Here is a 55,797-nt window from a genome sequence, read left to right on the forward strand (position 1 = left end):
GGAGTGCTCGCTAATTTATTCACTTTTTTCAAAATAAAAAAATTCCAGATGGAAATGATACTCATTTCCATCTGGAATTTTTATTTAAGAGGTAGTTATGTCACAACCCCTTTTTATTATACTTGAGAGTAGTAGATGTTTTTAAGCCCAGTCACCATCACGGAAGACGGGAATAATTTGACCGTCATATGTGATACCGTCAATATTCATATCAGCTGAACCAATCATGAAATCAACGTGCGTTTGTGATTGATTTTGACCAAGGGCTGTCCGAGCAGCTTCATCAAGGGTTGTTCCATTTTTAACATTAAATGGATATGCTGCCCCTAATGCTAAGTGATCAGAAGCATTTTCATCAATTAAAGTATTGAAGAAGACGATGCCAGATTCAGAGATTGGTGAGTGGAAAGGTACTAATGAAACTTCACCAAGTGAACGTGAACCAGCATCAGTATCGAGTAACTTAATTAAGGCATCTTCACCCTTAGAGGCATGTGCATCAACAACTTGACCATTTTCAAAAGTTAATTCGATATCTTCAATTAACACCCCAGCATATGAAAGAGGTTTAGTTGAAACCACTTTACCATGAATATTGTTAAAGTCAGGTGAAGTGAAGACTTCTTCGGTTGGCATGTTAGCGACAAATAAGTTCCCTTGACGGTCAACTGAATCAGCTGCTTCCCAAACGTGGTCTTTGGCTAAACCAACCGTGAAGTTAGTTAATTCACTAGAGTAGTGAAGTTCTTTAAAGTTTAAATCGTTAAGCCAAGTTGCTTTTTGTTTAAGGATTTTAATGTGTTCATCCCAAACGGCAATCGCATCGTTATTGTCATCAATCCGGACTACTTTGAAAATTTCTTCCCATAAGCGATCAACGGCGGCTTGACCAGTTAATTCAGGAAATACTTTTTCGGCCCACTTTTGACTAGAAGCAGCTACAACTAACCATGAAATATCATTATTCATCGTTGCTTGGCGAATGACACGTAAAGCTTTACCACTTGCCGCTGTAAATTTAGCTACGCGTTCTTGATCTAAATCACCATATGCATCGGGATCACTTGAAATAAGGGAAATCCGTGAAGCGTTCTTAGCCATTAATTCTTCCGCTTCAACCGTTAAGTAGTTTGGAATATTCACTAAACGTTCATCCGAAGTGTTTTCAAGGAAGGCGTGCCCAATGTGGCTGTCATTCCATTTAACAATCACTTCGTTTGCGCCAGCAGCATAAGCCGCATCAACGATTTTACGGGCAAGGACAACGTTTTCGACATCCGCATATAAAATAATCGTTTGGTCTTTTTGGACGTTTACGCCGGTTTTTACAATAAGTTCGGCATATTTGTCGAGTTTTAGGTCAAAATTTGTGCTCATAGGTAAGCATCCTCCATTAAAAATTAAAGTACGTTAATTATAGCATGTTAATTACATGAGTAATGCATTAAATTTATTTAATTTTAAAAATTAAAATACTAGGATTCAGTCAAAAACGATTCATCAAACCAATAAGACAAAGTGTTTTGGTAATGCTATAATAGTAAGGATTAGTAAGTAAATAACTAAATAAGATTTAGGAAAGGGATAGTTATGATTAGTTTAAAATCAGCTCGTGAAATCGAAGCAATGAAAGCTTCTGGTGCAATTATTGCGGGCATGCACCAAGAATTAGCTAAAATTATTAAACCTGGCATGGAAAGCTGGGCGATTGAAGAATTTTGTCACAAATATATTGAGGAACATGGTGGGGTGGCTGCACAAATCGGCTTTGAAACTTATAAATATGCCACTTGTGTTTCAATCAATGATTATGTATGTCATGCAATTCCTCGTAAAGGCGTCTTCTTAAAAGAAGGCGATATTGTTAAAGTTGACACGGTTGTTGAACTTGATGGAGCGTTTTCAGATTCATGTTGGACATTTGCCGTTGGTGAAGTTAGTCCTGAAGTGGCAGCTTTAATGGCCGCAACCAAGAAAGCCTTATACCTAGGAATTGATCAAGCCGTGATTGGTAATCGGATTGGTGATATTGGTGCCGCGATTGATGGTTACTTAAGTGAAAATGGTTACGGTAATGTGCGTGAATACATTGGTCATGGGATTGGACCAACGATGCACGAAGAACCATCAGTACCACACTTTGGAAATGCTGGCCGTGGTTTGCGCTTAAAAGAAGGGATGACCATTACAATTGAACCGATGGTAACCCTTGGTGGGTGGCAAACCCGCATTGTGGCTGAAGAATCAGATTGGGACGCCGCTAAAACAGCTGATGGCTCATGGTGTGCCCAATACGAACACACCTTAGCAATTACCAAAGAAGGTCCCAAGATTTTAACATCCCAAGATGCTGAAATGGATGCCAAATACCTATAATAATTAATGACAGAGCCGACTTGTAAAATGAGCCGACTCTGTTTTAATTAGGTAGATTTGAGTGTGTCCGATAATGAAATTTGTTACAATATAATTAGTAAAAATTATTAATGACGAGGTGACGAAGATGGTTTTAAAAGTTGGAACAATTGGTACCAGTTGGATTACTGAACAATTTATTGAAGCGTTTTTAGCTAATAGTGCTTACGATTTAGGTGCAATTTACACGCGCGATGCTCGTAAAGCAGCCGTAATTAATGAAAAATTTGCAACTAAGGCCCCCGCATTTACGGATTTAGATGCTTTTTTTGCAAGTGATATTGATGTTGTGTACATTGCATCACCAAATGCTTTACACTACCGGCAAATTTTGCAAGCAATTGAAAACGATAAACACGTGATTGTTGAAAAGCCAGCCGTAATTACGCCAACCCAATTTGAAATGGTATATTCAAAGCTACGTGAGCATCCTAATGTCCGCTTTTTTGAGGCTGCTCGTCATATTCACCAACCAAATTTCAAAAAGATTGCTGAACAAATTAACAAGATGGAAAAAATTCAAGGGGCAACCTTTGTATATAATAAATATTCATCTCGTTTTGATGACTTCCTGGCAGGCAAGAATCCTAATGTCTTTAATCCCGAATTTGCTGGTGGGGCAATTGAAGATTTAGGTGTTTACCCAATTTATGCCGCGTTAGCATTATTTGGCTTACCACAAGATAGCCAATATTTTGCGACAAAACTAGCCAATGGGGCTGATGGTCGCGGAACAGCGATTTTACGTTATGCCTATTTTGATGTGACGTTAATTTTTGGTAAGAATTCCAACTCTTACTTAGCCTCAGAAATTTATGGTTTAGAAGATTCAATTGTGATTGATAGCATCGCTGAATTAACGAGTGTCCTTTATCACCGTAATCCGACCGAAGCTGAACAAATTGCTGATTTACCACATGAAAATCCAATGTCAGCAGAAGTAACGGTTTTTGCAGAAATTATTAATAATTTCACCGAACATCAGCAAGAATACCAAGATTTATTAATGCTTAGTCAACGCGTTAATAACACGATTTACCACTTACGCCAAACGGCTGCTTTATCTTTCCCCGCAGATCTGGAAAAATAAAGTTTCAAATTAGAAATGAGATAAAATATGTTACAAATTCTACAAGATCACTTTAATACTAAAGGGTTCACTGCACAAACACCAATTCAACAGGCCGTCTGGGAACCTTTAGTCCAAGGTGCATCAATTATTGGTTTGTCACCAACCGGTTCGGGTAAGACGATTGCCTTTACCTTACCACTGTTAGCGAACGTTGTTCCTAAAGATGGTACGCAAATTTTAATTTTATCACCATCCCAAGAATTAGCGATGCAAACCACCCAAGTTGTCCGTGAATGGGCTGCATTACTTGATTTAAGTGTCGCATCAATCACTGGGGGCGCCAATGTGAAGCGCCAAATGGAAAAGTTAAAAACAAATCCTGAAATCGTCGTTGGTACACCAGGGCGGGTTTTAAACTTATTAGCAGACCGTAAGTTGAAATTACACAATTTACAAACGATGATTATTGATGAAGCTGATGAATTACTTACGGATGAAACTTTACGTGATATCCAAGATATTGAACATTACACAAGTTCGGATGTTCAATTTGGCTTTTTCTCAGCAACAGATAAACCAGTGTTTGATAAGTTAGGCGATTTATTTGGGATTGATGTTAAAACAATTGATGTCCGGGATATTGATAATACGCAAGGGGTCGTGCGACACGGGCTCATGATGGCTAACAATTCCCAAAAAGTGGCGATGTTAAAACGTTTTAGTCACATTAAAGGGTTTAAAGCCTTGATTTTCTTTAACCAATTACCTAATTTGAAATATGCAGCCAATAATTTAAAGCATGAACATGTTAATATTGCGGTCCTTGGTGGAACTCAACGTGGTACTGATCGTGCGGATGCCTTGCGATTATTCCGCCAAGGAAAAGTTCAATACTTATTAACGACAGATGTCATGGCCCGTGGTTTGGATATTGCCGATTTACCAGCTGTGATTAACTACGATTTACCAAGCAGTGCTTTAACATATACACACCGGGTTGGTCGAACTGGTCGGATGGGTAAAGAAGGTACGGTGGTTAACTTCGGTAATGATCATGATTTACGGAAGTTAAAACAATTAGTTGGTAAAAACTTTGATTTACAAGCTATGTATTTTGCTAATAATAAATTAGTTGATCAAAAACCAATGATGACAGGTAGTCAACAATCTGGAGCACAAACAAGCACCCGGATTAACGTTGATAACAAACCAAGTACGGCTAAAGCACCGCGGATTAAGGTTCCTAGCGGTGTCCAAGCTAATAACGAAGCCAACGGCGTGCCAGCACCGGCGCAATTATCTAAAAAAGAACAAATTGCAGCTAAAAAGAAGGCGCGTTCTCGTAAAGGTTCGCAAAAAAATAAAGGCATGCGGCGTAAAAAAGACTAAATGCGTCTAAAAAATTCCTACATATAGTAGGAATTTTTTTTTTGCTTAAATATGGTCGTAAAATTGTGCTATAATATCTCGGTTAGTCTATTGACCCTATAGTTTAACTGGATAAAACGACTGCCTCCTAAGCGGTTGCTCCCAGTTCGAGTCTGGGTGGGGTCATTTAGTTGCAATTAAGAAGGTGGTTTTAGCGTGCAAGCAATCAAATTAATTATTAATAAGTATTCATCACAGCTACTGTACTTAGTTTTTGGGGTCTTAACAACCATCGTAAATATTGCAGTATTTGGTTTAGGGATTAAAGTCGGCATAAGCACAACGGTTAGTAATGTTTTAGCCTGGTTTTTATCAGTGTTAGTCGCATATTTGACGAACCGCGTGTGGGTTTTTGGTTCGCAAGCCACCGAAATTAGTGAAAAAATTCGGGAAGTAGTGACATTTTTTTACTATCGTGGCCTCACGTTAATTCTTGATTTGGCAATTATTTTTGTCGGAGTTAACTTATTACACGGGCAACCAATTATTTGGAAAATTATTGATAATGTCGTTGTGATAATTTTGAATTACGTTTTAAGTAAGGTGTTTATTTTTAAAAGTAATAAAATGTAATGTTGGTATAAAAAATATTATTGATTTATAACTTAAAAAGAATTAAAATGGACAATGTTATTTATTGCGCATTCGCCAAGGTGGTAAGGCAGTGGACTCTGAATCCATAATGCACTGGTTCGAATCCAGTATGCGCAATTTAAGAAGTTGCTCGCTTTTAATTTAGCTAGAGGGTCGTGTTACAGGGCCTTCTTTTTCATTTAAAGTCCACTTAATATTTAACTTTCATAATAATTAAAGTGAATTATAATCGCTTTAATTTGTATGCAATTATAATTGTTGTATAATGGTTTTAGGGATAAAGACTAGGATGAATTAGCTAATAATTATTTGTTGGAAACGTGAAAGTAAAATAGCCGAATTGATGGGTTAATACTGTTAAATGATATCGACGTAAAAAATTTGGGGAATTTAGCTTTACGTTAATTAATTTTTTGAAAGGGGAATTAACCGTGAAATCAGGAATTAAAGTTTTTAGTGGTAAATATTTAGAAGAATTAATTGCCGAATTAGATCAATGGCTGGAAAAGAATAACGCCTCATTATTTGGTCAAGGTGCAATCAAACAACGGCGGTTAGCTGATGAAACGTATGAAATAACGTTAAAATATGTGCTAAATAATTAAATTAATGAAACTATTGTCAGATTATTATCAAATTTATTTGACTATCGACATTGTTTCGTCTATTCTTTTGATTAGCGATTGTTTGTATGCTACGAAAAAGCAATTCTTTTGTGGTAAAAGTGGCATTATAACAACGTTTGTGCTAATATTTTATGTACTGAAGGATCAGTACAAAATTTTATATAAATGAGGAGTCTCCACATGGCTAACAAACAAGATTTAATTGACCAAGTCGCATCTACAACTGGTTTGACTAAGAAAGATTCTGCTGCTGCAGTAGAAGCTGTATTTAGCTCAATTCAAGATTTATTGGCAAAGGGTGAAAAAGTTCAATTGATTGGCTTTGGTAACTTCGAAGTTCGTGAACGCGCTGCCCGTAAGGGACGTAACCCACAAACTGGAGCAGAAATTGAAATTGCTGCTTCTGTTGTGCCTGCATTCAAACCTGGTAAAGCCTTGAAGGATGCTGTTAAGTAAGCTTAACGACACATTTAATAAAGCAAGCTAAGGTACACCATTGATTTGCAATGTGTACTAATAAAAAAACGAGAGAAAAGTAACTTTTCTCTCGTTTTTTTATTGCGCAACCTTACAAGAAGATATCTTTTTGCGCTAAGTTGGTTAAACACTCGGTAAGATAGGCTGCATCATGTTCCGGATAAATGGGCGTTGTTAATGGAGAAGCAGGTAGGCCTATATACGCCGGAGCGGTTTGACCGCGATAATCAGGTGCTGACCAACGTAAATCTGGTTTATACCCCCGACGTTGCATTTCTTGCATTACCAATTGATGGTATTGAAATAACTTATAAGGTGAGTGCTCAAAGACGTAATTAACGGTTTGATGTGGCCGACCCCAACCGCGACCACGAAGGGCACAACATTCACGATGTTGGCCGAGTAATTGTTGGCGGGGAAGGCTGGTTAATAAATCTTGATGCCATAAACGCATATTTAGACCTCCAATGGATAATTTGCTTGGTGTAATTGATTTAATTAATTATATGCCAAAAATGGAATTCGTTTAATAATTTTGTGATTAAGGTTGTTAATCTATGATAAAATTAACCAATGTAAAATATTTAGGATAGGTGAAAATCATGGCAGAAACAGAATTGACACGTGAAGAAGTCCGTCACGTGGCGGGCTTAGCAATGCTTGAATTTAATGATCAAGAACTTGATTACTTTAAAGAACAACTTGATGACATTATGAATTTAATTGACATCTTAAACGAAGTTGATACAACTGATGTCCCTGCTACTTTTACTGTTACTGAGAACCGTAATGTTCTTCGGGCAGATGAAGGCATCAATGCAGAACAAAAAGCTGAATTATTGGCGCGCGCACCCGAAAGTGAAAATGGCTTAATTAAGGTTCCCGCAATTATTAATGAAAGTGCAGGTGCTAAATAATGAATTATTTTGAAACTGACTTAACCAAGTTACACAACCAATTGGTTAACAAAGAAATCACATCAGTTGAATTGACTGAACAAACAATTGCTAATATTAAAGCAACGGAACCAACGGTTGATGCATTCATCACGATTGCCGAAGCAGAAGCATTAGCTCAAGCCAAAGCAATTGACGAACAAGGAATTGATCCAAATAGTTTGTTTAGTGGGATTCCGGTCGCAATTAAGGATAACATCTTAACTAAAGATATCTTAACAACGGCTGGTTCAAAAATGTTACACAACTTTAAACCAATTTTTGATGCAACCGTTGTTGAAAAATTAAACAACGCTGGTGCCATTATGGTCGGTAAGGCTAACATGGATGAATTTGCGATGGGTTCAACTAGTAAGAACTCATACTACAAAATGTCTAAAAATGCTTGGGATCAAACAAAAGTACCTGGTGGTTCATCAGGTGGATCTGCTGCGGCCGTTGCTTCTGGTGAAGTAATTGCGTCACTTGGGACTGATACTGGTGGTTCAGTGCGCCAACCAGCCGGATTTAATGGGATTGTTGGTTTCAAACCAACTTATGGTCGTGTTTCTCGTTGGGGAGTAATTGCCTTTGCATCTTCATTGGATCAAGTTGGTCACTTAACGCGGACGGTTTATGATAATGCCGCGATGCTGAATGTTTTAGCTGGCGCTGATCACCGCGACCAAACAACTTCAACGCGTGAAGTACCTGACTTTACCGCCAACTTAAACGGCGACATTAAAGGGATGAAGATTGCTTTACCTAAGGAATACCTTGGTGAAGGAGTCTCAGCTGGCGTTCGTGAAACAATTTTGGCCGCAGCTAAACAATTTGAAGCCCTCGGTGCTACTGTTGAAGAAGTTAGCTTACCACACTCAAAATATGGGGTGGCCGCTTACTACATTATTGGTTCTGCTGAAGCGTCATCAAACTTACAACGGTTTGATGGAATTCGTTACGGTTTCCGGGCTGAAGATGTTAAGAACTTAAATGACTTATACATCAAAACACGTTCACAAGGATTTGGGGACGAAGTTAAACGTCGGATTATGTTAGGAACATTCTCACTTTCAGCTGGTGCTTACGATGCCTTCTTTAAGAAAGCTGCTCAAATTCGGACATTGTTAATTCAAGACTTTGATAACGTCTTTAAGGATTACGATTTAATTATCGGACCTAGTGCACCATCAGTTGCGTTTGGTATGGACTATACACCTGAAGATCCAGCTGAATTATACATGTACGATGTGCTTACAATTCCATCAAACTTTGCCGGTCTACCAGCAATTTCAGTTAACGCTGGGTTCTCAGAAGGGTTACCAGTTGGTTTACACATCATTGGTAAAGCCTTTGATGAAAATACAATTTACCGGGCCGCATATGCCTTTGAACAAACAACCCAATTATTTAAGCAAGTACCTAACTTGGGAGGACAAGACTAATGAATTTTGAAACAACAATTGGACTTGAAGTCCACGTCGAAATGAAGACAAATTCAAAGGCATTTTCTCCTTCACCAGTAGCTTATGGCGCGGAAGTAAATGCCAACACTAACGTGATTGACTGGGGTTACCCAGGGGTCTTACCACAAGCTAATAAAGGGGCCATTGAATTTGGGATGCGTGCAGCGTTAGCTTTAAACGCTGAAATTACGCCGGAAACTCACTGGGATCGTAAGAACTACTTCTATCCAGATAATCCTAAAGCGTACCAAATTACAGAACATGACAACCCAATTGGTCGTAATGGTTACTTGGAAATTGAAGTTAATGGTGAAACTAAACGCATCGGTATTCGTGAACTTCACGTTGAAGAAGATGCGGGTAAAAACACCCACAATCCCAATGGTTACTCATACGTTGACTTGAACCGTCAAGGAACACCGTTGATTGAAATTGTTTCAGAAGCCGACATTACTAGTCCTGATGAAGCGTATGCTTACCTCGAAGCTTTACGTCAAACAATTCAATTTACTGGTATTTCTGATGTTAAGATGGAAGAAGGTTCAATGCGGGTTGATGCTAACTTATCAGTTCGTCCAATTGGCCAAAAAGAATTTGGGGTTAAAACTGAGTTGAAGAACTTGAACTCATTTAACTATGTTCGTAAAGGACTTGAATTTGAAGCTAAGCGTCAAGTCCAAGTCTTACTTGGTGGTGGTGAAATCAAGCAAGAAACGCGTCGTTATGATGAAGCTACTGGTACGACTATTTTGATGCGGGTTAAAGAAGGGGCGGAAGATTACCGTTACTTCCCAGAACCAGATTTAACACCACTTACAATTGATGAAGCCTGGATTGCTAAGGTGCAAGCTGAATTACCAGAAAGTGCTAAAGCCCGTCGTCAACGGTATGTTAATGAACTTGGTATCGAAGCTTACGATGCGGAAGTTATTACACAAACCCTTGAAATGTCAGATTTCTTTGATGCAACAGTTAAAGCTGGTGCTGAAGCTAAGCGGGCTGCTAACTACCTTATGGGTGATGTTAATGCCTACATGAACGACAAAAAAGTTGAATTACAAAATACTGATTTAACACCTGCTAACTTGGCGGGGATGATTAACTTAATTGAAGATGGTACCATTTCAACTAAGCAAGCCAAGAAAGTCTTTAAGGCTATCATGGAAGGTGAAGAACCAGTGGCGTATGTTGAAAAGAATGGTTTGAAACAACTTTCAGATCCAGCAATCTTACAACCAGTTATTGATGGTGTCCTTGACGCCAACGAGCAATCAATTGAAGACTTCAAAAACGGTAAGGATCGGGCCGTTGGTTTCTTAGTCGGTGCGATTATGAAACAAACCAAAGGGCAAGCTAATCCAAACGTTGTCAACGAGCTTTTGATGGCAAGTTTGAACGCCCGTTAATCAATTGATATATCTTTATTGACCAATTTAAGGTAGAATAAACCTTTGTGGTTAAATGAAATTGAATCAATAGGTCAATTAATTGGCCTATTGATTTGTACATAAATAATTTTTTTCGAAGGAGGTTTGCGCATGAAACGTGCTCGAATCATTTACAACCCGACGGCTGGACGTGAATTAGTTAAACGCCAATTAGTCGATATTTTACAAGTTTACGAAGAAGCCGGTTATGAGACAAGTGCGTTTGCAACCACGCCTGAACCAAATTCAGCAGAAAATGAAGCAAAACGGGCCGCTTTGGCTGGCTTTGATTTAATTGTGGCCGCCGGGGGTGATGGTACGATTAACGAAGTTGTTAATGGGATTGCCCCATTGGAAAAACGGCCAAAGTTAGCTATTATTCCGGCCGGAACGACCAATGATTATGCCCGGGCCCTTCGAATTCCGCGCGAGGATCCACTTGAAGCCGCAGAAGTGATTTTAAAAGGTAAAACGTTTAAAATTGATGTTGGTCAAGCAGGTGATACTTATTTTGCCAATATTGCCGCCGGCGGGATGTTAACTGAATTAACATATTCAGTTCCGTCAAAGTTTAAAACCTTGTACGGATACTTTGCTTACTTGGCTAAAGGGGCTGAATTATTACCCCGCTTGCGCCCAGTAAATGTCAGCATCGAATATGATGATGGTAAATATGAAGGTGAAGCATCAATGATGTTTTTAGCGCTAACTAATTCAGTTGGGGGCTTTGAACAATTGGTGCCGGATGCTAAGTTAGATGATGGTAAATTTACGTTACTAATTGTTAAAGCGGTGGGCATTGCTGATTTACTACAAATTGGTGCGGAAATCATCAATGGTGGTAAACACGTTGATGATCCGCGTGTGATTTACAAGAAAACTAGCAAAGTCGTTGCCAAACCATTATCAGATGATCGTTTGATGATTAATTTAGATGGTGAATATGGTGGGGATGCGCCAATGAGTTTTGTCAATTTACAACAACATATTGAAGTGGTTGCTAATATTGATGAAATGCCAGATAGTGCCTTAACATCTCGTGAAGATAAAAAGCTTCGCGAGTATGAAGAGAAATTTATTGAAGAGTCAAAACACATAAATTAACCACCGAGTTAATTTACATGTAGAAAAAAAGGATATTTTATGAGTAAGAAAAACGCACCTGTTTCAAAAAATCAACAATTTGACGTTGAAATCTTTGACCTTACATACTTAGGGATGGGGGTTGCTAAAATTGAAGATTTCCCAATCTTTGTTGCGAATGCCGTTCCTGGTGAAACGGTTAAAATTGGTATCACTAAAGTGGCTAGTTCATACGCTTTTGCCCGTGTTATCAAAGTTTTAGTTGAATCAGATAACCGTAATAATGATGTTAACGCTGACTTAGTTACTACTGGGATTGCACCATTAGCGAACTTGAAGTACCCAGCACAATTGAAATTCAAGCAACAACAAATTGAAGCGTTGTTAAAGAAACAACACTTGGATATTCCGGTTGCTGAAACAATTGGGATGGAAAATCCGTTTGGTTACCGTAATAAGGCCCAAGTGCCAGTACGTGAAATCAAAGGTCAATTGGAAACTGGATTCTACCGTCGTAATTCGCACAACTTAGTACCAATTGAAGATTACTTTATTCAAGATCCTGAAATTGATAAAGCAGTTAACACAGTTCGTGATATTTTACGTAAATATCACGTGGCAGCCTATGATGAAATTAACCACCGTGGTGTTGTACGCACGGTGATGGTTCGTCGTGGATACTACAGTCACGAAATGATGATTGTAATTGTTACTAAGTCACGGAAGTTGCCAATGCAAGAAGTGATTGTTGATGAAATTCGCGCCGCTTTACCTGAAGTTACATCAATTATTCAAAACATTAACCAAGACAAAACTAACGTTATCTTAGGTGAAAAGAATGTTGTTCTTTGGGGTAACAAAGTAATCTTTGATACTTTACTTGGCTTGAAGTTTGCGATTGGACCAAACTCATTCTACCAAGTTAACCCACAAACAACTGAAAACTTGTACACGTTAGCCGCTGAAAAAGCTGAATTAACCGGTGATGAAGTGGTTATTGATGCCTACTCAGGAATCGGAACAATTTCACTTACGATTGCGCCAAAGGTTAAGCAAGTTTATGGTGTTGAAATCGTGCCTGGTGCGATTGATGATGCCAAGCGTAATGCTGACATGAACAACATTAAAAATGTTAAATTTACGCTTGGTAAAGCAGAAGAACAAATGGTTAAGTGGGCGGAAGCTGACTTGAAACCGGACGTGATCTTTGTTGATCCACCACGTAAAGGTTTGACGGGTGAATTAATTTCGGCCGCTGTTGAAATGGCACCTAAGAAGATTGTGTACATTAGCTGTAACCCAGCGACATTAACGCGTGACTTGGAAGAATTTAAACAACTTGGCTATGAAGTTAAGGGTTCAATTCAACCAGTTGACCAATTCCCACAAACGACACACGTTGAAAGTATTGCCGTTTTGGAAAAAAACTAGATTAAGTAACATTAAAAAGGGGTTGGGACATAACTCTTTTCAAGTACTAAATTGCTACCAAAACGCGCTCCAGAAGTCCGATATATTCGAAATATACGCAAAAAAAGCTAGGAAAAGTAAATTTTCCTGGCTTTTTTGCTAGCATTTCTCGATATCGCCCGACTTCTGGCACAGCTCCTTTTTAGCATATTAAGCAAAATATTGGCAAGTTTTTTTATTATTTGATAGGTTTATAAGTAATATTAAATCAAATTTACACTGGGGGATTAATTGCATGGTTGAAAAACTAACGCCACAAGATATTGATGAATTAGGTGCATTAATGTTATTACGGTTTAATGATGAGGAACGGGCAACGTACCAAAAAAATGTCCAAATTTTTTTAAATTTAACGGCTAATTTTGATGAATGTGATTGTACGGATGTGGAACCAACATTTGTAGTTGCTGAGGAAAACGCTGGTTTACAAAATGATACTGGTTTAGAAATTATTCCATCAGATTACTTTAAAGTGGGGGATTTGTAAGCATGAACTATTTTGAAACTGATTTGGTAACCTTGCACAAGCAGTTACTAACCAAAGAAATTAGTGCCGTCGAATTGACTGAACAAACATTGAAACGGATTGCCGCGACCGATGAAAAATTAAAGGCTTATATTTTAGTAACCAAAGAACACGCCTTAAAACAAGCGGCCGCAATTGATGCCCAAGGAATTGATGCGGATAACTTATTGAGTGGGATTCCAGTCGCAATTAAAGACAATATTTTAACTAAGGATATTGTTACAACTGGGGCTTCAAAAATGTTAAAAAATTATCAACCAAGCTATGATGCAACGGTTGTTAAAAAATTAACCCTAGCTGGTGCTATCACGATTGGTAAAACTAACCTTGATGAACTCGCTATGGGCTCAACAAGTGAAACGTCTGCGTATCAAGTTACCCGTAATGCTTGGGACCAAGATAAGTTGCCTGGTGGTTCATCTGGTGGATCAGGAGCAACGGTTGCCGGTGGTCAAGTGATTGCCGCGCTCGGTTCAGATACAGGTGGTTCCGTACGTCAACCTGCCAGTTATAACGGGATTGTCGGCATGAAACCATCGTATGGGCGCGTTTCTCGTACCGGGGTGATTGCTTTTGCCTCTTCATTAGACCAAGTTGGACCATTGACCCGTAATGTGCACGATAATGCTGCGATGTTAAATGTTTTAGCTGGCTTTGATGCCCACGATGATGCTAGTTCACATGAAGTAATTCCTGATTTTACAGCGAAGTTAACTGCAGGTGTTAAAGGCATGAAAATTGGTTTACCCATTGAATTTATGGGGTCCGGGGTCTCAGAGGGTGTTAAAACGCAAATTTTAGCCGCTGCTCGTCAACTAGAAGCCTTGGGGGCCCATGTAGAGGAAATTAGTTTACCGCACGTTAAATATGCCCGGAGTGCGTGGTATGTGATGTCATATGCGGAAGCCGCAATTAACTTTGCTAATTTTGATCATAATACTAGTGGTTACCGGACTGAAAACTTAGATATTTTACAAGATTTCTATACGACAATTCGGTCGGAAGGCTTAGGTGAAAACGTTAAAAGTTGTTTAATGCTCGGGACGTTAGCAGTTGTACCTAAAAATTACCATAACTTATATCACAAGGCTGCCCAAATTCGGACCTTAATTAATCGCGATTTCGAGCAAGCATTTGCTGATTACGATTTGATTATCGGACCAACTACGCCGGTGGTCGCTTATGGCGATAATTATCAAGAACCAACCCAAGCAGAAGCGGATATGTTTGATATTTTGGTAACACCGGCTAATTTTGCGGGCCTACCAGCTTTATCAATCAATGCTGGCTTCTCAGAAGGGTTACCAGTGGGTTTACAAATTATTGGTCCTCGGTTCAATGAAGAACGCGTTTATCAAGCTGCTTATGCCTTTGAACAAGTCAGTGATTTATTAAAACAGCATCCTAATTTGTAATTAATTATTTAGGAATAAAAATATGCCCGAGCAAAGTGGTATAGTTATTACTAATAATTAGAAAGTAGGATATACCGATGTTTTTTTATGATAATGAATTGCCCTTAGAACGCGTCGATGAAAATAGTTTGCGGAAAGTCTTGGCATATGGGGATGGATTGATGAATACGTTAGTTGTCTTTGAACGTGGTTTAGCCGCCGGTAGTTCGATTCCATATCACCAACACGAACATGTCCAAACAACGTTTGTTTTGCAAGGAAGTTTTGAATTTGCGATTGAATATCCTGATCATATTGAACGAAAAGTAGTTCAGCAAGGTGATTCAATTTACTTTCCAAGTAAGCATCCCCATGGGTGCATTCCGCTTGAAGATGATAGTCGGTTACTAGATGCTTTCACACCAATTCGCCAAGATTTTCTATAATAATTGAAATTATTAGCTAATTGATATTAAAGTAATAATAAATAGCACCTTATTAAAGTGAATATATTATTAAGAGTTTTGTAATACCTTTTCGGCTTTTTTTTTGTTAAGATAGGTATCTACAGACTTCACTATTAAATTGTAAGTGCTTTTAGAAATTACAGCTAGAACTTGGAGGGAAAATTAAATGTCGCATTTTATTCAGACATTAATTTCAGAACGATATAATTTGTTCAATGCGATTTTGCAACATATTGAAATTTCATTGGTTGCGTTAGTGATTGCAATTATAATTGCCGTCCCAATTGCGATTAGTGTCTTAAGTCATAAAAAAGTTGCGTATGTGATCACCCAATTTGCAGGGGTCTTACAAACAATTCCATCATTGGCATTGTTAGGATTATTAATTCCATTTGTTGGCATCGGTGAAGTACCAGCCGTAATTGCGTTAGTGGTATATGCGATTTTACCAATTTTTCAAAATACCTATATTGGGTTGACCTCGATTGATGAATCGCTTGATGAAGCCGCGGATGCCTTTGGGATGACTAAGTTTGAAAAATTAACGAAAGTCCAATTACCAATCGCTTTACCAACGATTATTGCTGGGATTCGCCAAGCGTTAGTAATGATTATTGGGACAGCTACTTTGGCGGCTTTAATCGGTGCCGGGGGGCTTGGGAACTTAATCTTACTCGGGATTGACCGAAATGATAATACGCTAACCATTATTGGGGCACTTGCTGCGGCCTTGTTGGCCATTATCTTTAGTGCGTTAATTTATGTGCTCCAAAAAGGTAAATTACGCTACTCAATTGCGGCTTTATTATTAATTATTGCAATTCCGGTTGGGAATGGGATTTATCACGCTGTGCAACCAAAACAAACCACGATTACGATTGCCGGTAAGTTAGGATCGGAACCAGATATTTTAATTAACATGTACAAAGAGTTAATTGAAGCGAAGAATCCGAATACTAACGTTGTGTTAAAACCAAACTTTGGCCAAACGAGTTTCTTGTTTAACGCCTTGAAAGCTAAACAAATTGATATTTATCCTGAATTTACAGGCACGGTTTTAGAAAGCTTAGTTAAAGTACCCCATGGTCAACGTGATACGGGTGTAACTCCAGAAAAATTATACGGTTATGCTAAAAAAGATTTAAAAGATCAATTTGGTTTTGATTACTTGCCACCAATGGAATACAACAATACGTATTCAATCATTGTTACCAAAGCCTTTGCTGACAAATATCATTTGAAGAATATTTCTGATTTACGCAATATTGAATCAAAACTTCATGCCGGTTTTGACCTTGAATTCTTAAACCGTCCCGATGGTTATAAAGGCTTACAAGCGAAATATGGTCTTTCAGTAACGTCACAATCAGTCGATGCGGCCTTGCGCTATGAAGCATTGCGGAGTGGTAAGGTTAATGTGATTGATGGTTTCTCAACTGATTCACAAATTCGCCAATATAACTTTGTTGAACTAAAAGACAACCACCACTTGTTCCCAGTTTACCAAGGGGCACCGTTAGTTTCGGCGACTCTTGCTAAGGAACACCCAGCAATCATTGATACCTTGAATGTTTTGGCTGGTAAGATTACTGAAGACGAAATGCGTGAAATGAACTACCAAGTTAACGTCAAAGGTAAGTCCCCAGCGGTTGTTGCTCGTAACTTCTTAGTTGCGCACCATTTGTTAGGAGCTAATCAAAAATGACAGAAACATTAATTAAATTAGATAACGTCTCAAAGGTTTACCAAGATAAAACCGTTGTTTCAAACTTATCACTTGATGTGCACGCGGGTGAATTTTTAGTCTTAGTTGGTTCATCAGGGAGTGGGAAAACGACAACGCTCAAGATGGTTAACCAATTGATTACCCAAACTGAAGGGGCAGTTATTTTTAAAGGCAAAAATGTTAGTGAATACAATTTACGCGACTTACGGTTACAAATTGGCTATGTTTTACAACAAATTGCGCTTTTTCCGAATATGACTGTCGGCCAAAATATTAGTTTGATTCCAGAAATGAAAAAGCAACCTAAAGCCGCTACGAGTAAAATGGTTGATGATTTGTTACGTGAAGTTGATATGGATCCGGCTAATTATCGTCATCGGATGCCCAATGAATTATCCGGTGGGGAACAACAACGGATTGGAATTTTACGGGCCTTTGCAGCCAATCAAGATGTCGTGTTAATGGATGAACCGTTTAGTGCTTTGGATCCGATTTTACGGAGTCAGTTACAAGCGTTAGTTAAGAAAATTCACCAACAATTTGGGACCACCATTATCTTTGTGACCCACGATATGGATGAAGCGCTACGCTTAGGCGATCGCATTGCCGTTATGCGACATGGGCAAATTTTGCAAGTTGATACGCCAGAAGAAATTGTCAAAAATCCAGCAAATAGTTTTGTTAGTGAATTATTTGCTAACTCAATGGCACAAGATGTGTTTGGGGTCTACTTAAGTCGCTTAGAATTATTAGATTACCTTGAAGTACAACCAGATGCGAATGCCACGGTTGATTTGGAAACGAGTGCCACCGTTGGTGAAGCTATTAAGTTACTTGCTCAACGGGATACGATAACGTTAGCAACGAAGAAAAATGGTTTAGCTGTTCTTACTAAGGCGCAACTCTTTAAATTCATTAGTGAATTCCAAGATATGTAACGGATTAGAACGTTAAAAAGTCGATATTTAATAAAACTAGGACGACCAATTAAGTAATTTTTTGGTGGTCCTAGTTTTATTATTTTTAGCCGTTGGTAGTGATTTTTAATGACAAAGCACGAAATATTTCTCATAATGCTAGTTTTATTGAGCAAGGCTCTTCACAAATGGCTTAAAATTCCTTATTATTAATGAGTGTTTCTATCAGCCAGCGATTTTAAATTAGAAAGAAGTGGATATTCATGATTTATTTTGATAATTCAGCAACAACGCAAGCTGATGCTTCAGTTTTAGAAACCTACACCAAAGTTTCGCAAGCAATTTGGGGGAATCCGAGTTCCTTACACAATTTTGGTGAAAAGGCCGATAAGTTATTAAGTCAATCACGCCAACAAATAGCCGATATTTTCGGTGTGAAAAAACATGAAATCTTCTTTACCTCAGGTGGTACGGAAGGTGATAACTGGGTAATCAAAGGAACGGCAATTGCAAAACGGGCCTTTGGTAAACATTTAATTACCACCCAAATTGAGCACCCAGCTGTAATTAATACAATGCAACAACTCGAACAATTGGGGTATGAAGTGACATATTTACCGGTTGATCGAACAGGGCGGGTAAGTGCTAGTGATGTCGCTGCTGCAATTCGCCCCGATACAATTTTAGTATCAGTGATGGCCGTTAATAATGAGGTTGGTTCGATTCAACCAATTGATGAAATTGGGGCGGTATTAGCCGATTATCCAACAATTCATTTTCACGTTGATGCCGTCCAAGCTGTTGGTAAAAGTTTACGGGAGTTAGTTTTTAACCCGCGGGTTGATTTTGCCACGTTTTCTGGGCACAAATTTCATGCACCACGGGGTACGGGCTTTATTTATATGAAAGCTGGTAAAAAATTAGCCCCATTAATGTCTGGTGGTGGGCAAGAGAGTAACTTGCGTTCAGGAACTGAAAATGTGCCAGCGATTGCGGCGATGGCTAAAGCCTTGCGGATTGTCACGACCGATGAAGCGGTTAAAAATCAACAAGAACAAGCCGTCCGCAAGGCCATTATTGAGCACATCAAAACGCAACCAAACATTACGATTTTTTCAGGGACCGATGAACATTTTGCACCCCATATTTTAACGTTTGCAATTGAAGGTGTGCGCGGGGAAACGATTGTGCATGCTTTTGAAGATCATGGCATTTATATTTCAACGACTTCCGCTTGTTCTTCTAAAAAAGAACAAGTTTCCGGTACGTTAATGGCAATGCACACCCCCGAAAATTTAGCAACATCAGCGGTGCGAGTTTCACTTGATGCCACAAATACGCTTGCTGAAGCAGTAGCGTTTAACCAAGCATTTGACACAATTTATGCGGGCTTTGGTAAAATTATGACCAAGCGTAACGCGTCAAACTAGAAAGAGGTACACCTTGGAATATACAGAAATTATGGTTCGCTACGGTGAACTCTCAACTAAAGGGAAAAACATCAAAGATTTTATCAATCGGTTAGGTTCTAACACGATTCGCGCTTTGCATGATTTTCCAGAAGTCCACGTTTATCCAAAACGTGACCGGATGCACGTGGTCTTAAATGGCACGGATCCAGAACCAGTGATGAAACGGTTAAAACTTATTTTCGGGATTCAAACGTTTTCACCAGTTGTTCAATTAGCAAAAGATATTGAAGTCGTTAAAGAAACGGCGATTGCCATGATGCGCGAACAAGTTAAGCCTGGCATGACGTTTAAAGTAAGTACTAAGCGTTCCGATAAAGAATTTCCGATGGATACTAATGCTATCAACCGCGAAGTTGGGGGGGCCGTTTTTGAAGCCTTTACTGAGTTAGCAGTTGATGTTAAAAATCCGGATATTGAAATTTTAGTTGATGTGCGACAAAACGGAATTTTCATTTCATCTGAAACGATTAAAGGAGCCGGTGGTTTCCCAGTCGGAACAGCTGGTAAGGGGATGATGATGCTTTCTGGTGGGATTGATTCACCAGTGGCGGCTTACCTTGGGATGAAACGTGGGGTGGATATGGAAATGATTCACTTCTTTAGTCCACCATATACGACGGAACAAGCTTTGGCTAAATCAAAGCAATTGACTGAAGTATTATCACAATCAGTTGGGGCAATTAAGTTTATTCAAATTCCATTTACCGAAATTCAAGAAACAATTAAGGAAAAAGTTCCTGAAGGTTACTTGATGACGATTCAACGCCGGTTGATGCTCCGTTTGAGTGTCGCAATGGCTGAACAACGTGGTGGGATGGCAATTTTTAACGGGGAAGCGCTTGGTCAAGTAGCCTCACAAACCATGGAATCAATGATGGCCATCAATGACGTGACAACAATGCCCGTGATTCGTCCAGTTGTTTCAATGGATAAAACGGAAATCATTAAAGTGTCCGAAGAAATTGGGACTTTTGAACTTTCAATTATGCCATTTGAAGACTGTTGTACTATTTTTGCACCACCATCACCTAAAACACGGCCTAACTTAGAAAAGGCCCGCCAATTCGAACAGTTGATTGATGTTGAAGGTTTGATGGAACGTGCTTTAGCAGCGACTAAAATTGTGACGATCAAGCCCGGTGAAAACTACTTGAATCCAGATGAAGATATTTTTGCAGAATTATTGTAAAAATATCTTGCATAACAAAATTATCCATGATAGTATTATTGTTATGCGATGAGTCGAGAATAACCAGCCGGTTTTACCGGTGCAAGTAATTGCCTAGTGGTTTTCGAAGGCAGGGCACATATACCACCGAATTGTGGGTGCTTGTTAAGGGGATTGTGGAATCTACCTTTTCTACTCATGACTACGCTAATTTATTAGTGGAGTACTGCCGTGACGGAATTAGAAATAATTCCCCGGGCTTGACCGGTTATTCAAGCAAAATGCCAAATCGAGCTGTAGGGTAATCCTACAGCTCTTTTCTTTTGTCCAAAAATGACTATAATGGTATTTAAACATTTCGAGGAGTAAGCACATGCGTAGTGGTGGTAAAGCCCAGACCAAGCAATTAATTCAACAAAAACACCGAATTAGACAACAACAAACTCAACAATTAGCCCCGTTTGACGCGCAACAATTTCAAGAATTTATGCGTGTTCGGTGGTATTTAACAACCAACCAAGTTTTAACGCCGCTAGATCAAAATCTGAGTGAGGTTTGGTTGGTAACGTTGTTAGATGGGATACTAAGCGCGCGCCCGCAAGGGATAATGAATGTCCACCGGCTTGATATGACGGCCTTAGTTAAAGCAAGTTTAGGCCAATTGGCTGGCTTGAATTATCAAAATTACTTAAGATTACTGACATTAAGTCCGCGTTTATTTAAATTTCTGAAAAAAGAACTTGCCGTTAATCCATATTTTGTGGTTGATACGTTGCCGACTAAACCAGAATTTGCTGCGAGCATGGCACAATTTTTAGCGCAAAATTTAAGTCATCGGCAAGGAATGGCCGAGCGATTGACGGCTCAATACTATGGCTTATTTTGGCAAAATGAACAGATTGTGCCGGCCATGATTGCGGAATTATACCGTGGTCAAACGGTAGCTGCGCCGATTGATGATAGCCAACTAAGCAGTGAACCAGCAAACTTACAAGTCGTGCAAACGCAGCTATTGGCGGCAATTAAGCCCGATATGGCTAATCAAGCTGTGTTAACCGCAATTTGTAGTAACCCGATGTTCGTAACAGCCGTGTACCAACAAGATGTAGCTTTGTTACTGGCTAGTCCCTTCGCCATCATCCCAACTACTTGGCAACCAACAACGGAAACGCTGTTAGGCCTAGGCCAGCAGGTTCAAGCGCTTGTAGCAGCCAGCCAGCTAGGCACCGAAATTACGGCTACCAGTTGGCAACAGTTTGATTGGTTACTAGCAATTACGGCATTAAATAGTTTGAATAAGTAAAAAAGCCTACTAGAAAGATTTTCTGGTAGGCTTTTAGCTTATCTAATTTTGCAGTAAAACTAGTACTTAATCAACAATTTTAGTACCGTGAACTTGGTAAACTGTTAATGTTTTCGCGATGTTTTCATAGTTTGCACTCGTAATCCCACCACCTGGTAAGATTGCGATGTGGTTAGCGGCATGGGCTAACAGTTCTTTTAAGTGATTGATGTTATCTTCAATCGGTGTGGCCAAATCACCACCGTGCGTCAAGATTCGTTCAACCCCATGATCAGTTAACCAGTCAATGGCATGGACTTGTTCTTCGTGGTCAAGGGCATCAAATGCCATGTGCATCGTGATAGTCATGCCACCAGCGGCTGCAATTAGGTTTTCCATGGCATCCTCATCAAGCGTGTTATCATCAGTCAATGCCCCAAAAGCGACCCCATCAGCACCAAGTTGTTGGGCTTCAAGAATATCCGCTTCCATAATTTTAAGTTCAATATCATTGTAAACAAAGTTACCACCGCGTGGTCGAATCATTACAGTGATTTCCTTATCATGATCATGGACATATTTAATTGCTTCTGCAATCATGCCTTTAGAAGGGGTAATCCCGCCGGCAGCAAGATCAGCATTTAGTTCGATGCGGTCAGCACCATTTTGAATAACACGGACTATTTCGGGGAAAGTTGCCACCACTGCTTCTTTGATAATTGCCATATTTAAACTCCTGTTCATTTTGTTAGTTAGATAATTGTATCAAAAAAAAGCGTACACGCCAAACTATCTAAAGTAATCGCCGATAAATTTATGGTAAATAAAAAACGAACCTAGTAATAGATTCGTTTTAGTAATTCGCTTATTCGAAGTGGACGCGGACACCTTCAGGAAGGGCAAAGTCTTTTTGAACTAAGCTCAATTTACCCGTAGCAGCATCCCGGCTAAGTAATGATACGTTATCAGTATCTTTGTTAGCTACCACAATAAAGGCTTCCGTGCTGTTAAGGTCAAAGTCACGGGGGAATTCACCTTCAGTGCTGATAGTTTGAATTAATTCTGCATGGGCACCGGCTTCTGTAAGTGCAAAGACCGCGATTGAATTGTGGCCACGGTTTGATGTGTACACAAACTTACCATCTTTAGTAACGCGAATAGCGGCGGCACCGTTAAATTCAGTCCAATCAGCTGGCAAGGTTGAAATAGTTTGTTCAACGGTAAAGCTACCATCGGCTTGGTTGTAGGCCAAAACGCTCAATTTAGATGAAAGTTCACCAAGTAAGTAAGCGTGTTTACCATCCGGGCTAAAGCGAATGTGACGAGGGCCAAAGCCAGCGTCAGTCGTTAAAGTGGCAGCATGTGTTAATTTACCAGAATCAGCAACATCGTACGTATCAACACGGTCAGAACCAAGGTCAACGACAACAAGGCGTTGATCAGGTGTTAAACCAGTAAAGTGAACGTGGGCAGAACCTTGTTCCGGCCGTGGACCGTGACCTTCATTTTTAACTGAATCAACCAATTCAAGGTTGTCACCATTGATTTTAAGGACTTCTGTTAAACCAATGTGGTAGTAACCAGCATAAACTAATTGACGTGCCTCATCAACGGCTACATAAGCAGGCGCTGCTTCAAGCATGTGTTCAGAAAGTTTAGTCGCTGGCCGGGTTGTGTTATCTAACACAAAAACCCCACCTTGATCACCATGTTTATCAACACTGTAAAGTTTGCCAGCCTTTGAAGTGGTCAAGTAAGTTGGGTTACCAACCTTAGCAACGAGGGTCGCTGGTGTCAATGCACCTTTGTCAGTGTCAAGAATGGCTTCATAAATACCTTCAGACGTTTTTTTTGTGTATGTACCAAAGAGAATTTTTTCTTGCATCGTAATTGTGCCTCCAAAAAATTTTAGTTATAACGATAACGCTTTCATTATACCAGAAAAATATTTGTAAATGCAGTTTTCCTAAATATCAGCAGGAAAACTTTGTAATCTAAAAGCCCACAAAAAGGCAGCGAGTTAACTTTTAAAAACAATTAGAATTATTAGTGAGATGCTAATAATCGTGGAATAATGTATACTTAATAATGGAGTTTATGCAGATGAGGTTATTATGAAAAAAATAGATAAAGGACGCTTGTTTGTCCAAGAAAATTTGGCATTATTCCAATGTCCAAATTGTCAGGCAGCATTTACAGATGTTGTTGAAAATACGGTGACGTGTGTTAATCAACATGCGTTTGATTTATCTAAAAAAGGTACCTTATATTTTTTAAATCATGCCGTTAATACCGAATATGATGATGCGATGTTGGCGTCACGCCGGAAAGTCTTAACCGCGGGTTTATTTGACGGGATTGTTGATGCGGTTGTCGCAGCATTACCGACCACGCCACAAACGCTGTTAGATGTTGGGACGGGGGAAGGAACGCCATTTGCGAAGTTATTAACACAACGTGGTAATATCGACACAGCCATTGCATTTGATATTAGTAAAGCCGGAGTTAATTTAGCAACCCAATTAGAAACGGATGCTTTTTTTGCCGTTGCTGATTTAGCCCAATTGCCATTTGCAACGGATGCTTTTTCAAGTGTTGTTGAATTCTTTTCACCAAGTGCGTACGCTGAATTTAATCGGGTCATTCAACCTAATGGAATGCTTGTGAAAGTGGTGCCCAACCATTTTTATTTACGTGAACTCCGTGAAATGCTTTATCCGGAAGGTTCAAAGCATCATACGTATGATAATCAGCAAGTCGTTGATTTATTTATGCAAAATTATCCAGATACGATCATTCAAGATGTAACTTATCAATGGACAATTCCAACGGATTTATATGCCGATTTATTACACATGACGCCGCTTCACTGGGGTGCTCGGCCTGAAGCACAAGCGATGGCTGAAAAAACGCCATTAACATCAATCACCGTTGATGTCCAATTACTAATCACCACAATTAAGTAGAAAGCTCCATGGAGGGAACATTATATGTCTGAAAAAGAACCTGCGATGCTTAAAGGGACCCAAACGCGCCACGAACGCGAAGCCCAAGCACAACAAGCCCAAGCTCGTAAAAAGCGACATGCACGGGCCAAAGTAATTGGAATTTTATTAGCAATCGTGGTTATAATTGCAGTTGTGGCTGGTTTACAACTTAACCAACACCATCAGCCCAAAACCACTGAGCAAGCAACGAGCCAAACAAGTGGTAAATCTGAAAAATCAAGCAGTTCAGCCTCATCAAGTAGTCAAGTGCAACCAAGTAATATTTTTGGGGATGCAGCGGCAGAAATTTCACCAGAAAAATATATTAAAGATATTTATGGTAAAACCCAAGCCTTATATTTAATTGTCGGAGATAGCAAAGATATGCGGACCCAACAATTAGCCCAAGTCTTGAAAACTGATCATGGGACGTTACACAATCGTGTGCCAATTTACTTTATTGATGCTAATCGCTATTTAGAAGGTAATGATGCCAAAGAAAAAATTGCAACATTACAGTTGTTAAATGGCTTAGGTTTGGCAAAGGTTACCGGTAATAGTGTGCCATCACAAGTTAAATTTACGAGCACAATGTACGCTAATAAATTAACGAAAGTTAACAATAAAGCTGCGTATACTAGTTATACGGCAGAGGGTAACACGTTTACGGATAAAAATGCCTTGCAATCATTTTTAGATGCCGCTGATGCAAAATTAGGCGTAAACTAGTACTTAAGATAATTTTTAAGAAGGAAATTTAAATTAATGAAAAATCATATTGTTTTATTTGAACCACTTATGCCAGCTAATACTGGTAACATTGCCCGCACATGTGCTGGTACAGATACGGTCTTACACTTGATTGAACCGCTTGGCTTTTCAACGGATGACAAGATGATGAAACGGGCCGGCTTAGATTACTGGGATAAAGTTGAAATCAAATATCACAAAAACTTACCAGCGTTTGTTGAATCCCTTGGTGAAAATGATCGCTTGTACTTAGTATCAAAATTTGCTGAATACAGTTACCACCAAGTTGATTACACAAATGAAGATTTAGATTACTACTTCTTATTTGGTAAGGAAACGACTGGGTTACCAGAACCATTTATGCGTGCTAACCCTGAAAAAGCGATTCGGATTCCGCAAGATGACGAAAACATTCGAAGCTTGAATTTGGCTAATTCAGCCGCAATTGTTATTTACGAAGCCTTGCGCCAACAAGATTTCCCCAATTTGGAAACTACGCACTTGTATGAAAACGATAAGTTAAAGGATTAATAAAGCTAATGGAACGCGCCTGATTTTATGGGCGCGTTTTGTTTGAAAGGAGGTCGACATGCCTGTCAAGAAACAAACGACAACAAATACTCGTAAACGAACCCCTGCCAAAGCTAAGCCAAAAGCAAAGCCCCGTGGGACAGCCACTAAAAGTGAAGCCTTTATTTATCGGAATAATTTAATTGGCGTGGCAATTGTGTTTATTTTATTGTTAGCAATTTTAAAAGCTGGTGAAGTGGGTTTACTTTTAGCAAATGGCTTTCGCTATGTTGTTGGGGACTCATATCAAGTCTTTACGAGCTTTTTAGCCATCTTATTCCTATATTTTGCCGTGTATGGTAAATGGGTTAATTTAAAAGGCCGGGTTTATCTCGGCTTTGGCTTAACTTACTTAGGGGTGTTAGTCTGGCAATCATTGAGCTTTTTTACGAATGCTAATGTGCGTAGTGGCGAATTGACGGTCTTAAGTAATGCCATTAAATCGGATATGGTTAATCATCTAGCCCAAAGTGACGTCGGTGGTGGTGCGATTGGTGCTTTAATGTATGGCGCGGTGGCACCACTAGTTGCTAACTGGGGCACGATTGTGATTGCAATTGGCTTAATTATTGCCGGGATTATTGTTTTATTTGATTTGCCATTACAAAAAACATTGGGAATTTTCTTTAATAGCTTAGGAATTTTTGGCCACAAAACCGCGCAATCGGCCCAAAAAGTTAGTGAAGAGCTCCAAAAGCGAACGGAACAAATTAAAACTGAACTTGAAGCAACTCGGGAAGCCGAACGCCAAGCCCGGATTGATAATATTTTAGATCAAGATTTATTTCCAGCTTCTAAACCATTACCAACGCCCAAAGCAATGGCCCCCGATAAGGCAGCGACTGACAGTGTAGCACCGGCTAGCTTAGCATCAGAAACAGTTACACCCAAAATTTCAACATTTGATATTAAGCAATTAGATCAATCATTGGCGCCAGTTGAACCGGCTGAACCGGTCTTTAAGACGCCAGGGACGCCAACGATGAGCGCCCCAGTTGTCGAAGATGAAGGGCCGGTTGTGCCAACGAGTGACTGGACAACGAAACCAACGCCTGATCCGATGGCCGCCGATGCATTTGATTTACCAACTGATGTTGAACCAAACGACGTTCAACCACCAGTCCCAACGATGGCTAGTCCAAGTGAAAATGGCTTTGATGAACAAGATTATCAATTACCATCAACTAATTTGTTGGATCAAGTTAAGCAAACTGATCAATCAGCCGATTACCAACAAATTAAAGAAAAATCACAAATTCTCCAACAAACGCTTAAATCATTTAATATCGATGTAACGGTGGAATCGGTCGCTTTAGGACCAACCGTGACCCAATATGAAATTAAACCGGCCATTGGGACGCGCTTGTCTAAAATTACCGGACTGGCCCAAGATTTGGCGCTTGCCTTAGCCGCAACCAGTGTGCGGATTGAAGCCCCAATTCCAGGTAAATCATTAGTTGGGATTGAAGTACCAAATGCCCATCAAGCAATGATTGGTTTCCGTGACGTCTTTGAAAATTCACCTCAAGATGAAGAAGGTCAACTTGAAGTGCCGATTGGGCGTGGAATTACGGGTGAAGTGGTCACGGCCGATATTGGGAAGATGCCACACTTGTTAATTGCCGGACAAACTGGTTCGGGTAAATCAGTGGCGATTAATGGGATTATTGCTGGTTTATTGATGAAAAATAAACCAAGTGATTTGAAAATGGTGATGGTCGATCCTAAGCAAGTGGAATTATCAATTTATAATGATATTCCGCACTTGCTAACCCCAGTTGTGTCTGATCCACGTAAAGCCGCCCGGGCCTTACAAAAAGTGGCCAAAATCATGGATGATCGTTACAAATTACTTGCAACGGTCGGTGTGCGGAAGATTAGTGAATACAATAAGCAAATTGAAGCGTATAACGGTGAACATCAAACGGGCTACGTTAAGATGCCTTATATTGTGGTCGTGGTTGATGAAATGGCCGATTTGATGATTCAAGTTAAATCCGAAGTTGAACAACCAATTATTCGGATTGCCCAACTAGGCCGGGCGGCTGGTATTCATATGATTTTGGCCACCCAACGGCCAACCGTTGATGTTATCACCGGCTTGATTAAAGCTAACGTGCCATCGCGGATTGCCTTTGCGGTGGCCTCAGGGATGGATTCACGGACCATTCTTGATAAAAACGGGGCCGAACAATTGCTTGGTCATGGGGATATGTTATTTGAACCAAGTGGGAAACCATCGCAACGGGTGCAAGGGGCCTTTATTTCCGACCGCGATGTTAACAACTTGGTTGATTTCATTAAGGCGCAAACTACGGCCGATTATGATGATTCGATCACCGAAGAAATCGAATCAGATGCCGATGGTGGCGACGGTGATAATGGAGCACCGGCTCACGATATGCAGTGGGCGGATGTCCTTGAGTTTATTGTGCGCGAACAAAAAGCCTCAACGTCGTTATTACAACGCCGCTTTGGCTTTGGGTATAACCGGGCTGCCCGCATTATTGATCAATTAGAAGCCGAAGGGTATATTGGACCAAATAATGGCTCAAAACCTCGGGAAGTGTATTTACAATCATTAGATGACGCTAAATAAAAAACAGACGCCTAGGCGTCTGTTTTTTATTTGTTTTCACTCAGGACTTGTTGTTTGTACCACGTTTGGAGTTTTTCATTTTCGTTAGCTTCTAAATAACGTAACGTCAAACTTGCAGCGCGACTACCTTCACGAATGATAAAATCTAAGTGATGCGTTGTGCCGTGGGCCATAAAGATTGATTGGTGATGATTGATGAGCTGAAGTTTATTAGCTCGGAGTAAAAAGATTTTTTTGGTCATAAAGACGTTATTTTGGATATTTAACTGATCTTTTGAAATTGCATATTTAGTTTCAGTGTTATCCAACCATGCCCAGACGGTAATGCACAGTGCAATAATGATAATTCCAATAACCATTACGGGAACGTACCAACCATAATAAATTGGGATTAGGACGAGTGGTAGCCAGCAAAACCACAGCCAGCCAATGCGCCAAAAATTCCAAAAGTGTGATTTGGTATTATCGCGCCCTAACTTACTAAACTCAAATTCATATTCCGGTAATAAGTTTTTTAAGACGACTGGAAGATTAAGTTGGTCAATGACGGGAATTAAAACGAGTGATTTATCATTGGCATCTTCTTGTTTATCGGACCCGGAAATGAACAATTTAACGGTATATAATTTAAATAACCGCCGTAAAAATGATTGCTCAATCGTGATGCCTTGAATTTTACGTTGATCAAAATGGACCGTAGTTTTACTAAAAAAACCTTTGCTGATACTAAAAGTATGGTGATTACGCGTTACAACTTGGTGGTAATAACGATTCAAAATTTGTAACAAGCTCAAAAGCATCCCAAAGATAATCGCCAAGATAGTCAACGCGACAATCGCAATCACGGAATTTTTAACAACTAATTGATTGACTTGATTAAGAAAATGTTTGGGGATAATTTCTGACAGGTGGGAATATACTAGAAATAAAATTGATATTCCTGGTAAAATCCCTAATGAAGTTAAGCCATAAATCAGGAGCTCATGCATGTTAATGGCGTAACTGATATCGTTGTTTGGTGTAGGCGTCGTCGGTTGCTTGGCCATCGCATCACTACCAGTTGTTTGAGGATAAAGCACTTCAACTTGCCCAGGTAATTGAACGTGTTGTCGTTGATTACGGGTGGCTTCGATTTCATCAGCCGCGGCAATTGTCAGGGCTTTTAACACGATTGGTTCATCATCTTGACTAGCGGTTTCAATCTTTAATTCAACGAGTTTAAAGATTTGCATATACCATGGTTGAATCCGTTCAATTGATTGAATGCGACTATATGGCATATGGCGGGCTTGTTTAATAATTACGCCGGTTTTAAAACTAAATTCTTGGGCTTCAAGCGTATAGGTGGTTTTGAAATAGTTAATAATCGGTAAAGCAATAATTAAGAGGGCTAACATTACGCCCAGACCATATAAAACGGGCTTGGGCAAGTTAAAAGTACTAGCGATAAAAACTAAGATGACAAAAATAAAGACGGAATTAATTAAGCTATTAACGACCGTGATGGGGACTAGTAACCAGTGTAAACGTTTAGGCATTTTCTTCCCTAGCCTTTCGTGCAGCTTGGACAATTTGATTGCGTAGGCTATCAGCTTCCGCCGCCGTAATTCCGGCAATTGAAAAACCATCAGCAGCGGTGACCACTTTAAGTTCTTTTAAATGCGCCATTTGTAAGAGCGGGCCTTGCTCTAAATCGACGTTTTGAATTCGATTTATTGGAATGGTGCGTTGTTGGCGAATAAAGAAGCCGGATTGAATAAAGACAAAATCAGCGTTAATTTCATAGCGCCAAAAACGATAATAGTAGGGTACGAGGGCTAAATTGATAATATCAAGTAATAGGGCTAGAGCTGCGATAATTAAAACATACGGCGTAATCATTGGTAGGAATCGTTGGCTAAGGTACCAAGCGCCACCGCAAATAACTAATAAAACGAGTAAGCCGAGGACTTTACTAATTAACCAAACCGGAATAATTTGTTTAGGTAATGCTTTTGTTTGATTCATAATGGCTCCATTCTTTAGATGAAATTATAAAATTTATAAAATGATAACATAAATATCAAAGATAACCAAATTACGTGCGAGGGCATTTAGATATTGTCGTTTGTTTCCCCAACGTGTTAAAATTTATATAATCTAAATTACAATGAGGTGGATACACATGGACATTTTCGTAGGTGAAGACAAATTTCAAACAGTTGGTGAACCAGTTTCAGTTGGTATGGAATTGCCACACTTTAAGTTAATCGACGCAGAAGGTAACAAAGTTAAGACAGCTGATTTATTAGGTAAGGTTACTTTGATCAGTGTTGTGCCAAACATCGAAACTAACATCTGTGCTTTACAAACAAAGCACTTTAACGAAGTTATTGATAAGTATAACGACATTAACTTTATTACGGTTTCAACTAACTCAGTTGAAGAACAAACTAAGTGGTGTGCTGCTGAAGGTGTTGAAAACATGAAGATGCTTTCAGATAAAGAAGAATCATTCGGTTACGCCATGAACCTCTTTATTGAAGCAACTGCTTTTGATGCACGTTCAATCTTCATTATCGATGCTGACGGTCAAATCGTTTACCGTCAAATCGTTGAAATTACTGGTACTGAACCAGATTACGCTGATGCACAAGCTAAGTTGGAAGAAATTTTAGCTAAATAAGTAGTAGCGGATATTTTTTGAAAATGTTAATATAAAATGCGACGATGTAAGAGGATTAGTAAGAATTCTTAATTTTAGCGACAAGGTGGTTGGTGCAAACCTTGATAAGAACTTACGAAGGTAGCTTACAGGGCATCTGATTCTGAACTAATAGTAGGAATTAGCGGTTTAACAATCCGTTACTATTGTTAGAGTGGACCCTCAATAATTTGAGCGGTCAATTCAGGTGGTACCACGACTTTTACAGCCGTCCTGATTGCATTTAGCAATCGGGGCGGTTTTTTATTTTAGAAAGGGAATTATTATGGCAAAAGATATTGATATGTCAACCAAATACGATCCAACTTCTGTTGAAGCTGGTCGTTACCAAGCTTGGGATGAAGCTGGTCTATTTAAACCTTCAGGAGACAAAACTGCGCACGCGTATTCAGTTGTGCTTCCACCACCTAACGTGACGGGTAAGCTTCACTTAGGACATGCCTGGGATACAGCTTTACAAGATATGATCGTGCGTCAAAAACGGATGCAAGGTTTTGATACTGTCTGGGTCCCAGGGATGGACCACGCAGGGATTGCCACGCAAGCGAAAGTTGAAGCTCGTTTACGTGAAGAAGGCATTACCCGTTATGACTTAGGTCGCGAAAAATTCATCGAGCAAGTTTGGTCATGGAAAGATGAATATGCTTCAATCATCAAAGCGCAATGGGGTAAATTAGGGCTTTCACTTGATTACTCACGCGAACGCTTTACCCTTGATGAAGGGTTATCAAAAGCAGTTCGGAAAGTCTTTGTTGACCTTTACAACAAAGGTTTGATTTACCGTGGTGAATACATCATTAACTGGGATCCCCAAGCCCGGACGGCGTTATCAGATATCGAAGTTATTCACCAAGATGATGAAGGAGCTTTCTACCACGTTAAGTACCCATTTGTTGATGCGGATGTAACTTACGATGGTAAAAACTACATCGAAATTGCTACGACACGTCCCGAAACAATGATGGGGGATGTGGCAGTTGCGGTGCACCCAAGTGATGAACGTTACAAGGCCTTAGTTGGTAAGAAAGTTATGTTGCCACTTGCCAATCGTGAAATTGAAATCATCGCGGATGAATATGTTGATCCTGAATTTGGAACGGGGATGGTTAAAATTACACCAGCCCACGACCCTAATGACTTCTTAGTTGGTAATCGTCATAACTTACAACGTATTAACACGATGAATGATGATGCCTCAATGAACGAATTAGCCGGTAAATATAACGGTATGGATCGTTTTGACGCCCGTAAAGCGATTGTTGCTGACTTAGAAGAGCTTGGTTTAATGCTTGCCATTGAACCAATTGTGCACTCAGTTGGTCACTCAGAACGGACTGGGGTTCAAGTTGAATCACGCCTTTCAACACAATGGTTCGTTAAGATGCAACCACTTGCGGAACAAGCATTAGACATGCAAAAAGGTGAAGACCGCGTTGAGTTTGTCCCTGCTCGTTTTGAAAATACCTTTACTAGTTGGATGGATGATATCCATGACTGGGTTATCTCACGGCAATTATGGTGGGGTCACCAAATCCCAGCGTGGTACAACAAAACGACTGGTGAAACTTATGTTGGTGAAGAAGCACCTCAGGATATTGAAAACTGGGAACAAGATAACGATGTGCTTGATACATGGTTCTCAAGTGCTTTATGGCCATTTACAACCATGGGTTGGCCAGATCTTGATGAAGAAGACTTTAAGCGTTACTTCCCAACTTCAACGTTAGTTACAGGTTATGACATTATCTTCTTCTGGGTTGCCCGGATGATGTTCCAATCAAAAGAATTTACTGGTCGTCGGCCATTTAAGAACGTCTTGATTCACGGTTTAATTCGTGATGAACAAGGTCGTAAGATGTCTAAATCCCTCGGTAACGGGATTGACCCAATGGACGTGATTGAAAAGTATGGTGCCGATGCCTTACGGTGGTTCTTATCAACTGGTTCAACACCTGGTCAAGATGTTCGTTTCTCATACACGAAGATGGACGCGGCTTGGAACTTCATTAACAAGATTTGGAATGCGTCACGTTACGTAATCATGAACCTTGATGAAAATACCAAGCCTGAATTACCAGCGACACAAGACTTAACATTAGCTGATAAGTGGATTGTTTCACGCTTACAAGCAACGATTAAACAAGTAACAACGATGTTTGATAAGTTTGAATTTGGTGAAGCTAACCGGGCCCTTTACAACTTTATCTGGAATGATTTCGCTGACTGGTACATCGAAATGACGAAGGAAACTTTAAATGGGGATGATGCCAAAGCTAAAGCCAATGTGCAAAACACTTTGGCCTACGTCTTGGATCAAACATTACGTTTACTCCACCCAACGATGCCATTTGTAACGGAAAAAATCTGGTTATCAATGCCACATAACGGTGAATCATTAGTGGTTGCGGCGTACCCAACGTATGATGAAACGTTAGCTAACCCAGTTGCGGAAAAACAATTCCAAAGCTTAGTTGATTTAATTACCGCTGTGCGTAACATCCGTAGTGAAGCGAATGCCGCGATGTCAACACCAATTGACTTGTTAATCAAGACTAACGATGCGGACTTACAAACTATTTTCAACGAAAATGCAGATTACATTAACCGTTTTGCACATCCAAAGGCGATGCAAATTGGGGCGGATGTAGTGGCACCTAAGTTGGCGATGACACAAGTTATTACCGGAGCTGAAATTTATGTTCCGCTTGCTGAATTGATTGACATCAAAGATGAAATTGCCCGTCTTGAAGGTGAAGTTAAGAAACTCCAAGGCGAAGTAAAACGTGGTGAAGGTAAGCTTGGTAACGAACGCTTTGTTAACAATGCCCCTGAAGACGTGGTCGCTGAAGAACGGCAAAAATTAGCTGATTGGCAAGAAAAATTAGTTATTACGCAAGCGCGTTTGACTGAATTACAAAACGCCTAATGTAATTTAAAATTTAGTAAATAAAAAGAGCTGCGAAAATTAATTTTCGCAGCTCTTTTTGCTATCTTAATCATCAGCTTGAATTACACCGTTTGAAGAAACGTCAGCTTCGTAATGAAACAATGATATTTTTACGCATATAATTCTTCCTATTATAATTTATTTTAGATATAAATTATAATAAAATGAATTTAATTACAAAAGAGGCATTTTGTAAGCTGAAAGTTCAGTATAAATTTGCTAAAATTTAGTAGGCATACTAAAGGTTACGTGAATAAAAAGGAGTAAGTGATGCAACGCTGTCAATGGATTACTGGGCAACCAGATTTTTATGTTAACTATCACGATCATGAATGGGGTAAGCCAATTCATGATGATCAAAAATTATTTGCGTGTCTCGTCTTGGAATTATTTCAAGCAGGCTTAAGTTTCAAAACGATTTTAAATAAACGGGCTAATTTTGAAACTGCTTTTGCTCATTTTGCGATTGCCCAAGTCGCTCAGTTTACGACCGTGGATGTCGAACGATTAATGCAAGATGCCGGAATTGTGCGGCATCGGGCTAAAATCTTAGCAGCCATTACCAATGCCCAATGTATTGTTAAGCTACAAGCGCAAGGGCAAACCTTTGCAGATTTTGTGTGGCAATTTGTGGATAATCAAGTAATTGATCATCAGATTACAACGATGGCTACTATTCCCACGAGTATTCCGGCCGCCCAACAATTACAAAAAGCGTTAAAACAAGCTGGCTTTAAATTTGTTGGTGAAAAAACCGTCTATGCTTTTATGCAAGCGGCGGGATTAGTAAATGACCATGAAATAACATGTGCATTTCATGGCTAACGATTTTACTAGCTTAAACCCTTTAATTATGTTAAAGTATACGGTAGATTGTCATTTGAAATTATAAACGGAGGCCACAGACGTGTACGATATTTTATTAGGCGCATTACTCGTAATTAGTGTGTTGATTATTATTGCGGTAATGATGCAACCATCTAAACAACAAGATGCATTGAACGCATTGACTGGTGGAGCCGGTGAATTATTTGCTAATCGCAAGGCTCGGGGATTTGAAGCCGTGATGCAACGGGCAACCGCAATTCTTGGCGGATTATTTTTCGTAATTGCATTAGTTTTGGTTTATTTATCAGCTCATAAATAATTACAATATTAATCCCCAGGTAGTTCTTTACCCGGGGTTTTTATATATAATGGTCTTGTAGTGATGATTTTGCTGGCCTTGATGCTTTTTATGAGCTTAAATAGTTGATAAAAGGTGTTAAGTAGCAAGCATGGCTACAAGAATGAGAGAAGAGAACCGCATTGGAACATAAATAAGCTTTGAATGTGAGGATGAATTTATGTATCAGGCACCAAAACCATTTTTCTTTGCAAATGAACAAGCAACTAAAGCTGTGGTGATGTTTCATGGCTACGCTGGTTCAACTAACGATATGCGGATGTTAGCACGGTCACTGCAACGGCAAAATTATGCGGTGTATTGTGCGAATTTTGCTGGTCATGGGACTGGCGAGCCGCGGGATATTTTAACTAAAAATATTGATGATTGGTTACAAGATGCTCGGGATGCGGTTAGTTATGTTCGTGATCGCGGATATAAAGAAGTTGCTGTGTGTGGGCTGTCATTAGGTGGCTTAATTGCTACTTGGATGTTAGCTGAATGTAAGGATATTAAAACGGGCATTGCGATTAGTGCACCATATATCATGCACGTCACGGAGCACTTTTATGATCAATTCATTTACTATGCTAATTTAGCGTACCGAGCACAAGGACTTGCTGAAACAACGATTATGGCTAATGATCAGGCGTTACGTTTAGCGGTTCCAAAACAAATTGAAGAAATTACCCACTTGTCAGAAATGGTGAATAAGCGGGCGGGTGAGATTTACCAACCAATGCTGCTTGCCCAAGGTGAGGCGGATAATATGCTTAATTTAGGGAGTGCGGCGACGTTTGCTAGCTACTTACCAATGGAGCCTACTATTCAGTACTATCCGGACGCTGGTCATGTTTTGACAGTTAATGAAGCTCATCATGCATTAGAAGCTGACGTATTACATTTTTTAAATGATAATCTTTAGAAAATGTTGAGAAAGAGGAAATATATGAACGAACAAACTTTGCAAGCGCAATTAGCAAGCTTTTTAAAAGCTAACCACACTCAAAGCTTTTCGGCGCAAGTACTTACAGATGGTCTTCGCTTGGATGATGCCAATGCATTCACTAAGGTGGTCCAAGCATTAGCCCAACTTGAACGTGACGGAAAAGTCGTGGTTAATGAAGCCGGCGAATTTACTTTTGCCCCTGAAAATCAAAAAATGGGAATTTTCCATGGTAATGAAAAAGGCTTTGGATTTGTCAAATACGACGAAAACGAATTGGATGTTTTTATTAGCCCAGCCAACACTTTAAATGCTCTTAACGGGGATGAAGTGGCCATTGAAATTACTCGTAAATCAACTGATCCTAGTCGAGGACCAGAAGGTAAAGTTACGGAAATTATGACGCACCACTATGAAAAAGTAGTTGGTCAATTTAGTCTTGGTTCAAACAAACCAGGAATTATCGGTTCAATCAAGTTAACTGATAAAAAGATTTTGACGTATGAATTTTTTGTAACCGATGCTGGTTTAACACCACAAGATGGTGAAGTTGTGACGGCCGATATCGTTACTTATCCAACCGCGGAAAACCCTAAAGAAATTTACGGGGTGGTGACTGAAGTTATTGGTTTCAAGGATGAACCCGGAATTGATATCTTACAAATTGTTTACAACCACGATGTACCGCACGAATTTCCAGCTGAAGTTTTAGAACAAGCACAAGCAATTCCAGACCACGTCTTGGATACGGAAAAAGCTGAGCGGGTCGACATTACTGACCAAACGTTGGTAACCATTGACAGTATTGAATCAAAAGATTTGGATGATGCCGTTGTGGTATGGAAATTGCCAAATGGTAACTTCCACTTAGGGGTGCACATTGCCGATGTTTCTAACTACGTTGTTGAAGGCACACCACTAGATGCTGAAGCATATAACCGTGGAACATCAGTTTACTTAACTGACCGGGTTATTCCAATGTTGCCACGTAACATTTCTAATGGGATTGCTTCATTGAACCCAGGGGTCGAACGCTTAGCGATGTCAGCCGATATGGAAATTGATCACAATGGGGAAGTTGTTAACCACAAGTTATACACTTCTGTGATGAAATCACATGCACGGATGACGTATAAGGCAGTTAACAAAATTTTGACTGATCAAGATGAAGCGACTCGGGCCGAATACCAAGAATTAGTCCCAATGTTTGAAGCAATGGAAGAGTTACACCACATCATGGTTGCCAAACGTAAGCGTCGTGGGGCCATTGAATTTGATGCGCCTGAAGCCAAAATTATTGTTGATGAAAATGGTAAACCAACCGATATTGAATTACGTGAACGTGGTTTATCAGAACGCATGATTGAATCATTTATGTTAGCAGCTAATGAAACAGTTGCCGAACACTTTGACCGCTTACACGTGCCATTCCTTTACCGGATTCACGAAACACCAGATGGTCAACGGGCTCAAAGTTTCTTTGAATTTGTGCAAGCGTTAGGCCACCCAGTTAAGGGTGATCCTAACAAGTTATCACCTAAGTTATTCCAAAATATCTTAGGTGAATTAGCTGAAACGCCAGAAGAACGCATGGTATCAACGATGATGCTTCGTTCAATGAAACAAGCTAAATACTCAAACGAACCAGTTGGTCACTTTGGTTTGGGGGCTGAATACTACACCCACTTTACATCACCAATTCGTCGTTACCCTGATTTAACGGTGCACCGTTTAATTAAATGGTACGAAAAGAATGGCCTTGGTGAAGACGCCACGGCCAAGTACCGTGATAAATTAGCTCAAATTGGGGAAGATACATCGCAAAAGGAACGTCGTGCGGTTGATACTGAACGGGATACTGACGCGATGAAGAAGGCCGAATTTATGGAAGAACACGTTGGGGAAACATTTGACGCTGTTGTTTCATCAGTCTTGAAGTTTGGGATGTTTATCTCACTTGAAAACACGGTTGAAGGTTTGATTCACATTTCAAACATGACCGATGATTACTACCAATACATCGATTCACACATGGCGTTAGTTGGTCGTCGCAGTCACCGAATTTTCCAAATTGGTCAAAACGTTAAGGTCCGCTTGGTCCGCGTTGATAAAGCGCAAAGTGCTCTTGATTTTGTCTTAGTTGATCCAAAGAGTGCCCCAACAACGACTTTACGGGCCCCAGAACCACAAAATAACGGTAACAACCGTGGTGGTAATGGCCGTGGGGGTGACAAACGTCGTCCTAACGATCACCGTAGTAGCAACAAGCCTGGTAACAAAGCTGGTAGCTTTAATAAAGGTGGTAAGTTTGGCGGTAAGTTTGGTGGTAATAACGAAAAATTCGGTGGTGGCGGTAAAGTCGGTGGCCGTGGTCAAAAAGGCCTTGGTCGTCGGAAACCAACCAGCCCAACACGGGGTTCATAATTAATTATTAAAAGGAGGAGTCGCTTATGGCCCATCAGCTAAATGACGCTCTTGCTAGTAATAAAAAAGCCCGCCATGAGTATTTTATTGAAGATACTTATGAAGCCGGGATGGTCTTAACGGGGACCGAAATCAAATCGGTACGTGCCGGTAAGATTCAAATTGCCGATGGTTACATTCAAATTAAAAACGGTGAAGCAACGTTACTTAATGTGCATATTGCACCCTTTGAACAGGGGAATCGCTTTAATGTTGATCCGTTGCGGCCCCGCAAATTACTTTTACACAAAAAAGAAATTAGTAAACTAATTAAAGAAACGCAAGCAACCGGGATGACGATTGCGCCCTTGAAAGTTTATTTAAAACATGGGTATGCGAAAATCTTGATTGGGGTTGCTAAGGGGAAACATGAATATGATAAGCGCCATGATTTGAAGAAGCGTGAACAAAATCGTGAAATTGAACGGGTGCTTAAACATCGTTAATATTACAGAAAAAAGCTATTTCCGCTTGGGAATAGCTTTTTTTGTCGATTTTTCTGTAATAAATGACATTATTTTGTAATTTATGTTTCTTTTATGTTACAGAAGTGTTACGATAAGTGTGTAGAAAAAATCAATATAAAATTAGCGTTTGGAGGTTAAGAAAATGAAATCATTGAAAAAGGTATTTGCAATTTTAATCGGTTTAGCAGTTGTCACATTATTTGTAGGGGTTAGCGTGCAAAATACGAATGCTTCCGTTGTTAACCGCCATACAGTTACCAAAGTTGTTAAAACCCCAGCAACTCCACAAATTATTACTAAAAAAATTCAAGGCACATGGTACTTTTTTGACAACCATGGTCGCCAACACAAGGTAATTATTACCGGCAACACGTTCCAACTTGATAACACGAAAGCAACAGTTAACCAAAACGGCTTTATGTACTACGCTGCTGATGGTATTTACCAATTAGGTTACAGCTACTCAGACAATGGTTATGCTTTCAAAACCAAGGTCCAAAAGATTAATGGCCGTGTCGTTAACACTTTACAAATGCTTAGTGCTAACTTTAGTGGCACCAATGTCCTTACCCAAGGTCGTGCTTACCACTTTGGTGCTCAAGCTTTCTTTTAAATGTATTCGAAATACTAGCAAAAAAGCTAGGAAAAGTAAATTTTCCTGGCTTTTTTGCTAGTATTTCTCGCTATCGCCCGACTTCTGTCACAGCTCCTTTTTAGTGAGTTTCTCGCTATCGCCTGACTTCTGGCAGAGCTCTATTTCATTTACTGGTGATAACAGCTTATTTATTTAACTTTGATTTAACTAAAATATGCTATTATTTTTAAGGTAAATGCAATAAATAATTCTAAGTAGTTTAATGATAACTGTTTTAGGATATGGTATAATACAAAAAGTTATTACACAGGAACGAAAGGAAGTAGCAACGTGTTATCATTTGGACAACGAAACATTGGAATTGATCTTGGGACAGCAAACACCCTTGTTTATATTGAAGGTAAAGGGATTGTGTTGCGCGAACCATCAGTCGTAGCACGCAATACTCAAACAAACGAGGTTGTTGCCGTCGGAGAGGCTGCCCGTGAAATGATCGGTCGTACACCTGGCAGTATTCGGGCGATTCGCCCAATGCGTGATGGAGTCATTGCGGATTACGATACAACAGTTGCGATGTTAAAATACTATTTAGAAAAATCCCTTGGTGGCCGTGGTCAAAAGCCATTTGTTACCATTGGGGTACCATCAGGAGTAACAACAGTTGAAAAGCGTGCGGTTATTGACGCGGCGCGTGTGGCCGGTGCTCGTGATGCGTATGTAATCGAAGAACCATTTGCAGCAGCTGTTGGAGCGGGATTACCAGTTATGGAACCTACTGGCTCAATGGTTGTTGACTTAGGTGGTGGAACTACTGATGTGGCAACAATTTCCCTTGGTGGGATTGTTTCAAGTCGTTCAATCCGTAAAGCGGGGGATGCTCTTGATGAAGCGATCATTAACTACATTCGTAAAGAATATAACGTTACTATTGGTGAACAAACCGCTGAACGTTTAAAAATTGAAATTGGTTCAGCAGATGTTGAAGCCTCTAAAAGTCTTGATGGAGCTCAAGCTCGTGGTCGGGATTTAGTTTCTGGTTTACCTAAGACGATTACGGTTACTGCTGAAGACGTTGCAATTGCAATTAAAGATGTGGTTGCTGAAATTATTGTAGCTATTCGCGAAACGCTCGAAGAAACATCACCTGAAATTGCCGCTGACGTGATTGATCACGGTATCGTGCTTACTGGTGGTGGTGCAATGTTGAAGCACTTGGATGATGTGATTTCAGAATCAACTAAGGTGCCCGTATTTATTGCTCCAGAACCATTAGATGCAGTTGCGATTGGAACTGGTGAAGCTTTGAAGTCAATTGACGCATTACGTAAGACAAAATAATGATTGGCTAAGTGGCGTGCGTGGGAAACCTGTACGCCATTTCGCTTTATACAACACTTTAAATTTGTATTAACTTAATCTGTGAAGGGAGGAAGATGATGAAGTTTTTTTCAACACGACGACTTGTATTTGTCATTATTGGCATTGTTGTCACCGTAGCACTTTTAACTGGTTCAGTACTTGTCCGTAATCGTCGGGCAACGCCACCAGCAATTCAACAATTTGGTAACGATGTAGCGGGGGTTGTGGCCCGTGTCGTTAACTGGCCGGTTGCGGTTACCCACGGTGGATATGATTCCGTAGCCCAATTACTTGATACATACCAAGAAAACACGCAACTTCGTGCTAAAGTAGATGACTTAGCCCAAGAAAAGGTACGTGCGCAAGTTCTTGAAAGTGAAAACAAAGCGTTAAAGAATCAATTGAATTTGAATGAAACTTTGACGGACTATTCATTAATTAATGCAACGGTAATTAGCCGGGCACCTTCAGCATGGTTAAGCCAATTAATTATTAATGCCGGCCGCAATGCTGGTATTAAAAAGGATATGCCAGTCGTTTCTGGTAAAGGATTAATTGGTCGGATTAGCGAGGTTGATCGGACAACTTCAAAGGTTGAGTTATTATCTGATGATAGTGGTTCTGCTAACCGATTTGCAATTCAAATTACCAATAAAAAAGGTGAGGCGATGTATGGGATTGTGAGTGGCTACAGTCGCAATGCTAACCGGTTAATTGTTGGACAAGTAACTTCAAATATTAAATTGCACAAAGGTGATCAAGTGCTAACAAGTGGTTTAGGCGGTATTACACCTAAGGGCTTATATGTCGGTGAAGTTGATTCAGTGCATAACGATGCTAGTGGGTTATCTAAGTCCGTCTACATTAAGCCAGCAACTGACTTTGGTAATATCAACTTTGTTTCTGTTGCAATTGAAAAATAAGGAGTAATTATGTTTGGTTTTTTTAATGGCTACCACGCAAAATTAAAATGGATTTTTGCGATAATTACGTTCTTCTTACTTTTCTTTGATGGGGCCTTATTCGCAAATATGGCCGGTATTTTAACCCGCGGGCAATATCACATTATGCCAATGTTATTAGTAATTTGGTTTGTGTATGCGGTGTTGTTTGAACTAGATTTAGATTTGCCAATTTATTTTTGGGCTTGCTTAGCCGGGTTAATCTTTGATATTTTTTATTTTGGGGTTATCGGTGGCTTTACCGTCGGATTACCAATTATGGTTTGGGTCAGTAAGCAACTCCGCTATTATTTATCAGATTCAGTGGTATCATTGTTTATGATAATTATTTTGTCAATTACGGTATTACAAATTTTTACGTATATTGCGGCTTTGATTGCCGGGCTTGATGTCGGCAATGCGGCTGATTATGTGGTGCATACGTTTGCCCCATCATTAGCGTTAAATGTGGTGATTGCAATTATTTTATACTTGCCAATTCGCCAATTGTTCCGTAAACTAAAAGAAATTTAAAAACTTTGAACAGAAGAGTAAGATTTAAGATTAGTGACAGCGAGTCTAGGATGGTGCAAATAGACCTATCTTAAATCTGAACCACATCTGGGAGTTGATTAGCTGAAATTTAGTAGGTTAATTCGGTTGGTCGCGTTATTGACTTAGGTTTTAGTGAGTAAAACCTATTAAGGATTCTTGTGTGAGCAAGAATTGATTTTGAGGTGGAACCGTGCCAAGCACCCTCTTAACACATGCGTGTTAAGAGGGTGCTTTTTTATTTTCAGGAGGTTATTGGATGCAATATATTGAAACAATTTTACCATCCCTTTTAGCAGGGGTATTGGTAACGTTAAAAGTTTTTGCACTAACAATTATTGGTGCTTTACCGCTAGGAATTTTAGCGGGCTTGGGGCTCAAATCAGAATTTAAACTAGTTCGTTGGTTTTTGAATGGTTATGTTTGGTTAATGCGAGGCACCCCATTGTTATTACAATTAATTTTTGTTTTTTATGGATTACCTTTGATTCATATTACCTTTGATCGTTTAGATGCTGCTTTGTTTGCCTTTATTTTAAATTACGCGGCCTACTTTGCCGAAATTTTCCGCGGTGGTTTTCAAGCAATTCCAACTGGCCAATATGAAGCAGCCAAAGTGTTGCGGTTATCACCATGGCAAACGCAACGGAAAATTATTTTACCCCAAGTTGTTAAAAATGTGATTCCACCGATTGGGAATGAAGTTATTAACTTAATTAAAGATTCATCATTAGTATATGTTATTGGAATTGGAGATTTGTTGCGCGCCGGTAATATTGATGCCGCTCGGGATGTCACGTTAGTACCATACATTTTAGTGGGAATCATTTATCTATTGTTAACAGCGGTAACCACAGTTGGTTTGCGGCGGTTAGAAAAATATTACAACTATTATCGTTAAGGAGTAAAGATATGATTGAATTAAAAAACATCAAAAAATCATTTAATGGTCGGCCAATTTTAAACGATATTAATTTAACGATTAATGATGGTGAAATTTTAGCGATTGTTGGTCCCTCAGGGGCTGGTAAGACGACATTACTCCGGGCGTTAGCGGGTTTAGGCGATATCGATAGCGGGGAAATTTTATTAGATGGCCAACCATTTGATCCGCGAAGTAGTGATTTAAAAAATAATGTCATCGGCGTGGTCTTCCAAGATTACAATTTATTTCCGAATTTAACAGTTTGGGAGAATGTAACTTTAGCACCTAAAATGGTCTTAAAAATGGCGGCGGCTGAATTGGAAACTAAGATTAAACCGATTTTAGCGCAGCTCCAATTAGCGGGTAAAGACGCCTTATATCCATTTGAATTATCTGGTGGGATGAAGCAACGGGTAGCAATTGCCCGGGCCTTAGCGATGCAACCTAAAGTTTTGGCCTATGATGAACCAACTTCAGCGTTAGATCCATCGATGCGGACTGAGGTTGCCAATTTATTACTCGATTTGAAAAAGGATGGTGTAACTCAAATTGTGGTGACGCACGATATTGAACTAGCCAATAATATTGCGGATAAAATTTTTACCGTTAACGCAATTAGTTAGGAGGCCCAATGAGAAAACGAATTTTGCCAAGTGTCGCTGGATTTGCGATTGCCATCTTGTGGTTGTTTATCATTGTTGGTCGTGGGGTTTCAATCGGTCACGATTTTAACCATGATGATAATTGGCGTGCATACCAACAAAAAAAGAGTATTACGGTCGGGCTTGATGATACTTTTGTACCGATGGGTTTTCGAAATAAAGAAGGCCAAATTGTCGGATATGACGTTGATTTGGCGCGGGCCGTCTTTAAACAATATGGGATTAAAGTTAATTTTCAACCGATTGATTGGTTAATGAAAGAAACTGAACTCCGTAATGGAACGATTGATTTAATTTGGAATGGGTATTCATATACGCCAGAACGTGCAAAAGTCGTAGGTTTCTCAAAACCATACTTTGCCAATGGCCAGGTATTAGTTAGTTTACGACGTAATGATATCTTGAAGTCAGCTGATATGAAGGGGAAAGTTTTAGGCGTCCAATCATCTTCAACCGGGGCAACTGATTTAGATGCGCAACCCCAAGTCTTGAAACAATACATTAGTAATCACCAAGCAATTCAATATGATACGTTCATGAATTCAATGAATGATTTAAATGCTGGACGGATTCAAGGGGTTTTAATTGATCGCGTGTATGCCGATTATTATGTCAGTCATTTACCAAATCCAGGTAAATATCGCATTGTTGAAAGCGGCTTTCCCGTTGATCAATTTGCAGTTGGAATTCGTAAATCAGATCAAACCTTGCAACGTAAAGTTAATGCTGCCATTGCCAAGATGCGCACCGATGGTCAATTAGCTAAGTTAAACCAAAAATGGTTTGGCGAACGTAATATTAAAGAATAAGTGTCTTACACGAAAAAATTCGAGGAATGGTAAAGTTCACTCGAATTTTTTCGTTTTTAAGGAAATACCGTTAAGACCAACTAAAATTTGCTATAATTAAAAGACGAACAAGTGTTTGATTTTTAAGATGAGGATTCACAAAATGAAATTTATTCATACTGCCGATGTCCATTTAGGGCATCCATTTACGGGCTTAAATAATGTGCCTAACAACTTAATGCAACAAGTTGAACAGGCAACTTTTACTAGTTTTATCCAATTAATCGATTATGCGCTTGCCCAGACGGTTGATTTTATCGTGATTACGGGGGATTTATTTGATACCCAACATCAAAGTGTCCAAGTGTTAGATTTTTTAGTGGTGCAATTCAAACGATTAGCGACGCAAGATATTATGGTCTATCTTAGTTTTGGTAACCATGATTTTAATCAAACAATCGCCGGTTTTGATTTTGGGACCAATGTGACACTGTTTTCAGGTGATGTGACGATTAAACAACAAACAACGCAGCAAGGTGAAACGGTTAATATCGTGGGCTTTAGTTATCAACAACAACATATCCAAACGCAAGTGATTGATCAATTTCCAATGAAGGGCCAAGTTGATTTTCAAATTGGGATGTATCATGGGGCGGTTGATGGACCGTATGCACCATTTAGTATTGCGGAAATGCGAGCCAAACATTATGACTATTGGGCCCTTGGGCATATTCATAAGCGCCAAGTTTTGGCGGAACAGCCTTTTATTATTTATCCAGGGAACTTACAAGGTCAAAATATTAAAGAGGCGGGGGTCAAAGGGTTTTACTTAGTAACTAGTCAAAGTGATACGTTAATCCCAGAATTTATTCCAAGTACGAATGTAACGTGGGAGCTTGTTACATTAGAAATTCCCATGGTTGCCACACAAGCTGACTTGCTACAATTACTCTTACCCAAGCTCCAAGCATTTGCAAATAGGCCCGCGGCATTAGTAATGACTCGATTAGAACTGGTTAGTGAATTTGCCCTGCCACATCTTTTGGAACTTCGGTTACTTGATGGGGCGACAGTCACCCAACTTAATCAAGCATTACGGGCAAGTGGGGTTACAAATCTATGGATTAATGATTTAACGTTACGGCAACCAGAGCAAAATCAAGCATTAGCTGGCTTAGATAATGAAGCGTGGGCCGCGGCCGCAAAAATCGTTTTTACTCCTGAGAATTTACATGTTACCGGTTTAAAAAATGTTCCCGAAGCCTTTGTTACAAGTTACTTTGATCAGCCCGAAGTCCAAGCACAATTACAACATCGAGCTAAATTACTTTTAGAATTATACTTAAACGAGGATTTTGTGGATGAAGATTGAAGCAATTAAAATATATGGATTTGGTAAATGGATCAATCAAGAATTTACATTACCGAATGCAATGACAGTTTTTTATGGTGAAAATGAGGCCGGTAAATCAACATTAATGGCATTTATTAACGGGATGTTATTTGGTTTTGCTAGTAAGAAAAGTAAATTCATCAACACGTATGAACCCAAACAACAAGCCATCTATGGTGGGGAGTTAATCCTTAACCATCATGGCAAAAAATATCGGTTAATCCGGCGTCATCGTACGAACACAGAACTGGAATTAATTGATTTAGCGACGAATGAAGCTTATCCAAATCCGCAACCAATTTTGGATAGTATTTTAGGCCCCATCACAAGTGAAACATTCCAACAAATTTATGCCATTAGTGCAGATGAATTGGCGGAAGTTCGCAGTTTAACCCCGAACGAACTCGAACAACGATTGCTCAAAATTGGGGCCGTTGGGGCGACTGGTTGGTTACAAGTCGCTGATCAATTTGAAAAAGAAGCCCAAGCCTTATTTGCCGCTAATTCTAAAAATGGTAAACGACCGTTAAATGGTTTGTTGGCAGAGTACCGGCGGACGGCTGACAATCAAATGGAAATTCAGCGCCAGTTACCAACCTATTTTGCTAGTTTGGAAAGTTTACAAACGCAACACCAAGCAATTGCAAACTTAAAGGCCAAGCTTGCGACACAGCAGACCAAGTTAGCAGAATTAAATGAATTGGCGCGCCTAGAACCACTATATTTACAGATGCGCAAGCTTGAGCAAAAACAAGCTAAGCACGAACCAAAAATCAATGAAGATACCAAGGTGCGGTTTGAACAATTACAATTTCAAAAAACGAATTTAATTGAAGAAATAACGCAGCTTGAGCAAAATTTACAAACAAATAACCCCGGCGATGCTCAAACGGAAAGCTTAGCCCAACATCTTAAAGAAATTCAGCCACGTCTAGGCTTGTTATTTGAGTTAGCAGCTAATTATCGGGCGGTGCAACAGCAACTTGCACAGTTGAAGAATCAATATCAAATCATTGCCGCTCAACTCGGCCCCAACGAACCAAGCATGCAACGGCAACGTCCAGAAGATGGTGCAGCAACCAATAGCAGTAGTAAATGGACCATTGGGGCGGTGGCGGTTGGAATTGCGAGCTTGTTACTTATTCCAGGTAACATCGTGGTTAAATTAATTGGCGCGGTAGTCGCGATGGTGATTATTTGGGCTGTGGGCCGTCAAATGCAAGCACCTAAAATGACGCCTAGTCAACCGATGCCCGCACCAACTAAAACGCAAGTTGCGCAAGCCCAATTAATACGGGTTCAAGAGCAGCTAGAAGTAACGCAAAAGCAGTTTGCTGATTTAGAACAAACTATTTTAGCAGAACAACGAAAGATTAATGCATTAACACTGAGTCAAGTGGAGTATACTAGTGATCCGGCCGAGTTTAGTAATCAACTGCAACAAATCAATCAAGTGATTAATGAGTTTACAGCGGAACAGCAAGCCAATGCCCTAGGTAAAGCTGATCAGGTTTATCAAGAACAGTACTACAAGCAACGGCAACAACAATTAGCACAAATTCAACGCGAAATGCAAACCGTTTTGGCAAGTATTAATTTAATGGATGAAGCTGAATTTCATTTACAATTGGTTAAACAAAATGTTGATACGCAACAGAATCAAGAATTAATGGCTATGCAAAAGCAATTTACACCACAGCAACTTGAGCGCCTTGCTGGGTTAACTACCCCAGTCGCAGAATTAGTTACAGCGACTAATATGCAATTGACCCAAGCAACGGTGCAATTAGAGGCCCTCGAACAACAATTGCAGACTTCACAAATGCAACATTTGAAAGTAGTTAGCAACGGGACCATTAATGAAGTTGAACAACAAATGGCAAATTTACAACATGATGTTCTAATAAGTTTAGAAAACTTTATGATCAAACAATTAACCGCTCAGTGGATAAATGAAGCTCTTAAACAGTCGTCACAGCAACGAATGCCACAAATTTTAGCGCTAGCAACAAAATATTTTCAAGAGCTCACTGGTGAAAATTTTGTTGCAATTAAAATGGAAAGTAATATGATAGCCTTAGTAACAACAACTGAAGAACGTTACACTTTAGCAGAATTGTCCAAAGGTACCAGTGAACAATTGTATGTAGCGTTTCGGATTGCCTTTGCGCAAGTTTTAGCTGACATGATTGAGTTTCCGATTATTATTGATGATGGTTTTGTTAATTTCGATGCTCGACGTGTCAAGCGTATGCATAGATTGATGCTCGACTTAAGTGCTAATCAGCAAGTCATTTATTTTACATCTAACACGGTTGTTTTAACAGATTTTACAGCACCGCAGATTGTTGCTCTATAAATTAGTCACAGAAAAGAACGGTGGAAGATTAAAATGAATGAAAAATTGTTGCATGACTTTAAGCTTAATGAACAAATGAATATCCCGGTTTTACTAAAAGAAGTTGTTAATCGGACTGCCAAAAACGGTAAAGCGTACTTAGCAATAATTTTTGAAGATAAATCTGGTGAAATGGATGGAATGTATTGGGGCGTAACACCAACAGAAATCCAAACATTTGTGCCGGGCACAGTTGTGCAACTACATGCAACACGGCAAATGTATCGAGGTAAACCGCAGCTAAAAGTTGCCAATATTAAGGCAGTTACTGCAGAATCCAAATTACAGCCGAGTGATTTTATCGCCACCGCTCCAATTCGGCGGCAGCGTATGGAAACTGAAATTAATCAAGTTTTGTTCAGCATCACTAATCCTGAGTGGAATCGGATTGTACGGTATTTGTTACAAAAGCATCATGATCAATTTTATAGTTATCCAGCTGCTAAGAAAAATCATCATTCCTATACTGGTGGGTTAGCGTATCATACGCTATCAATCGTTCGTTTGGCGCAAGGTATTGTGCCATTATATCCACAAATTAATCAAGGTCTACTGTTAGCCGGGGCCTTATTACATGATATTGGTAAGACCATTGAGTTATCGGGTCCAGTAAGTACGTCGTATACAGTGGCGGGTAACTTACTTGGCCATATTGCGATTGCGGATGCCGAAATCGTATTAGCTGTAAAAGATCTCCAATTAGATGAAAATTCGGAAAGTATTTTGGCGTTGCGCCATGTGGTTTTAGCACATCACGGGTTACTTGAATATGGTTCGCCAGTTCGCCCTGCGTTACTTGAAGCAGAAGTGTTACACCAATTGGACGAATTAGATGCTAGTATCGAAATGTTTACGCATACGGTTGAACAAACAGAGCCCGGAAAGTTTTCAGATCGGGTTTATGCATTAGATAAACGGATGATTTATCATCCTAAAAATTTAGAATAAATCAAGCACTGTAACAGCAGTCGGGCGATATCAAAAAACACACTAAAAATCCTCTATGAAGAAAATTCTTCATAGAGGATTTTGTCGTATTTTGAATATATCGTCCTTCTGGAGCGCTATGGCACAATCCTTTTTAATAATTGCAAATTATAATATTTTTTCTTGTAGGACAATCGCCAAGGTTTTAGCATCGATTTTTAATCGATATTGTTCTAATTCGCTATTTTTACGGAGCGTTACACCACCATTATAAACAGTGTAGCTAGTGCTGTTAGCGAAATATGTTTCAGTTTCACGGGTAATCCAAGTACCTTCAATTTTGCCATAGCTCGTAAATTCATCATGAATTTTGCTAATAAGTTTGGCATGAGTCTTAGCGACGGACTTTTCCTGGGCACCCTTACTGCCAATTGCAGCGGCGACACCGATACTTCCAATAATTCCAGCGATAATCCCAAAACCTTTTTTGTTCATGATAAATTTTCTCCTGCCATCTCCCAATCTAAATTATAAAATAGCATAATCTCACATAAAAATAAATTAAAAAAATGCTTTGTAATCATTTCGTATTTTTTTAATTTTTTATATGCGGTAAAATAAGGCTAATAGCTAAATGACGGTGACGTTATTGTTGGTTGTAGTCCACCCAATTTAGTCGATTATATTGAAATGAGGATTGTAAAAAATGGACGAAAAAGATTTTTTACGAGTTAAAAAATATACTGAAGCCCAAGGTACGAGTGGGTTTGAACATCACGTGCGCGATTTGTTTAAAGCGGACTTAACGCCATTAGTAGATGAAGTTAAGCAAGATGGGTTAGGGGGGATCTTTGGAATTAAACATAACCAAGCCGCCGATGCACCTAAAATTATGTTTGCGGCCCACATGGATGAAGTTGGCTTTATTGTGACTAATATTACGCCAATGGGCTTATTCAACGTGGCAGCTGTTGGTGGCTGGAATCCATATGTGGTTTCATCACAACGTTTTACATTATTCACTCGGCATGACAGTATGCCAGTGGTGTCATCTTCAGTCTCACCCCATTTATTACGGGGGAACAGTGGTGTGAATGGTACACCTAAAGTTGATGATATTTTATTTGATGCTGGCTTTACTTCAGCTGAAGAAGCCCACGCATTTGGTGTACGTCCAGGTGATTTCATTGTGCCAGAAGTCGCTACAGTGATGACAGCTAATAAAAAACGGGTGATTTCTAAAGCTTGGGATAATCGTTTTGGAATGGTGACCGTGTTGGATACGCTTGATGCCCTTAAAGATGTTCAAACACCGAATACCTTAATTATGGGAGCAGATGTGCAAGAGGAAGTTGGTCTACGAGGAGCCCACGGGGCAGTTAATATGTTAAACCCTGACATTTTCTTTGCGATTGATTCATCAGCGGCCGATGATATTAATGGTAAGACTAATCACCAAGGGCACCTTGATGAAGGAACCTTACTACGGGTTTTTGATCCTGGTGTGGTGATGCCATTACGATTAAAAGAATTTGTCCTTGATATCGCCGAGTCAAATAACATTCCGTTCCAATACTTTGTTTCAAAAGGCGGTACTGATGCATCAGCAGCCCAATTACAAGCCCATGGAGTGCCATCAGTTGCCTTAGGGGTGGCATCACGTTATATCCACACGCACCAAACAATGTGGTCAATTCGAGACTTTGAAGCGGCCAAAGAATTAGTTAAACAATTAGCCGTGAACCTTGATAAGAGTGCGGTTGATACAATTATTGGTCGTTAAGCTTGAAAGTTATGCTCGCTATGCTATAATTTAGTTACAAAAAATAAGTAAATGGAGAACTGTTATGAAAACTTTACCAAAAATGGATCAAAACGCTTTGTTAACTGAAATCGCGGATAAAAAAGTTATTTTATTCTTCACAGCCGATTGGTGCCCAGATTGTCGCTTCATCAAGCCAGCAATGCCAGCCATTGAAGAAAAGTACAGTCAATTTGAATTTATCACCGTTGATCGTGATGAAAACATTGATTTATGTGCTGAACTTGATGTTTATGGTATTCCAAGTTTTATTGCTTTTGAAAATGGCCAAGAATTAGGTCGTTTTGTTAATAAAGACCGGAAAACGCAAGCTGAAGTTGAAAGCTTCATTGATGGTTTATAAAAAATCAGTGTGGAAGTGTGTTTTTTAGTTGAAAAGCATACCACTTACCACTAAACTAAAAGTTGGACGCAAAAGTTGGTGTGCCAACTTTTTTTATTCAAATACTTAAATAGGCAGGAAACGAGATGTTAATTGCAAGTTACAACCCCCAATACGTTGGTGATACCTTAATGTTGTTGCTCCAACCCGATGTGGCAACACAAAGCAGTGAAAAGAAGGGCCAAATTGTCCGCCTTTTTGATGAAGCAACACAAGCAACGATTGGATTTAATTTCTTTGAAATCAGTAATTTACTTGATTTACCAAAAGATGGTGGGCAAGTATTTTTAACTGATGATCAAATTGATAAATTAAACGAGGCACTCGTGGCAGTTGGCTTTGAAGCTGAATTGGTTAATGACCAAACGCCTAAATTTGTGATTGGGTATGTTGAAAGTGTCATGCCTCACCCTGATTCAGACCACTTACAAATTACCAAAACTAAGATTGGTGCGGATGAATACGAACAAATCGTATCTGGTTCACCTAATATGCAAGCTGACATTTATGTTGTTGTTGCTAAAGTTGGGGCAATGATGCCAAGTGGTTTGATTATTTGGCCCGGTGAATTACGTGGGGTACCTTCAAACGGTATGATCGTATCCGGTCGTGAACTTCAATTACCAAATGCCCCACAAGTCCCTGGTGCTTTAATCTTACCAACTGATTTCCAAGCAGTCGGTGAAGCTTTAGACTTTGATAAAGCACAAGGCCTTTTTAGCTAATCTTGATAGTGCATTCAACTTAGATTGTGCTATGATTTAGAGAGTAATCAGACCGGTTACTCTTTTTTTATTGCTATTAATTGTCGATGTGGGATGAATAGCAGTAAAGATAATATTTTAATTAATGCAGAGTAGAAGGAGTTATTGTCACCATGACAAACAAATATTATTTTATTGGAATTAAGGGGTCAGGAATGGCTTCACTTGCCTTGATTTTACATGATCAAGGATACGAAGTAGCAGGTTCAGATATTACTGAATATACTTTTACTCAAACACCATTAGAAGAAGCTGGGATTCCGCTGTTGCCTTTTGATGCGGCTAACTTAACTCCTGGTTGGACAATTATTCGCGGTAATTCTTTTGAAGATGATCAAGTTGAGGTTGCCAAAGCAATTGAAATGGGCTTGACGATTAAGACTTATCCTGAAATGGTTGAACAATTAGTTAATGAAACAACTTCAATTGGGGTGGCCGGTGCCCATGGTAAAACTAGTACCACTGGTTTGTTGGCGCACGTCTTGTCAGGGGTAGCGACAACTAACTTCTTAATTGGGGATGGTACCGGGAAGGGAATGCCGGATGCGCGCTTCTTTGCTTTTGAAATGGATGAATACCGCCGGCACTTTATGGATTACACGCCCGATTATGCGATTATGACCAACATTGATTTTGATCACCCGGATTACTACACGGGGATTGATGATGTCCGTTCAGCATTCCAAGATTTAGCTAACCAAGTTAAAAAAGCGATTTTTGCTTGGGGGGATGATGTTCAATTGCGTCAATTAAAGACCGATATTCCGGTTTATTATTACGGATTGGATGCAACTGATGATTTCCAAGCGAAAAATATTGTCCGAGATCAATCTGGGGCAACATTTGATGTTTATTACCATGAGGAACATTTAGGTCAATTTAAAACTAATCAATTTGGCCAACATGGAATTTTGAATACGTTAGCCGTAATTGCGGTGGCTTACTTTGAAAAACTTGATTTAGAATTAGTTAAAGCCGAATTACTTTCATTTTCTGGGGTAAAACGTCGCTTCCAAGTAACTCCATTAAGTAATGGCGTGATGATTGATGACTATGCACACCACCCATCCGAAATTAAAGCAACGATTGATGCAGCACGCCAAAAATTCCCAACTCAAGAAATTGTGGCGATTTTCCAACCGCACACCTTTTCACGGACCCAAGCGTACTTTGATGACTATGTCAAAATTCTTGGTGAAGCGGATAAAGTGTTCTTAACTGAAATCTTTACATCAGCCCGGGAAACAAGTGGTGACATTAAGTCAGCTGATATTGGTGCCCAATTGGCTAATTTTGGTGGTATCTTGCATGAGGATACGATGGACCAACTATTGGCGTTTGATAATGCGGTCTATGTCTTCATGGGTGCAGGAGATTTACAAAAATACGAAGCCATTTTCAAAAAGTTATTAACTAAATAAGTGATTTGTCTATTTAGGTTATTTCAGGTATGATTATGTAAAGTAATGATATAAAGGAGAACACTAGATGAATAATGATAATATGAGTTACTTTAATGAACAGCAAACCCAAAGCGTCGATGTTGCCGGTTTGAGCGGTTTCTTCCGCCGAATGTACCGGTACATGGCGTTAGCTTTATTGGTTTCAGGAGCGACGGCTTATGTGACAGCAACAATGTTTCCACAAGTTATGATGGCTTTAGCCGATAACCGCTTTATGTTTTACGGATTGATGATTTTTGAATTAGTCCTAGTTGTTTTAGTTAATACCAAGGCGATGCGTAATGCGCTGGCGGCTTTACCGCTCTTAGTATTGTTTGCGGTTGTTAACGGATTGACGATGTCATTTATCTTTGCTGTTTACGCCAGTGCGTCAATTTTAGGCGCCTTTGTGGGCACGGCAGCAATCTTTGTGGGGATGTCAGCATACGGTTACTTCACAAAACGGAACATGGCTGGGTTAGGCACGCACTTGTTTGGGTTGTTAATTGGACTGATTGTAGCTTCAGTGGTTAATATCTTTTTACACAATTCTGTAATTACATTAGTCCTTTCATGGGCCTCAGTGATTATCTTTACGTTATTATCAGCATACGATACTAATAAGATGAAACGCTTATACCTTGAATTTGGTAACCAATCAACGGAAATGGGCTTAGCTGTTAGTGGGGCACTTACATTATACTTAGACTTCATTAACATCTTCTTGAGTCTGTTGCAAATCTTTGGTGGCTCAAATCGAGATTAAGCAAGTTTACTTAAAAACGATCTAAATAGAATCATAAAAACAGCTTGGTAGAAATAATACCGAGCTGTTTTTTTACTTACATCGTAGTTAAATGTTGAGAATTTACCGTTAGAAACGTTGATATAACAATCTTTATCACGATAAATAAGTTTTTTGTGTTTTTTTTGAAAAAAGGGGTTGCTATGTACTTGAAATCGCGGTATCATATTTAAGTTGTCTCGTGACATTAACCAAAAAGTTAATTAAACAAAGCAACACTTAATTAAATAACTAATTCAAATTAATTTAAAAAGTTGTTGACTTATTAAACTAAAGCGAGTATAGTTAATAAATGTTGTTACGACATATTAAGTTGTTAACAACAACGTAGATCTTTGAAAACTGAATAAAGTTTTGACAATCAAATGTGTAAGTACTTTGAAATTAGATTTCAGAGTTAAACAAATTTGCGAATGTCAATTTCGCTAGTAAATTATGCTTCAAACGTCTCCCCGACGTTTGAAGCGGATAACAAATGAGTCAACAGACATCATTTTTA

General features: G+C 39.5%; 52 protein-coding genes, 2 tRNA genes and 2 other annotated features. Of the genes, 47 read left to right on the forward strand and 7 right to left on the reverse strand.

The genetic code is table 11. The annotated features are described in order from the left end of the window. Window positions 1–141: 141 nt before the first annotated feature. On the reverse strand, window positions 142–1,377 hold the full coding sequence (locus LQZ76_RS04890; protein WP_230098649.1) for an aminopeptidase: 1,236 nt from the start codon (window positions 1,375–1,377) through the stop codon (window positions 142–144). A 213-nt stretch (window positions 1,378–1,590) separates the two neighbouring features. Here LQZ76_RS04890 and map point away from each other — a divergent pair, with 213 nt between their 5' ends. From map to LQZ76_RS04930, 8 genes are all read left to right on the forward strand, one after another. After that, window positions 1,591–2,376, forward strand: a complete 786-nt coding sequence (gene map, locus LQZ76_RS04895; protein WP_230098650.1) for a type I methionyl aminopeptidase — start codon at window positions 1,591–1,593, stop codon at window positions 2,374–2,376. A gap of 127 nt (window positions 2,377–2,503) precedes the next feature. Further along, window positions 2,504–3,505, forward strand: a complete 1,002-nt coding sequence (locus LQZ76_RS04900; RefSeq protein WP_230098651.1) for a Gfo/Idh/MocA family protein — start codon at window positions 2,504–2,506, stop codon at window positions 3,503–3,505. Between the two features lie 27 nt (window positions 3,506–3,532). Further along, window positions 3,533–4,876: a DEAD/DEAH box helicase gene (locus LQZ76_RS04905; RefSeq protein WP_230098652.1), complete on the forward strand. Its 1,344-nt coding sequence runs from the start codon at window positions 3,533–3,535 to the stop codon at window positions 4,874–4,876. A 92-nt stretch (window positions 4,877–4,968) separates the two neighbouring features. Then, window positions 4,969–5,041 (forward strand) — tRNA-Arg (locus tag LQZ76_RS04910). A gap of 30 nt (window positions 5,042–5,071) precedes the next feature. Continuing rightward, the gene (locus LQZ76_RS04915; protein ID WP_230098653.1) at window positions 5,072–5,488 is read left to right on the forward strand and encodes a GtrA family protein; all 417 of its coding nucleotides are present in this window, start codon (window positions 5,072–5,074) and stop codon (window positions 5,486–5,488) included. 65 nt (window positions 5,489–5,553) lie between these two features. Further along, window positions 5,554–5,626: transfer RNA gene (locus tag LQZ76_RS04920), tRNA-Gln, on the forward strand. A 314-nt stretch (window positions 5,627–5,940) separates the two neighbouring features. Beyond that, window positions 5,941–6,114: a hypothetical protein gene (locus LQZ76_RS04925; RefSeq protein WP_230098654.1), complete on the forward strand. Its 174-nt coding sequence runs from the start codon at window positions 5,941–5,943 to the stop codon at window positions 6,112–6,114. Window positions 6,115–6,315: 201 nt separating this feature from the next. Further along, entirely contained in the window at window positions 6,316–6,591 is a 276-nt protein-coding gene (locus LQZ76_RS04930) for an HU family DNA-binding protein (protein WP_168722320.1), read from the forward strand. 112 nt (window positions 6,592–6,703) lie between these two features. Here the strand turns inward: LQZ76_RS04930 and LQZ76_RS04935 are convergent, their stop codons facing one another. Next, complete coding sequence (locus LQZ76_RS04935) at window positions 6,704–7,066, reverse strand: TIGR02328 family protein (protein WP_230098655.1); 363 nt, start codon at window positions 7,064–7,066, stop codon at window positions 6,704–6,706. A 148-nt stretch (window positions 7,067–7,214) separates the two neighbouring features. On the opposite strand from LQZ76_RS04935, the gene gatC reads away from it, so the two are divergent. The 13 genes from gatC (at window position 7,215) to LQZ76_RS05000 (ending at window position 21,966) form a co-directional block, all read left to right on the forward strand. Then, window positions 7,215–7,529, forward strand: a complete 315-nt coding sequence (gatC, locus tag LQZ76_RS04940) for an Asp-tRNA(Asn)/Glu-tRNA(Gln) amidotransferase subunit GatC (protein WP_230098656.1) — start codon at window positions 7,215–7,217, stop codon at window positions 7,527–7,529. Next, window positions 7,526–8,992, forward strand: a complete 1,467-nt coding sequence (gatA, locus tag LQZ76_RS04945; RefSeq protein WP_230098698.1) for an Asp-tRNA(Asn)/Glu-tRNA(Gln) amidotransferase subunit GatA — start codon at window positions 7,526–7,528, stop codon at window positions 8,990–8,992. Before gatC ends, gatA (LQZ76_RS04945) begins: the two co-directional genes overlap by 4 nt. Beyond that, the gene (gene gatB / locus LQZ76_RS04950) at window positions 8,992–10,419 is read left to right on the forward strand and encodes an Asp-tRNA(Asn)/Glu-tRNA(Gln) amidotransferase subunit GatB (protein WP_230098657.1); all 1,428 of its coding nucleotides are present in this window, start codon (window positions 8,992–8,994) and stop codon (window positions 10,417–10,419) included. The genes gatA (LQZ76_RS04945) and gatB overlap by 1 nt, the downstream gene beginning before the upstream one ends. Window positions 10,420–10,551: 132 nt before the next feature. Then, window positions 10,552–11,544, forward strand: coding sequence for a diacylglycerol kinase (locus LQZ76_RS04955; protein ID WP_230098658.1), 993 nt, complete (start codon window positions 10,552–10,554; stop codon window positions 11,542–11,544). Between the two features lie 39 nt (window positions 11,545–11,583). Beyond that, window positions 11,584–12,954 (forward strand): 23S rRNA (uracil(1939)-C(5))-methyltransferase RlmD, encoded by a 1,371-nt coding sequence (gene rlmD / locus LQZ76_RS04960; RefSeq protein WP_230098659.1) that lies wholly within the window; start codon window positions 11,584–11,586, stop codon window positions 12,952–12,954. Between the two features lie 274 nt (window positions 12,955–13,228). Continuing rightward, window positions 13,229–13,480, forward strand: coding sequence for a hypothetical protein (locus LQZ76_RS04965; protein ID WP_230098660.1), 252 nt, complete (start codon window positions 13,229–13,231; stop codon window positions 13,478–13,480). Between the two features lie 2 nt (window positions 13,481–13,482). Continuing rightward, window positions 13,483–14,934: an Asp-tRNA(Asn)/Glu-tRNA(Gln) amidotransferase subunit GatA gene (gatA, locus tag LQZ76_RS04970; RefSeq protein WP_230098661.1), complete on the forward strand. Its 1,452-nt coding sequence runs from the start codon at window positions 13,483–13,485 to the stop codon at window positions 14,932–14,934. A gap of 77 nt (window positions 14,935–15,011) precedes the next feature. Further along, window positions 15,012–15,359, forward strand: a complete 348-nt coding sequence (locus LQZ76_RS04975) for a cupin domain-containing protein (protein WP_230098662.1) — start codon at window positions 15,012–15,014, stop codon at window positions 15,357–15,359. A gap of 187 nt (window positions 15,360–15,546) precedes the next feature. Next, complete coding sequence (locus LQZ76_RS04980) at window positions 15,547–17,085, forward strand: ABC transporter permease/substrate-binding protein (RefSeq protein WP_230098663.1); 1,539 nt, start codon at window positions 15,547–15,549, stop codon at window positions 17,083–17,085. Next, the gene (locus tag LQZ76_RS04985; RefSeq protein WP_230098664.1) at window positions 17,082–18,044 is read left to right on the forward strand and encodes an ABC transporter ATP-binding protein; all 963 of its coding nucleotides are present in this window, start codon (window positions 17,082–17,084) and stop codon (window positions 18,042–18,044) included. Before LQZ76_RS04980 ends, LQZ76_RS04985 begins: the two co-directional genes overlap by 4 nt. A gap of 242 nt (window positions 18,045–18,286) precedes the next feature. Then, a complete protein-coding gene (locus LQZ76_RS04990) occupies window positions 18,287–19,453 on the forward strand; it encodes a cysteine desulfurase family protein (RefSeq protein WP_230098665.1) in 1,167 nt (388 codons plus the stop codon). Between the two features lie 13 nt (window positions 19,454–19,466). Further along, window positions 19,467–20,684, forward strand: coding sequence for a tRNA uracil 4-sulfurtransferase ThiI (gene thiI, locus LQZ76_RS04995; RefSeq protein ID WP_230098666.1), 1,218 nt, complete (start codon window positions 19,467–19,469; stop codon window positions 20,682–20,684). A gap of 352 nt (window positions 20,685–21,036) precedes the next feature. Next, complete coding sequence (locus LQZ76_RS05000) at window positions 21,037–21,966, forward strand: hypothetical protein (RefSeq protein ID WP_230098667.1); 930 nt, start codon at window positions 21,037–21,039, stop codon at window positions 21,964–21,966. A 66-nt stretch (window positions 21,967–22,032) separates the two neighbouring features. Here LQZ76_RS05000 and LQZ76_RS05005 read toward each other — a convergent pair whose 3' ends face one another. Both LQZ76_RS05005 and LQZ76_RS05010 read right to left on the reverse strand, forming a co-directional pair. Continuing rightward, window positions 22,033–22,665, reverse strand: coding sequence for a copper homeostasis protein CutC (locus LQZ76_RS05005; protein WP_290368168.1), 633 nt, complete (start codon window positions 22,663–22,665; stop codon window positions 22,033–22,035). Between the two features lie 145 nt (window positions 22,666–22,810). Beyond that, entirely contained in the window at window positions 22,811–23,830 is a 1,020-nt protein-coding gene (locus LQZ76_RS05010; protein WP_230098669.1) for a lactonase family protein, read from the reverse strand. A 229-nt stretch (window positions 23,831–24,059) separates the two neighbouring features. On the opposite strand from LQZ76_RS05010, the gene LQZ76_RS05015 reads away from it, so the two are divergent. Genes LQZ76_RS05015 through LQZ76_RS05030 form a run of 4 tightly spaced genes read left to right on the forward strand, consistent with a single transcriptional unit; the run spans window position 24,060 to window position 28,851 of the window. Further along, window positions 24,060–24,911, forward strand: coding sequence for a methyltransferase domain-containing protein (locus tag LQZ76_RS05015; protein WP_230098670.1), 852 nt, complete (start codon window positions 24,060–24,062; stop codon window positions 24,909–24,911). A 24-nt stretch (window positions 24,912–24,935) separates the two neighbouring features. Next, window positions 24,936–25,661, forward strand: a complete 726-nt coding sequence (locus LQZ76_RS05020) for a hypothetical protein (protein ID WP_230098671.1) — start codon at window positions 24,936–24,938, stop codon at window positions 25,659–25,661. Window positions 25,662–25,697: 36 nt separating this feature from the next. Continuing rightward, a complete protein-coding gene (gene trmL, locus LQZ76_RS05025; protein ID WP_230098672.1) occupies window positions 25,698–26,213 on the forward strand; it encodes a tRNA (uridine(34)/cytosine(34)/5-carboxymethylaminomethyluridine(34)-2'-O)-methyltransferase TrmL in 516 nt (171 codons plus the stop codon). 58 nt (window positions 26,214–26,271) lie between these two features. Next, window positions 26,272–28,851: a DNA translocase FtsK gene (locus tag LQZ76_RS05030; protein ID WP_230098673.1), complete on the forward strand. Its 2,580-nt coding sequence runs from the start codon at window positions 26,272–26,274 to the stop codon at window positions 28,849–28,851. 26 nt (window positions 28,852–28,877) lie between these two features. On the opposite strand, the gene LQZ76_RS05035 is transcribed toward LQZ76_RS05030, so the two are convergent. Both LQZ76_RS05035 and LQZ76_RS05040 read right to left on the reverse strand, forming a co-directional pair. After that, window positions 28,878–30,389 carry a PH domain-containing protein gene (locus tag LQZ76_RS05035; RefSeq protein WP_230098674.1) on the reverse strand — a complete coding sequence of 504 codons (1,512 nt, stop codon included), beginning with the start codon at window positions 30,387–30,389 and terminating at the stop codon, window positions 28,878–28,880. After that, window positions 30,382–30,858: a PH domain-containing protein gene (locus LQZ76_RS05040; protein WP_230098675.1), complete on the reverse strand. Its 477-nt coding sequence runs from the start codon at window positions 30,856–30,858 to the stop codon at window positions 30,382–30,384. Before LQZ76_RS05040 ends, LQZ76_RS05035 begins: the two co-directional genes overlap by 8 nt. Window positions 30,859–31,015: 157 nt before the next feature. On the opposite strand from LQZ76_RS05040, the gene LQZ76_RS05045 reads away from it, so the two are divergent. The 17 genes from LQZ76_RS05045 (at window position 31,016) to LQZ76_RS05125 (ending at window position 50,104) form a co-directional block, all read left to right on the forward strand. Next, window positions 31,016–31,516 (forward strand): peroxiredoxin, encoded by a 501-nt coding sequence (locus LQZ76_RS05045; protein ID WP_230098676.1) that lies wholly within the window; start codon window positions 31,016–31,018, stop codon window positions 31,514–31,516. A 32-nt stretch (window positions 31,517–31,548) separates the two neighbouring features. Beyond that, window positions 31,549–31,774: a binding site (T-box leader), on the forward strand. A 46-nt stretch (window positions 31,775–31,820) separates the two neighbouring features. Beyond that, entirely contained in the window at window positions 31,821–34,481 is a 2,661-nt protein-coding gene (locus LQZ76_RS05050) for a valine--tRNA ligase (protein ID WP_230098677.1), read from the forward strand. A 291-nt stretch (window positions 34,482–34,772) separates the two neighbouring features. Further along, window positions 34,773–35,327: a DNA-3-methyladenine glycosylase I gene (locus LQZ76_RS05055; RefSeq protein ID WP_230098678.1), complete on the forward strand. Its 555-nt coding sequence runs from the start codon at window positions 34,773–34,775 to the stop codon at window positions 35,325–35,327. Between the two features lie 82 nt (window positions 35,328–35,409). Continuing rightward, window positions 35,410–35,649, forward strand: coding sequence for a preprotein translocase subunit SecG (secG, locus tag LQZ76_RS05060; RefSeq protein ID WP_168722297.1), 240 nt, complete (start codon window positions 35,410–35,412; stop codon window positions 35,647–35,649). A gap of 199 nt (window positions 35,650–35,848) precedes the next feature. Continuing rightward, entirely contained in the window at window positions 35,849–36,592 is a 744-nt protein-coding gene (locus LQZ76_RS05065) for an alpha/beta hydrolase (RefSeq protein ID WP_230098679.1), read from the forward strand. A 24-nt stretch (window positions 36,593–36,616) separates the two neighbouring features. Then, entirely contained in the window at window positions 36,617–39,037 is a 2,421-nt protein-coding gene (rnr, locus tag LQZ76_RS05070; protein WP_230098680.1) for a ribonuclease R, read from the forward strand. 26 nt (window positions 39,038–39,063) lie between these two features. Beyond that, window positions 39,064–39,522 (forward strand): SsrA-binding protein SmpB, encoded by a 459-nt coding sequence (gene smpB / locus LQZ76_RS05075; protein WP_230098681.1) that lies wholly within the window; start codon window positions 39,064–39,066, stop codon window positions 39,520–39,522. Between the two features lie 163 nt (window positions 39,523–39,685). Beyond that, window positions 39,686–40,156: a hypothetical protein gene (locus LQZ76_RS05080; RefSeq protein ID WP_230098682.1), complete on the forward strand. Its 471-nt coding sequence runs from the start codon at window positions 39,686–39,688 to the stop codon at window positions 40,154–40,156. Window positions 40,157–40,468: 312 nt separating this feature from the next. Beyond that, a complete protein-coding gene (locus LQZ76_RS05085) occupies window positions 40,469–41,476 on the forward strand; it encodes a rod shape-determining protein (protein WP_230098683.1) in 1,008 nt (335 codons plus the stop codon). Window positions 41,477–41,571: 95 nt separating this feature from the next. Then, on the forward strand, window positions 41,572–42,420 hold the full coding sequence (mreC, locus tag LQZ76_RS05090; protein WP_230098684.1) for a rod shape-determining protein MreC: 849 nt from the start codon (window positions 41,572–41,574) through the stop codon (window positions 42,418–42,420). A 9-nt stretch (window positions 42,421–42,429) separates the two neighbouring features. Beyond that, window positions 42,430–42,972 (forward strand): rod shape-determining protein MreD, encoded by a 543-nt coding sequence (mreD, locus tag LQZ76_RS05095; protein WP_230098685.1) that lies wholly within the window; start codon window positions 42,430–42,432, stop codon window positions 42,970–42,972. After that, window positions 42,969–43,201 (forward strand) — a binding site (T-box leader). Its footprint overlaps the gene before it by 4 nt. A 48-nt stretch (window positions 43,202–43,249) precedes the next feature. Continuing rightward, window positions 43,250–43,891, forward strand: a complete 642-nt coding sequence (locus LQZ76_RS05100; RefSeq protein ID WP_230098686.1) for an amino acid ABC transporter permease — start codon at window positions 43,250–43,252, stop codon at window positions 43,889–43,891. Between the two features lie 11 nt (window positions 43,892–43,902). After that, window positions 43,903–44,538 (forward strand): amino acid ABC transporter ATP-binding protein, encoded by a 636-nt coding sequence (locus tag LQZ76_RS05105; RefSeq protein WP_230098687.1) that lies wholly within the window; start codon window positions 43,903–43,905, stop codon window positions 44,536–44,538. Between the two features lie 8 nt (window positions 44,539–44,546). Then, on the forward strand, window positions 44,547–45,386 hold the full coding sequence (locus LQZ76_RS05110) for an amino acid ABC transporter substrate-binding protein (protein WP_230098688.1): 840 nt from the start codon (window positions 44,547–44,549) through the stop codon (window positions 45,384–45,386). Between the two features lie 142 nt (window positions 45,387–45,528). Next, on the forward strand, window positions 45,529–46,737 hold the full coding sequence (locus tag LQZ76_RS05115; protein ID WP_230098689.1) for a metallophosphoesterase family protein: 1,209 nt from the start codon (window positions 45,529–45,531) through the stop codon (window positions 46,735–46,737). Beyond that, a complete protein-coding gene (locus LQZ76_RS05120; RefSeq protein ID WP_230098690.1) occupies window positions 46,727–49,117 on the forward strand; it encodes an ATP-binding protein in 2,391 nt (796 codons plus the stop codon). The genes LQZ76_RS05115 and LQZ76_RS05120 overlap by 11 nt, the downstream gene beginning before the upstream one ends. Window positions 49,118–49,150: 33 nt before the next feature. Then, window positions 49,151–50,104, forward strand: a complete 954-nt coding sequence (locus LQZ76_RS05125) for a 3'-5' exoribonuclease YhaM family protein (RefSeq protein ID WP_230098691.1) — start codon at window positions 49,151–49,153, stop codon at window positions 50,102–50,104. Window positions 50,105–50,251: 147 nt separating this feature from the next. Here LQZ76_RS05125 and LQZ76_RS05130 read toward each other — a convergent pair whose 3' ends face one another. After that, window positions 50,252–50,578, reverse strand: a complete 327-nt coding sequence (locus LQZ76_RS05130) for a hypothetical protein (protein ID WP_230098692.1) — start codon at window positions 50,576–50,578, stop codon at window positions 50,252–50,254. A 211-nt stretch (window positions 50,579–50,789) separates the two neighbouring features. Between LQZ76_RS05130 and pepA the strand changes: the two genes are divergently transcribed. The 5 genes from pepA (at window position 50,790) to LQZ76_RS05155 (ending at window position 55,259) form a co-directional block, all read left to right on the forward strand. Next, entirely contained in the window at window positions 50,790–51,866 is a 1,077-nt protein-coding gene (gene pepA / locus LQZ76_RS05135) for a glutamyl aminopeptidase (RefSeq protein ID WP_230098693.1), read from the forward strand. Between the two features lie 64 nt (window positions 51,867–51,930). Beyond that, window positions 51,931–52,248: a thioredoxin family protein gene (locus tag LQZ76_RS05140; protein ID WP_230098694.1), complete on the forward strand. Its 318-nt coding sequence runs from the start codon at window positions 51,931–51,933 to the stop codon at window positions 52,246–52,248. 125 nt (window positions 52,249–52,373) lie between these two features. After that, the gene (gene ytpR, locus LQZ76_RS05145) at window positions 52,374–53,012 is read left to right on the forward strand and encodes a YtpR family tRNA-binding protein (protein ID WP_230098695.1); all 639 of its coding nucleotides are present in this window, start codon (window positions 52,374–52,376) and stop codon (window positions 53,010–53,012) included. 152 nt (window positions 53,013–53,164) lie between these two features. Beyond that, complete coding sequence (gene murC / locus LQZ76_RS05150) at window positions 53,165–54,472, forward strand: UDP-N-acetylmuramate--L-alanine ligase (RefSeq protein WP_230098696.1); 1,308 nt, start codon at window positions 53,165–53,167, stop codon at window positions 54,470–54,472. A 67-nt stretch (window positions 54,473–54,539) separates the two neighbouring features. Next, on the forward strand, window positions 54,540–55,259 hold the full coding sequence (locus tag LQZ76_RS05155; protein WP_230098697.1) for a Bax inhibitor-1/YccA family protein: 720 nt from the start codon (window positions 54,540–54,542) through the stop codon (window positions 55,257–55,259). Window positions 55,260–55,797 lie beyond the last annotated feature (538 nt).

The sequence above is a fragment of the Periweissella ghanensis genome, assembly GCF_918814755.1.
In the GTDB taxonomy this organism is placed as follows: domain Bacteria; phylum Bacillota; class Bacilli; order Lactobacillales; family Lactobacillaceae; genus Periweissella; species Periweissella ghanensis.

Bases quoted from the DNA above. Each gene is read 5' to 3' on its own strand.
- LQZ76_RS04890 (WP_230098649.1), bottom strand. From the start codon at position 1,377: ATGAGCACAAATTTTGACCTAAAACTCGACAAATATGCCGAACTTATT.
- map (WP_230098650.1), top strand. From the start codon at position 1,591: ATGATTAGTTTAAAATCAGCTCGTGAAATCGAAGCAATGAAAGCTTCT.
- LQZ76_RS04900 (WP_230098651.1), top strand. From the start codon at position 2,504: ATGGTTTTAAAAGTTGGAACAATTGGTACCAGTTGGATTACTGAACAA.
- LQZ76_RS04905 (WP_230098652.1), top strand. From the start codon at position 3,533: ATGTTACAAATTCTACAAGATCACTTTAATACTAAAGGGTTCACTGCA.
- LQZ76_RS04930 (WP_168722320.1), top strand. From the start codon at position 6,316: ATGGCTAACAAACAAGATTTAATTGACCAAGTCGCATCTACAACTGGT.
- LQZ76_RS04935 (WP_230098655.1), bottom strand. From the start codon at position 7,066: ATGCGTTTATGGCATCAAGATTTATTAACCAGCCTTCCCCGCCAACAA.
- gatC (WP_230098656.1), top strand. From the start codon at position 7,215: ATGGCAGAAACAGAATTGACACGTGAAGAAGTCCGTCACGTGGCGGGC.
- gatB (WP_230098657.1), top strand. From the start codon at position 8,992: ATGAATTTTGAAACAACAATTGGACTTGAAGTCCACGTCGAAATGAAG.
- LQZ76_RS04955 (WP_230098658.1), top strand. From the start codon at position 10,552: ATGAAACGTGCTCGAATCATTTACAACCCGACGGCTGGACGTGAATTA.
- rlmD (WP_230098659.1), top strand. From the start codon at position 11,584: ATGAGTAAGAAAAACGCACCTGTTTCAAAAAATCAACAATTTGACGTT.
- LQZ76_RS04965 (WP_230098660.1), top strand. From the start codon at position 13,229: ATGGTTGAAAAACTAACGCCACAAGATATTGATGAATTAGGTGCATTA.
- gatA (WP_230098661.1), top strand. From the start codon at position 13,483: ATGAACTATTTTGAAACTGATTTGGTAACCTTGCACAAGCAGTTACTA.
- LQZ76_RS04975 (WP_230098662.1), top strand. From the start codon at position 15,012: ATGTTTTTTTATGATAATGAATTGCCCTTAGAACGCGTCGATGAAAAT.
- LQZ76_RS04980 (WP_230098663.1), top strand. From the start codon at position 15,547: ATGTCGCATTTTATTCAGACATTAATTTCAGAACGATATAATTTGTTC.
- LQZ76_RS04985 (WP_230098664.1), top strand. From the start codon at position 17,082: ATGACAGAAACATTAATTAAATTAGATAACGTCTCAAAGGTTTACCAA.
- LQZ76_RS04990 (WP_230098665.1), top strand. From the start codon at position 18,287: ATGATTTATTTTGATAATTCAGCAACAACGCAAGCTGATGCTTCAGTT.
- LQZ76_RS05000 (WP_230098667.1), top strand. From the start codon at position 21,037: ATGCGTAGTGGTGGTAAAGCCCAGACCAAGCAATTAATTCAACAAAAA.
- LQZ76_RS05010 (WP_230098669.1), bottom strand. From the start codon at position 23,830: ATGCAAGAAAAAATTCTCTTTGGTACATACACAAAAAAAACGTCTGAA.
- LQZ76_RS05015 (WP_230098670.1), top strand. From the start codon at position 24,060: ATGAAAAAAATAGATAAAGGACGCTTGTTTGTCCAAGAAAATTTGGCA.
- LQZ76_RS05020 (WP_230098671.1), top strand. From the start codon at position 24,936: ATGTCTGAAAAAGAACCTGCGATGCTTAAAGGGACCCAAACGCGCCAC.
- trmL (WP_230098672.1), top strand. From the start codon at position 25,698: ATGAAAAATCATATTGTTTTATTTGAACCACTTATGCCAGCTAATACT.
- LQZ76_RS05030 (WP_230098673.1), top strand. From the start codon at position 26,272: ATGCCTGTCAAGAAACAAACGACAACAAATACTCGTAAACGAACCCCT.
- LQZ76_RS05035 (WP_230098674.1), bottom strand. From the start codon at position 30,389: ATGCCTAAACGTTTACACTGGTTACTAGTCCCCATCACGGTCGTTAAT.
- LQZ76_RS05040 (WP_230098675.1), bottom strand. From the start codon at position 30,858: ATGAATCAAACAAAAGCATTACCTAAACAAATTATTCCGGTTTGGTTA.
- LQZ76_RS05045 (WP_230098676.1), top strand. From the start codon at position 31,016: ATGGACATTTTCGTAGGTGAAGACAAATTTCAAACAGTTGGTGAACCA.
- LQZ76_RS05050 (WP_230098677.1), top strand. From the start codon at position 31,821: ATGGCAAAAGATATTGATATGTCAACCAAATACGATCCAACTTCTGTT.
- LQZ76_RS05055 (WP_230098678.1), top strand. From the start codon at position 34,773: ATGCAACGCTGTCAATGGATTACTGGGCAACCAGATTTTTATGTTAAC.
- LQZ76_RS05065 (WP_230098679.1), top strand. From the start codon at position 35,849: ATGTATCAGGCACCAAAACCATTTTTCTTTGCAAATGAACAAGCAACT.
- rnr (WP_230098680.1), top strand. From the start codon at position 36,617: ATGAACGAACAAACTTTGCAAGCGCAATTAGCAAGCTTTTTAAAAGCT.
- smpB (WP_230098681.1), top strand. From the start codon at position 39,064: ATGGCCCATCAGCTAAATGACGCTCTTGCTAGTAATAAAAAAGCCCGC.
- LQZ76_RS05080 (WP_230098682.1), top strand. From the start codon at position 39,686: ATGAAATCATTGAAAAAGGTATTTGCAATTTTAATCGGTTTAGCAGTT.
- mreC (WP_230098684.1), top strand. From the start codon at position 41,572: ATGATGAAGTTTTTTTCAACACGACGACTTGTATTTGTCATTATTGGC.
- mreD (WP_230098685.1), top strand. From the start codon at position 42,430: ATGTTTGGTTTTTTTAATGGCTACCACGCAAAATTAAAATGGATTTTT.
- LQZ76_RS05100 (WP_230098686.1), top strand. From the start codon at position 43,250: ATGCAATATATTGAAACAATTTTACCATCCCTTTTAGCAGGGGTATTG.
- LQZ76_RS05105 (WP_230098687.1), top strand. From the start codon at position 43,903: ATGATTGAATTAAAAAACATCAAAAAATCATTTAATGGTCGGCCAATT.
- LQZ76_RS05110 (WP_230098688.1), top strand. From the start codon at position 44,547: ATGAGAAAACGAATTTTGCCAAGTGTCGCTGGATTTGCGATTGCCATC.
- LQZ76_RS05115 (WP_230098689.1), top strand. From the start codon at position 45,529: ATGAAATTTATTCATACTGCCGATGTCCATTTAGGGCATCCATTTACG.
- LQZ76_RS05120 (WP_230098690.1), top strand. From the start codon at position 46,727: ATGAAGATTGAAGCAATTAAAATATATGGATTTGGTAAATGGATCAAT.
- LQZ76_RS05125 (WP_230098691.1), top strand. From the start codon at position 49,151: ATGAATGAAAAATTGTTGCATGACTTTAAGCTTAATGAACAAATGAAT.
- LQZ76_RS05130 (WP_230098692.1), bottom strand. From the start codon at position 50,578: ATGAACAAAAAAGGTTTTGGGATTATCGCTGGAATTATTGGAAGTATC.
- pepA (WP_230098693.1), top strand. From the start codon at position 50,790: ATGGACGAAAAAGATTTTTTACGAGTTAAAAAATATACTGAAGCCCAA.
- LQZ76_RS05140 (WP_230098694.1), top strand. From the start codon at position 51,931: ATGAAAACTTTACCAAAAATGGATCAAAACGCTTTGTTAACTGAAATC.
- ytpR (WP_230098695.1), top strand. From the start codon at position 52,374: ATGTTAATTGCAAGTTACAACCCCCAATACGTTGGTGATACCTTAATG.
- murC (WP_230098696.1), top strand. From the start codon at position 53,165: ATGACAAACAAATATTATTTTATTGGAATTAAGGGGTCAGGAATGGCT.
- LQZ76_RS05155 (WP_230098697.1), top strand. From the start codon at position 54,540: ATGAATAATGATAATATGAGTTACTTTAATGAACAGCAAACCCAAAGC.